Raw genomic sequence first — 57,671 nt, 5'->3', positions numbered from 1 at the left:
TTAGAAAACTTTAATTCAAAATATCCATTTTCGTGTATTTTTGGTATTCCTGGATGATTTAGAAATTGCAATACATTCGCTTCTCTTTTAAATAGGTCAACAACCTTCTGTCTTACTTTTTCAGTAAATGGAGATAAGTTTAAAACCTTCAATACATAATGAGAATTTTCATATTCGACCTCAAAGGTTCGACTAAATCCTCCTTTTCCTAAACGTTTAGTTATACGATAGCGCTGATTCAAAAGCAGACTAGACCCGCAATTACGACAAAATTTTCTGTCAGCGTTCATCGGGTCATTAGGATGGGAACAATTAGGATTTAGGCAACAACTCATAAGACATATATTAGCCTAACACTATCATAAGATTTTTGACTGTTAGTAGAATCACTAATTAAGTACATACACTTAATACATTATTGATATTTACACTTTTAAGTACGTGGGCTACAAATAATACAGTTCGCACAATAGATTTTCCTAGAAAATAATTTTTTGTGCTAAATTAAGATTTTATTGATTTTTCTTAATATTTGAGATAGTATTTACTCACAATTAAAGAAAAATCAAAAATTCTAAAAATATAGTGTGTGTGCACACTGTTCTCAATAATGTTTTTACTCTTTATTGATTAAAATTATATGTAATATTCCAAGCAAATACAAAATAGTAGGACTTGCAATTGTTGCAAAGCAAGGATTTCAATTTATTGAGCAGATATATACCAATTAGACTGTTCATATCAATGCGACACTCTATTTGATATTAGATTTGGTAATTTGCATCATTTTTTTAAATTGTAAAGATAAGTAAACAATCTTGAAATAATTTATTTTGTTCCCAATGTCTGCAATCCAAGTTACCGTTAAGTTATTTGCTGCTTACCAAGAAGCATACGGAGTACCAGAAATGGTGCTAGAGATTCCCAAAGATACGCCAGTGGGGGATGTGCGCGATCGCTTAATATCCGGACATCCCGAACTGAGTAAATGGCGTGAAGTAACGAGGTTTGGTGTTAATTTTAATTTTGTTGAGCCTGATACATTACTGCAGGATGGAGATGAGGTTGTCTTAATTCCTCCTGTCAGTGGCGGATAATTCTTGCATTGAAATTTATTTTTATATTCAGTGTGTCTTGTTGGATAATTTAATATTCTACTGACACGATGTAATATTTACAACATTAAACAGTTGTTTGTTAGCTGTTGAAAAAGTTTTTTGTGTTTATAATTGTTTTCCCTATTATTTTCTTAAACACTAATATTACTTGAGAATCACTGATTGATATCAAGTCCGCTTAATTAGTTACTATATAACCCTATTGAAAAGACCGCGATTATTACCTAATAACCCTTTTACTGTACACAATACCTAGAGCTTTTATGGCGACGGCAGATCCAAAGGTAACGTAGTTATAGCCTCTAGCTGCGCTACCTTGCGGTTAAGCCTTACGGCAGAGTCTATGACTACGTCACCTTACGGATCCCTCTTGCTGCGCTAACGTCGTCAGACGCGTACATTCGTCTTTATACGCGTCCAAACCGTTACACCGTTACGCCGCCTACGCGCTTCTACGCGCCCCCCTGTTCGCTGTAAACGCGTCCAAGATGCACCTGCGGTGAACACTAACATTACTTATTACTTATTACTTATTACTTATTACTTATTACTTATTACTTATTACTTCGCTCCCACAGATGTGATAACTTTTTAGCCAGACGTAATATTAATCCCATTGCACATATGCTTATCTTCTTTATTGTCCGGGGGGTTTATTCTAAAGTCTTCACGGATGAAGTTGCATCCTTCCCGGAGTAAATAATCAAAATCCCACTTCCATAGTTTCACAGATCTGTCACCACTTGCAGAAGCAAGCATTTTACCTACAGGGCTGAATTTAACATCATAAACCCAGCTATTGTGTCCCGTAATGCTTTTGATTTCTTTACCACTGCTGATATCCCATATCTTGACTGTACCGTCAGGGCTGGCAGAGGCGAGCATTTTATTGTCAGGGCTAAAGCTGACACCCCTAACCCATCTTTGATGTCCCCTGAGGGTTACAATTTCTTTACCGGTGTTGACATTCCAAAGTTTTACTGTTTTGTCACCACTTGCTGAAGCGAGCATCTGACCATTGGGACTAAAGCTGACCCCCCTAATTGAATTTTGATGTCCGACCAGGGTTTTTATTAGTTTAGCTGTACTGGTATCCCATAGTTTGATTGTGTTATCCCAACTTCCAGAAGCAAGGATTTTACTATCTGGACTAAAGCTGACTTTTCTAACCGATGCTGTATGTCCAGTAAGAGTTTTTATTAATTTACCTGTATTGGGGTTCCACAATTTTACTGTGTTGTCATCGCTTGCAGAAGCAAGGAGTTTGCCATTCTTACTAAAGCTGACACCATCAACGCTGTCTTGATGTCCCCTAAGGGTTCTAATTAGTTTACCCGTATTCGTTTGCCATAACTTTACGGTGCGATCGCTACCGGAGGAAGCTAAGGTTTCACCGTCGGGGCTAAAACTAACATCAATCACCCAATCTTTATGACCAGTAAGGGTATTAATTGTTTGCTTGGTGCTGCTATCCCAAAGTTTAATTCTTAAATCGCTACTAGCAGAGGCGAGAATCTTACCATCTGGACTAAAACTGATTCCCTTAACATCTTCTGTATGTCCAGACAAAGTTTGAATTTCTTTGCCGTTAATAATATCCCATAGTCTTACGGTTTTATCATCACTTGCTGAAGCAAGGATTTTGCTATCTGGGCTAAAAGTAATTCTATTAACAAATTCTATATGCCCTGTAAAAGTATTTATTTTTCTACCGGTTTTAACGTCCCACAACATAACACTTTTGTCAGCACTTGCCGAAGCTAAAATTTGACCATCTGGACTAAACTTAACCCCCCTAACCCCGTCTTTATGACCAATGAAGGTTTGTATTGGTTTACCAGTGTTAATATTCCAAAGTTTGATGCTTCGATCCCAACTTGCAGAAGCTAATATCTTACCATTTGGGCTAAAGCTCACACCGTAAACTTCATCTTTATGTCCAGCAAGGGTTTTGATTTGTTTACCGGTACTGATATCCCATAATTTTATCAGACCATCAACACTAGCAGACACAAGAACTTTGCCGTCTGGACTAAAACTGACATCATGAACTAAGTCTTGGTGTCCAGCAAGGGTACGGATTTTTTTACCGGTATTGATATCCCAAAGTTTTATGGTTTTGTCCCAACTTGCAGAAGCGAGCATATTTCCATCTGGACTAAAACTAACATCATGAAGTTCATTTGCGTGTCCCTGTAATGTTTTTATTTGTTTACCGGTATTGATATCCCAAAGTTTTGCTGTTTTGTCCCAACTCGCTGAAGCAAGGATTTTCCCATCTGGACTGAAGCTAACCCCCCGAACTGAGTTTGTATGTCCTGTAAGAATTTTGAGTTGTTTTCCAGTACTTGCATCCCACAATATGATGGTGTTGTCAGTACTTGCAGAAGCTATAATTTTGCCATTAGGGCTGTAACTAACATCGTTAACTGCTGCTGCATGTCCTCCCAAGGTATTGGGTGCTGCAACATTAGGAACAATATGCAATAGTGTCAACTCTACTTGTCTGCGAGTATTGCTATCTACCCAAGGTAAACTTTGCATTTTTACTGCAGCTTTAACACTAGTTTGAGTTGCTTTTTGTTTATTTAATCTTAAAAGACCATCAGCAGCTTGGGTTAAGGAATTGATTTCACCAATAGCAGCACTCCACCAACCCAAACCAGCTAAGCCTGCTAAAATCAAGGCTACTAGAGAAAAACTGCTCAGTCCAGTAATTGTGATTTTTCGTCTGCGATCGCGTTCCTGTTTTTCGCGATCGCGTAATGCTATACTTGCCTGAATAAAATCTTTTGCTCCTTGGCTTAGATCGTTGGAGCGTGAAGCTAACTTTTCTTCTGCTTCTAATAGGGATAAACCTCGTAATAATCCGCCATCATCTCTATTTGCTTTTTCCCATTGACGCATCGTTTCCCGTAAAGATTCTTGCCAAGTTCGGAAGTTACGGTCTTTATCAATCCATTGTTGTAGTTGACTCCATTCTCGAATTAAAGCTTCATGAATAATTTCTACTGTTTCAACGCGATCGCTTTCATTCCAAGCTGTTACTACTAAACGTTCATCGGCTAAATGTTTGACTAAATTCCAATTATACGGATTGATTTCTTCCCGAGTTGCAACACGTTTCGTATCTTCTGTACCTTCCCCAGGACGCACTAACTGAGTAAATATTCGTTCCGCTTTTGCTTTGTCTGCTTCGGACAACAGATCCAAAACTGAATCTGCATATTTAGCTAAAGCTTTTTCTAAACCGCCAATTTCTCCATAAGCTTGGTGGGTAAGATACCATTTATTTGGTTTTTGCCATAGTTGCGTCAGGGTAAATTCTAATAGGGGTAAACGTCCCGGTTGTTTACCCAGGTCATCAATTAGTTTTGCAGTTAGACCTTCTTCTAATTCCACCTTCATTTTTTCCGCAGGTTTTTCGATTGCTGCGGTTAATTCCTCCCGGTTCATTGAAGTGAGTAAGATCGGTCGATATTTTTGCAAAGCTTCTCCCATAGGTTGATAATCCAGAACTTTTCCCATAAAGTCAGCCCGAAGTGTAAAAACTAGGGTAAAGTTGGGGGCAAATTTTACAGCATAAAGCAATGCATCTAAGAAAGGTTGACGTTGTTCTTCCGTTGCTAAAGTATAAAGTTCTTCAAATTGATCGGCAATTAATATAATATTTGGTTGAGAAAAGTTCTGTTGAGATATTTGTTTGCCAGATTTATTTGGCTCGGAATTATGGATTACCTGAGAATCTTTGCTGGAGACGTAGCATGCTACGTCTCTACATTTCCATAAGGGGTTATTCTTACACGTATTTGAAATAATATTTTCAATAAATTGACACAAAGCTTGTTCGTTAGCTTTTAAGTCTACTTCTAGTTCTAATTCCTTTAATCTGTGGTTACTTTCTTCTATTTCTTTTCCCTCTTGCGAACTAATCACATCTTGAAGATGGGAACTCAAAGCGGTTGCTAAAGCATCAAAAGGATTTTTCCCCGGACGGAAAGATACTACTTGTACGTTACCAGCTTCTCGCAATCTGGGAACTAAACCAGCAAATACCAAAGAAGACTTTCCACTTCCAGAAGCACCCACCACAGGAACTAATGCTTCAGTGTTTGCAGAGTCAACTAAATCTGCAATAAACCTATCTCTACCAAAAAATATCTCTGCATCTTTTTCTTTAAATGCGGATAATCCCTTATAAGGAGAGTTAGGAAGTTTACCTGTTAGTCCCCCTAAATCTTCCCAATTGGGAGCAACTTCTAAAGTATTTTGACAAATAATTGGTAACCAGTTAACTCCTGGTATTTGCTGTTGAGAATCTTCCTTATTGGTAAGTTCTTGAAGTTTAACCCTTGCATCTCGCACAGAAGCAAACAAAGATTTTCCTTGAGAGAAAGAACCTAAAAAATACTTGAGAAAATCTTGAGCAATTTTATCTGGTACGGCTTCTCGCCAAACAATAATATAAGGTAAACCTAAATTTGCGAACTGTTCAGCTAAACCCAAACCATCGCAAGAATTAAAAATTGCTAATCTTAAACCCTTTGCAATAGCTTCACGGAAAGTATTTCTAATTTCCTCTGGATTTAAACAGTCCTCAGGATTAATTTTCAAGGAACCGACATGATTCTCACGATCTGTCTGACTGTGACCACTGTAAAACAAGACGTCACAGGGTTCATCCCATAATTTGATAAAATCTCGACGTTCTGGTTGAGAAAGAACAGTTAATTCTGCTCCCCGTTGTTTCAACTTTTCTATTAATTCTCGATCTGTTTCGATATCTATATTTTGATTGTCACCAAAAATACTAGTAATTTTAACTCTTCGAAATACTTGATTATCAATCGGTTTAACTTTCTCAATTTGTTTAAATTTCAATTGAGATTCATGTAAATATAATGCGACTTCTAAACTAGAATTTCCAGGGAAATAATCCCATTCCCGCCAAGGTAACCGATGTAAAATATCCTTAGTCGATTGAGACTTAATCTGTTCGGTATTAATAACAAATATAACTTCGGAATTAGAATCTGATGTAACTGAATCTGATATGACTACAGGTTCAATTTGTGACTTAATATTCCCAAGCCAAGTATTCAATTGAGTCTGTAAACTTCTAGCAGATTGTTTACAGTCTTGATAGCACTCAGACCAAGAAAAATTAGTAGTTTGTTTGCGTTTAAACCCCATTCTCAAGGGGTTAACCAAACTGAGATATTGATTTTGCCATTTTTGATATAGGACTGGAATTTCTGGTGCTGGGGGAAGTTGGATTTCTAGTTCTGTAGATACCCCTTCAGTATTTACTAGATTTAATATGTTTTTATTTTCACTAAATCCTGACTGAAAGTCGCCATCACCAAACTTTAAGCTTACCAGAATCTGCATTGTATTTATTGGCTCAAGGGCTTAGCTCGGGATTATTGTTAGGTCACACCTGCAAAGACGCGAAATTTCACACCTCTACAAAGATAGTAATCATGATTACGATATAAATAAATACGAACTGATAATAGCTTATTCCAGATATTTAAATAAATTTTGATACACTATGTGATCGATTAGATTCACAAGAAAATGTCGGGACACGGGCAATTTTAATTACTGCGAAAATTAAGCAAACAAAATAATCAAAACTTTGTAAAAATTATAACTTCTAGTACTCCACCATATTAATTATGAGGGATTGTAGAGACGTTGCGTGCAACGTATCTACAGGGGTTTTGACGACAAACCAATCCGTCATAATTAATGAAAAAGACTACTACAGACCCGCTTTTTAATCCGACGAGTAAATGATGTATTCCTGATCCTGATAAGCAATAGGTAAGTCTAACTGATGATCGCTAGCTGTCATGAAATATTTTGCTTTGTATTTGAGCATCAGAGACTCTACTTGTCTCGTCGTCAAGTTTGCATATCCATCATTAAGCTGTTCCCTAACGGCAAAGCCTACTTTTTCCCATTTATTTGGATTACCTGATAAATCATTTAGACGTTCATACCAAACCTGAATTGTGGCATCATCCGAGGGCACATGCTTAAACTTTGCAATCGTTGCACGCTCTGACAACCATGTAAATTCATTAAATTTTGCTGGCGGTGAGATAATTACAGAATTCTTAGGTGTATTATCTTTAATCCAAGCAAACATTGCTTTGCCATTTGACCTAATTCCATCAGGATGATTCCATGGAAATCCCTGCAATGCAAAAGCCTGACCGATGAAAATAAATCCCCCATGAACATAAGTCATTGCAACAATAACAGCACAGAATGAAAGAAAAATTTTCCTGACTCTTATGTGTGGGAACGAGCATTCTAAAGCACGACAAAATAGCAAACAAGTTATCATAGGCAACATGGCATCGCCAAATCGAAATGGGTAATATTGAAGAAATTTTCCATCTCGATCAATCGGAAAAATTACAAGTCCTAAAACAAAAGGAATAAGCATCACAAGTGCAAATCTTGATAGCTGCGAACAAGCAGACTTTTGTTGGCTCGACAAGTCACTGGAATTGAACGGAAATTTATTTTTATGAATTAAAAAGCATATTAATGTAGCAAGTGAAATATAAAAAACCAACCATAACCACATCTTTATTGACCAGGCTAGTGGATAAAGATGATGAGGATTACGTAGGAAAACATATATATAGGATGCCGTAAAACGAGAGTCAATTGAATCTACTGATGAAGAAGTGAAATGCTGGAAAATCGGGATAATGGAAAAGCAACCAAAGACAATATATACAATAAATATAGCCCCAATTTTTCTAAGACTAGGGCATTCAATCTGTCGTGACAATATTTGGAGTACTAAAAATAAAGCTATCGAGATCGTAGCATAACCACCAACTAGTACATGGAATGATGTAGCTAACCCAAGTATTATTGCCATTGGGATATAGTATTTCTTTATTACTAGCCACAATGCAATGGAAATAAAGGCATAAGAAAATCCTTTAGGACCAAGTTCTCCTATAATCCACTCACCAGCAATCATTCCTTGTTTATTTAAGAATAAAATAGTAGCAAGTAATAGCGAATAAAAGTTAAGACCTATTTCAGCACTTAAAAGAGTTACCCCCAAAGCAAAGAGAAGGTAGTATGTCATTCTACCAATAATTGAGGTTGCTAAAAATCCTGTTGCCATGGAAAGCTTGCCAAAAATAGATTGAAATATAATTTGATATTTTTGGGGCTGATTAATATAAAAGTCCTCAGGAATCCAGCCCGGATCGACATATTGCCTCGCCAATAGTAACTTTCCAATTTCATTGTTTGTCATATTACCTTTTAGCAGTTCACTGATAACAATTAATGTAAAAACTGCTAAGCTCGTAATTATAAGAATATTCCGTTGTTTATTTTTGATGAGCCTAGATGAGTTCAGAGAAGCCAATATATACCTCACTATTTACAACGAATATAAAAGTTAACTGGCATTGTGCCATAAAAAATAGCTATAAAGTAGGGTCCGGTGCTATTTTACACAATGTAACCCATTAATATATTCGAGAAGAAGCGACGATTGAAGAGCATTCTGGGAGAATTTGCCAATAAAACAAAAAAAATAAGTGGGGTAATTAATTGGAAGTACCTTCTAGCAGTCAACTGAGCCGATATCTGGAAGTTTGCTGTTTACAGGTTAGTGCCAATCTCAGTTATGAAGATGCAGCATTGGATATTAAGTATTTTACAAAAATAGCAAGTTTCTCACAGCACTAAATAACGGGCTCTTACTATGATTTGAGCATGAAGATGCTAGAAGAGTAGGAATTTTAATTGACAAAAAATAATTAAAATTTAAACAGAATCCAAGCAACGATCGCTCCTCCTAAAATCAGATAAATAACATTTACCTTCCATCGAAAACTTATCATAAAGGTAATTAGTAAAATTACCCAACTTTGCCAGTAAATCAATACTGATTGTGATAACTTAACTATTACTGCTGCCATCAAAGCAATTGAACTAGTATTAACAGCATCTAAAAACGCAGAAGTCCAACGAAAGCTTCGAAGTTGGGAAACCACCGAAATTAGAGCAGCACTGAAAAGGAATGATGGCAAAAAAATAGATACTGTTGCAACTATTGCGCCAGGTATCCCCAAAAGTAAATAACCGATAAAAGTTGCACTTGAAAGTAAAGGACCAGGAGTTATTTGGGCGATCGCGATCGCATCTAATAATTGTTGCTGAGTCAACCAACCAAAATCATCAACCAATTCCCCTTGCAAAAATGCGATTAGGACATAACCGCTACCGTATAATAAACTAGCAACCTTAAGAAAAAATATACTCAGTTTTCCTAAGGAAAGACTTGGAGAATAATTAGCATCAATAAAAAATAATATAGCGATAGTTATTAGTAAAAAAAATACAGCTTTGGGAATTTGAAATTTGGTATTTGCTGATTGTTCTACCCCTGATTCTTCCGGTGATAACTCTTGATGAAATCCTATTAAGAGCATACCGATTGCTCCACCGACAAGGAGCAAAATTATCTCACTCACCCCGAAGAAATTTGCAGTACAGACAAATATCCCAATGATTAACAAACGCCAGTTATTGATCGCCGTTTTGCCCAATTTCGTCACAGCTAATAACATTACAGCCAAAACGACTGGTTTAACTCCATCCAAAAAAGAGGCTATTTCGGGAAGAGCGCCAAACTGAGTATAAGCCCAAGCAAAAGCAGTCTTAATCAGGGCTGCAGGAAAAATTAGACAAATACCTGAAATGACAAATCCCAACCATCCACCATATAAGTAACCAACATGAATTGTAACTTCGACTGAACTTGGACCTGGGACGAGGTTACTAGCGCCAATAATATCGAGAAACTTCTGTTTTGTCAGCCATTTTTTCCGCGTTACTACCTCATATTCCATCATCGCTAGCACCACAAGGAAACCACCAACTCCAGTGCTTCCTAGCTTTAAACACAGGATTGCTAATTGGCTTAAATTTTTTAGCCTATCTGTATTCATCCAAAAACACAGCGCGATAAACAAACATAATACTCGATGAGGGCGCAAGGCATTGCACCCCTGCAGATAACATTACTGCGAATAAAAACACATCGTATAAAATACAACTTTTTTACTGATTATTGTGAAAAGCATTCAAGAAGTTAATAACAAAAGGCGGAGCGGATCTAAATAAATCCGCCACGGACAAGGAATGTCTTTAATTGCAGCCCATTTTTCTTTATACACTTCTGCTTGTAGGTGGTAATCTTTAGAATTTCTAGGAGGAGAATTAAGTTTTAAATAGACTGTCGTCCTGTGGGGTGTTTCACTAATCTGAACTAGCCAAGCTTGAAAACTATTGTCTTGGTTTTCTCGGTCTGTAAAAATTAGATGGTGGGCGCGAATTCCTACATGTGTCACTTCACTAGGAATCGGTTCAATCGCTTGCAAAGTACAACCCCAATCCAAAGCCTTTACTTGTGTAGGTGAAACAGCACGAGCACGGGAAAAATTCTTACATTGAGTTAATTGAGCAACTTGTAAGGTCTGTGGATGCTCGAAAATATCTGTTTTGGAACCATCAGCAATGATTCGGCCTTCGGAAAATACTAAAATATTTTGACAGACTCGGTAAGCTTCTTCCAAGTTATGGGTAACAAATAAGGTCATCCCTCGGTAAGTTGTAAGGGTTTCGCTCAACTGCTTTTCAATTCGACTGCGCAGGTATGTATCAAGGGCTGAAAAGGGTTCATCTAAAAGTAGAGCTTCTGGTTCAATAGCTAAAGCCCTAGCTAAAGCAACTCGCTGCTGCTGTCCCCCAGAAAGTTGATAAGGATAGCGGTTCTCTAAACCTTGAAGTTCAACTAAAGCAATTTTTTCTGCTATGCGTTGGTTTAGTTCGGCTTTATTAAAAGAACAACCATTATAGTGTCCATACTTTAAACCAAAGGCGATGTTATCCCTCACGGTCATATTGGGAAACAGGGCGTAATTTTGAAACAAAAAGCCGATGCGACGGTGACGGGTTGATATATTGATTCCCCGTTTTGAGTCAAATAGCACTCTTCCATTTAAAACAATTCTTCCATTTTTTGGGGTTTCCAAGCCAGCAAGACAACGCAAAGTCATGCTTTTCCCCGAACCGGAACCTCCTAAAATTCCCAGAGGACTGTCATCGGTAGTAAATGTCACTGATAATGTAAAGCCGGGACGTTGGTTGAGAATATCTATTTCTAAGGAGGTTGGGGAGGGAGATTGTTTTGGAACTTGTATTTGAGAAAAAGAACTACGCGAACTAAAACATTGCTGAGTAATTTGAGATAATTTTCTAGTTATAAATCTAAAGTTTATAAATCTAAAATTTATAAGTCTAAGGTTTATGAATCTAAGGTTTATGAATCTGAGGTTTAAAAATCTGAAGTTCAATAACCTTAAATTAAAATTTCCAAATCTTTTTTTCCTAACTACTCGTTTTTCTTCAGACAAGTAGTTCATTGTATTAACTACAAAAAGGGAAACCCCCACCAAAACTAATACCCAGATTAATGCTCGATCCATTTCCCCCCCTTCTGCAGCAAAAAATATCGCTAGGGGAATTGTCTGTGTTTGTTGGGGAATATTTCCTGCGAGCATTAATGTTGCTCCGAATTCTCCCAAAGCGCGAGCAAAAGCTAAAATAGTTCCACCTAAAATACCTTCCCAAGCTAATGGGAAAATAATTCGCCAGAAGATAGTCCCTTCCGGAACTCCCAGGGTGCGAGCTGCATAAATCAAGTTTTGATCTATTTGTTTAAAAGCTCCCAATGCTGTTTTGTACATCAAAGGAAAAGCAACAACCGTTGCAGCAATTACTGTTCCCGTCCAAGAAAAAATGACATTTACTCCCACCGCATATAATAATTGCCCAAACCAACTATTTCTCCCAAAAATCACCAGTAAAAAAAAGCCAACGACTGTCGGCGGTAGAACCATAGGTAAAGTCAAAACACCATCAATTAATCCTTTAGCTTTACCTTGATAATTAAGCATTTTACGAGCAACTGTAATTCCCAAAAAAAATGCTATTGGCGTTGCAGTTAAAACAGTTTTTAAGGATATCCATAGAGGCGAAAAGTCAAATTCCATACCAGTTGCCGTCTTGATTACTGATTTTTTGGAAATTTATAAGTTTTAGATTTATAAGTTTCAGATTTATAAGTTTTAGATTTATAAGTTTCAGATTGATAGGTTTTAGATTGATTATTTTGGGATTTACTAATTATTCTGGGAGTTATTAATTGGAGAGTTATTTATAACTGGAGTAAATCCGTTTTTTGCAAATACTTCGCTTGCTGGTTTACTCGATAAAAATTCCACAAATTCCTTCGCTGCAGTGGAATTATTGCTATCTTTTATGACTGCGACTGGATAAACAACCGGAGAATGAGATTTTACTGGTGCGATCGCAGCAACTTTGACTCTATTTGAGCTTTTTGCATCTGTAGCGTAAACAATTCCCGCATCAACATTACCGGTTTCTACATAAGTCAAGACTTGACGAACAGTTTTCGCAAAAACAGTTTTTGATTTTACGTCCTCGAAAATCCCTGCATTAGTGAGAACTTCCTTTGCATACTTACCCGCAGGTACGCTATTCGGTTCGCCAATCGAAATTTTGTTAACTTCAGTAGCAGTTAAGTCTTTAAAATCAGATATGGTGCTATTATCTTTCGACACGATCAAAACAACTTTATTTTGCAGCAAATCCTTACGACTTCCCTGACTCAAAAGTCCTTGTTTTTGCAAAATATCCATTTTGTTGACCGAAGCGGAAATAAAAACATCAGCAGGTGCTCCCTGTTCTATTTGCCGTTGTAAATTACCAGAACTAGCAAAATTGTAGGTAATGGAAACCTGTGGATTTTGCTGCTCATACATTTTCTTTATTGATGGAAGTGCATCTGTCAAACTAGCAGCAGCCGATACAGTTAAGCTTGCGGTTTGTTGTGTATTTGCTCTTGAAGTCGAGTTTTGGTTAGTTTGATTGCAAGCAATTAACAATGAGGAAAGAATCAGTACTAATATTTTCGGCTTGACTTCCAACAGTCTAATCATCAAAATATATTTGTACCCTAAATATTAACATGTATTAGTAATTCGCAAAGCTTTCTCGATTCATTTTGTCAGAATAGGATGACGTTAGCCGTTGAATTCTTGACCATACAAATAAAGCTATTTGAATGCTAACAACATAGTTAAATAATAGGACGTAACGTAAGCGGATCCGTAGGTAGCAGTTCCAGAACCGTAGGTAGGGTAGCTATAGGTAGGGTAGCTATAGTTATTGCGTGGCGTTAGTGATAGGTAGTGACGTAATTACGTTTATTTTGCGTGAGTCCTGAATAATTAAAACTGAATTGGTAATAACATTCCAATTCCCAACCTAGTTTCATTATCTGCTCTAACCCTGAGAGTCTCAAAAGGACTCGAACCAACTCTATTGCTGAGATATGCTTCTAGCTGCAAACCAGAGAAAGCTTTACCGAGTAGTGACTTTGGTTCCCAACGTACACCCAAACTCCATGGAATAATTGACTTACGAGTGTTATCAATAAATGCGTTACCTTCTCCCCCGAGATTAAATCCAACTTCAGCGATCGCATCTAACTCTGGAGACAAAGGAATCGAAGTTCCAACATTAAATCCAGCAATTTCTAACCCAGTACGTTGAACATACCCCAAGGTAGGAGTAAACCAAGCTGAACCTCCTTGAGGAAATTTATAATGCAATGGTGCAGACAAAGTAACAACGAATACCTCCCCAAGTTCTACACTTTCGTTACTAACACTAAATCCAGTCTTTTCTAAACCTAAGGACTCAAATCTATTGCGATCGTTGTTAATCAGGTTTACCAGCACACTATTAGAACGGGCGAAGCTTCCAGCAAGACTCAAGGTAAATGGTTTGTCATCAGCTTGATTTAAAAAGCGGATTTTGCCACTAACTCCAAGGACAGATTCATCTACTATCCCGGAAATATCATCTAAGAAAATACCTATTTCTAAATCATCTTCTATTCCATAGCGAATTGCAGACGATGTTCTCCCTTCATTTAATTGGAGCAAGGTTAATAACTGTTTCCTAGGAACAGTACCACCATCAAAAGCACTGAATCCAGCATGGGTACTTTGGGGTATACCTTGTCTGACACCGAAATGACTAGGATAGCGACGATTTGCGACTGTAACTCCAGGTATATAGGTAAGTCCTAATCCTAATGCGTCAAACTCTCTATCTGTGACTATAGAAAGAGGTCCAGTATTAGCCAAAGTATTAGAAATGAATAAGTCTGCAGCTAATCTGGGATTGATTATATATTTCAAACCTGCATTGTAGGCAATATCTCGAGTTGGTAATCCCGTATCCCTATTGATAGTGTTATTACCTGTAAATGGTATAAATGCATCACCCCATAAAGATAATCTTGGACTTAATTGATAACTAATGGCTCCTGCTAAACCAAAATTTGCACCAAAAGAACCAGAGTTTGGTTGTGGTAATCGATTAAGATAGAGAGCATTATCTTCTGGTAAAAAAGCAACTTTAGGAGATACTGTAAACTGCCAACGCTTATCGGGTTTAATAGTGTAGGGTAGCTCCAGAGAAAAAACCGTTTGTGCATTTAGTCCTGCTGCCACAATACCATTAGCATCAGCAAAATTATATGGACGTCTGTCATTTCCTCTAGAGGCTGCGATCGCGCCACTCAAAGCCTGCGTACCATCTTTACTTTGCCAAATTCTCTGTTTTGCTTGTAGAGTCCATTCCTGAAAAAAGTTTGTACTTCCTTGGTCATTAATTCGTTGAGCGCTGTATGACCCTTGATATTGCGGTCCAGCGTTATCAACTGTCTGAAAATCCAAAGTCAGTTCTAAATCATCGGTCACACCCCAGCTAATCCCAAGAGTTGGTTGATCTGTAAGACCATCACTTCTAGCAGTCCCCGAACTGAAGAAATGACGATGACGTACAGAAATAGAAATTTCTCCTTTTCGTAGATGCTCTGCTGTTGTTAATATTGGGCGACTATTAGATATGCTTAAGTTGTTTTGAGTAACTTCTTCTCTATTATTTTGACTATTGTTCAGAATATCTTTTGCGATGGTGTCAATCCCAACTGATATATTTACATTATTAGGATTTACATTATTAGGATTTTCGACAGTAATTTGCTTTTGGTTCTGAGATTTTTTTTTAGCTTCCCTAAGTCTATCAATTAAATTTTTTTGTCTTATTTCATCTTGATTTATATTCACACCATCTTGGCTAGCCGAGGCAATATCTGATGTAGATAAGGCTAATAAAACGCAAGCAGATATCTTTAAAAGTCTCATATATCTTTAATATAATTCGAATGATTTATGATTATCTAAAACAAATAATATTGATAAAAGTATTTAATAATATATAGATATTGAAAGATAAAAATTTATTGCACAACTTTTAATATCAAAATACAATCACGAAATAATAAGATATAAATATTATGGAATCAGATAATCATATTTACCCGCAGATAACTTATATATTTACACGTATATTTTGCACAGATTTTGAAAGAAATTAAGTATTATAAATACATTTAAAAATAAAAAAATCTATAAAATTCGCACTTGATCGTTATTGGGGATAGAATTTCATCTCGAAAGATCTATATTCGTACAAAACTCAGCAAACATTTTCTTCAGAAAGAACCCATTACCTGAAGTCCAACAATTGGTTGCTCGTCTTCATTACTATGAATAAAAGGGAATAGAATAAGTCCGCGTTTTTGGCTCAACTCCAGTTTTGCTGTCAAATATCCCAATGCAGCACCAGCTAATACCTCTGAAATTCTGTGACGATTGAGATTCAAGCGCGAGTAGCTAATTAGAGTAGCCCCAGAGTACCACAGAAATGCTGAGTCTGGATTATAGTGACTTTGTACAGTAGCTACAGCAAAAGCCGCTGTTGCATGACAACTAGGAAAACTATCATTACTATCTGAGTCTGGTCTTTGAACTCGTGTTACCTTTTTAAGAGCGATACATGCAATAGTGCTACTACCAAGAGAATCTAATGTTCTTAGAGCGCGTTGTTTTCCTTCTTTAGGATCTAAAAGTAGAGGTAAAGTTACACCACTACCAAGGTAAATTAATGTACCCGGTCCAGAAACAAATTTAGAAACTTCACGATCAAAAGTTTCTGCTTTCACTTTGGGTGCAAGGGTCGTAACAACTAAAGCTATTAAAATCGGACATAATGCTTTAAAAGGTAACATAGTAATCCAAAATACTAATTCTAAAACAGTACAGATATTGGCAGAATATAGTTATAAACTTCCATACTTATACCAATTCGATAAATCATTGCAACAGATTCTCCGGTAGAGACGTTGCATGCAACGTCTCTACGGAAATCTATCTGTCTCATTATTTTTCCAAATTGGTATTACTTAGTAAAGATAAGCACACAACACTTGCTTTGCATTACTATTTTTTATTCAGTAAATTCTTACTCTTTAACTCAACCCACACCCTTATTGTTATATTTTCTACCTATCTACAGATTCCTAAAAAACTTTTGTATAAATTGCGGAATCACGGAATATGAATCTGAATACCTTCATAGCAACCAAATTCAACCAAAATCACAACTAGGACAGACAAAAATGACCTTTTCTACTACCACATCCTCTACAACTCTCAACAAACCTGTTTTACGTGAAGGTTCTACAGGAGAAAACGTTAAAGAGCTACAAGAATTATTATTACCTCACGGTGTATTTTCATGTATAAATTACGACTATGCTTGCGTATACCCTGGGGAAGAAGTTATTGACGGTATATTTGGCTGCCATACAACCAATGCAGTGAAACTATTCCAGTCTAAAGTATTTTTGTCAGAAGATGGAATTGTCGGCGATTGACGCTAAAGCGTCGGCGCGAAGCGATCAGACTTGGCGCACACTCTATTTAGGTGCACCAGTTGATATGCCCGTTCTTCACAAAGGTAGCAAAGGTATACTGGTTGAAAAAATACAGTACAGACTATCTGATGCCGGATATTATCACTCTATTATTGATGGCGATTTTGGAACTGCAACCGAAGCAGCAGTTAAGGATTTACAAACATATATAGGTCTAACTATTGATGGTATTGTTGGCGATTGACGCTAAAGCGTCGGCGCGAAGCGATCGCACATGGTTTGAACTGAGCAAAATATTCATCACCTCATGTTAAATTCCTACTCTCTATTAACTTCTACTTTTTATTAAGTAGAATGAGTTTTACTTATCATTAAAATCTTGTTCTTAAACAAACTTACTTTGCTTTAGTTTGCTAGAAAAAGATAGAATTTCCCACAAATTTCAATGCGTTACATAAATTACGCCACTCGTTACATTTATAGAGAATACTTTAATTTCTCTACACTGGTTACAAGTAATAATTAAGCTGAACTTATATTTGAGTAAAAGCCTTATATCACAAGGACTTACAAAATACTTACTTATATACTACACAGTGATTTTACAGAGAATAAAGTTTAGTTTACAAACCAATAACTATATCTGAAATATTCATTAAAAGTTATCACAACTACATTGCTCTCATAGGAGAATAATCAGTGTATAAATTTATTTATACATCCTCAAACACAATTAGCATTGAGACAAAGAAACAAAAATGACTAACACATCATCTACTGCTCTCAACAAACCTGTTTTACGTGAAGGTTCTAAAGGAGAAGCTGTCAAAGAACTACAAGAATTATTGTTACGTAGCAATATAAATGTTGTAGTTGACGGTATATTTGGTCCCCAAACAACAACCGCAGTTAAATTATTCCAGTGCAAAATGTTTCTCCTACAAGATGGGATTGTTGGTGACAAGACTTGGCGTACACTTTATCAACGTGCACCAGTCGATATGCCAGTTATCCGTAAAGGCGACACAGGCGAACTAGTCAGAAAAATCCAGCAAAGACTATCAGATGGTGGATACTATCGTTCGAATATTGATAGTGATTTTGGTCCTGTGACCGAATCTGCAGTGAAGGATCTGCAAATCAAAGCAGGTCTATCTATAGATGGAATAGTTGGAAATCGCACTTGGCATGAACTTAGTAAAATAGAACCCAGTCCTTCTTCATGTTAATTTTTTCGTTAACTAGAATGGGTTCTAGTACAGTTAGGCGTAATTAGAGTAACCATTAAAAATCTCTGAAAATCCTAACATATAAGCTTTTTGACTTTTTACTTCCGCGAAGCGGTACTGGTTATTAGCCAGATTTAAATAGAAATAACGAAAAAGCCTCTTCAAACAAATTAAAATTAGGACAAATAGAAATGACTAACATATCATCTACGGCTCTCAACAAACCAGTTTTACGTGAAGGTTCTACAGGGGAAGCCGTAAGAGAATTACAAAGATTATTATTACCTCACGGTGTGTTTTACTATGTCGATAGTAATCATGCTTGCGTATTTCCTGGAGAAGAAGTAATCGACGGTATATTTGGTCCTGCAACAACAAATGCAGTCAAAATATTCCAATCCAAAATGTTTCTCCCACAAGATGGAATCGTTGACGATAGAACTTGGCGGGCAGCCTATTTTAGTGGACCAGTTGATATGCCTCTTCTTCGTCGAGGCGATCGGGGCGAACTAGTCGAGCTAATTCAGCAAAGACTATCCAACGGTGGATATTATCGTTCTGCTATTGATGGTGATTTCGGTCCTGCTACTGAGTCTGCAGTTAAAGACTTACAAATAAGTGCAGGTTTAGACATAGATGGTGTCGTTGGCAATGATACTTGGTCTGAACTCAGCAAATTATATGCAGATTTATGCCTGTAAGCATTCATTCAACAAATAAATTCTGTTACTAATTGAATAACCTCTGCTTTGGGGTAAAAAGTAGAGGTTATTACCTTAGCAGCAATAAACATGATGTAATAGATAATTATCTGTATGTATAGCGCACGCATGCATTTATTTATCGATACTGGGGTAACAATTAATATGAATTTCACCTCACATTTGATAAAAGTTCTATAGGATAAATTAGAACAAATAAAGATTTTGGAATTTGGTATTTTAAGTAAGAATACATAATAAAAAGTTCAGATTACGAATAAATAACGATTTATTAAAATAATATTATGAGTTATCAATATTACATTTATTTGATAAGAGAATAATCTAGTAAGAATTTATTTATACAAAGTAAATTCAACAAAATCATCATTAGGAAAAATAAATATGGCTTTAACATCATGTTCTGATATCAACAAACCAGAATTACGTGAAGGTTCCAGAGGAGAATCTGTAAGAGAACTACAAGAATTATTACGTAAAAACGGTCAAGAGATTTCAGTTGACGGTATATTTGGTGCAGGGACCAAATATGTAGTTGGGGTATTCCAGTGCATAATGTTTCTCCCGCGAAATGGAGAAGTTGACAATAATACTTGGTGCGCACTTTTTCGAAAGGCTCCAGCCGATATGGAAGTTCTTCGCAAAGGTGACAAAAGTGAACTCGTAAGGAAAGTTCAGCAAAGGCTATATGATGATGACAGATATCGTTCTACTATTGATGGTGACTTTGGTCCTGTAACCGAAACTGCAGTGAAGGGCTTACAAAAAGATAAAGGTTTAGTAGTGGATGGTATCATCGGCGAGAAGACTTGGAATGAACTGAGCAACTTACAATACCCCTCATGTCTTTAAGTTCTATCTTTTATTAGAGCCTGCTCTACTTGCGATTTAAATTCTGTTATTAAATACATGTTACTGATTGACGCTCCCCACCCTATAGAGGGATGGGGATTCTTGATATTTATTACTTGCAAAGCCTCAAACGCCACTAAATGGTTAGATTTAACTACGCACAATGCTGTTTTTACAGCAATGTTTGACCTACCTTACATCCCCTATAGAGGGATGGGGTATTCGGTAGTTTTGATAAATTCAAACCCAGTAAGTTTTAATAATGTTAGGGCGTTTACACTTTTAAAATATTTTTGGGGTAATTGAGGTAACTAGTTATGGCTAAACCTAAAGTTTTCATTGATGGTGCAGAAGGAACTACCGGCTTGCAAATTCATTCCAGGTTAAACCAGCGTGATGATATCGAGATTATTAGCATACCCCAAGAAAAACGCAAAGATGCTCAAGCAAGGTCAAATTATATTAACTTAGCAGATGTTGCTATTCTCTGTTTACCCGATGATGCGGCTCGCGAAGCAGTAAGTTTTGTAAGTAATCCCGATGTGAAGATATTGGATGCGAGTACTGCTCATCGAGTCGCAAGTGGTTGGGTATATGGTTTTCCCGAACTTGAGAAAAACCACAGAGAAAAAATTCGTTCCTCCAAAAGGGTTAGTAACCCCGGATGTTATCCAACAGGTTTTTTAGCTTGCGTGCGTCCACTAGTTACAGCAAGTATTATCCCCAAAAATTTCCCGGTCACCATCAATGCTGTTAGCGGTTATTCGGGAGGAGGAAGAAAACTGATCGAAGAATATGAAAAATTTCACAATGCTTCCCCCTTATCAGCAACCGGTTATGCTTATGGAATATATGGCGTGAAATTCGGTCACAAGCACGTTAAGGAAATGCATGTATATTCCGGTTTAGATATTCCTCCCCTGTTTGTACCTGCGGTGGGAGACTTTGAGCAAGGAATGTTAGTACAAATTCCCTTACAATTACGCGCTTTAGAAAAATCTATTACTGGTGAAGCAATCCACACCACCCTCAAAGAATATTATCAAGATGAAGAAAATATTGTGGTTGCTCCTTTAAATGATGAAAGTTATTTGCGTAATGGTAAATTTTTGGACGCTCAAGGAGCAGTTAACACTAACTTAGTACAAATTTTTGTCTTTGCGAATGATAATACTCAAGAAGCTTTATTAGTCGCTCGTTTGGATAATTTAGGTAAAGGAGCTTCAGGAGCTGCGGTACAAAATTTGAATATAATGCTTGGTTTTCCAGATAATTTGGGTTGCTGATGGGGATTGGGTAATTGGTAATGGGTAATTGGTAATGGGGGTAAAGTACGGTTTTCAAACTCTGTAGGTTAAACCATACCAGCTAAAGGTAGTACAGTAGTGATATTTGTCTGCCTTCATTACTAGATATAGAATTTCAGAATGGATATTACAAAATTTGTACAACTTTCTCTCGGTAGATGGCGATCGCAGCGTAGTGCTCATCATTTAGCTTTTGCTCACTTCGAACAAGTGATTTCCACAATTGATATTGTTCCTTTAGCATCTGACGATGCAGACGTTATTGCTTTGTGCAAGTCTTACGAAATCGCTCCTGAATTAGCAACCGATCCTTTTCGCATGACTTGGGAAGGAGAATCTGACTGGGAAGAAGAAGAAATTTCCCAGGGGACAACTATTCTTGTTCCCATTCCCGATCCTAATGAACCCCAAAAAGGTAAATTATTGCGGGATAGAGGATATGCGGAAACAATTCCTTCCGTAGGTAATTATCAAATCAATGAAGAAGGAGTTTTTAGTTTATTAACCCCTTACGACCGAGCAATGGCTGAGGAGAAAATTTGGTTTTGTGGGGATAATGTTCGCTTTCGAGTTTCTTTAATTAAAACTAGTGCGGGTTCCGGAGTTGTTACCGCTTCTTTTTCTTCAGAAATCCGTTCCTTAAACGAGAAAAAATCATGAGTGATTCCTTAATGATGAAATTAGCCAGTTGGATGGCTGGAGATTTTAGTAATTACAAACAATCTTTTGCCGATACGAAAAATTTTGCTCATATTCGGATTTTTTTCCGTCCTTTACCGTTTGAATTTTTTGAAGGAATTGGGTTTTATTCCGAACAAACATATGACTACGATCTATGGACTCCTTACCGTCAAGGAATTCATCGGGTAGTGGGTCGGGGAGAAGAAATTTATATTGAAAACTATAGTTTACAAGATGCTTATCTTTACGCCGGTGCAGGACATAATTTAGATATTTTAAAAACCATATCTCCCGATAAAATAGAGCGCCGTCATAATTGCTCGATGGTTTTTAGATGGGAAGGGAATTTATTTCGAGGGGGTGTAGAAGGAAATAAATGTTTAATTGAAAAGTACGGAAAATCAACTTATTTAATTAGTGAAGTTGAAGTGACGGAAACAACTTGGATGAGTTTAGATCGAGGTATGGATATTAATACCCACGAACAGGTTTGGGGGTCAGAACATGGACCCCTAAAATTTGAAAAGCGTCAAAGTTTTGCTGATGAATTACCAACAGTAAACACATCTATATCTAGTTGATGGACCTTACATCGAGGCTACAACTTTACTAGATGAAAATAACTTAAAGCTAAGACACCCTACTTAACTCTTAGCAATTACCAATTACCCATTACCAATTACCCATTACCAATTACCCATTACCAATTACCAATTACCCATTCATTACCAATTATGCAGTTAAAGCCCTCTGTCGGTTCTTTTCTACCATTTCATCGAGTTGAGAAGGTAAAATACAACGACGTTCAGAAGAATAAGTCATGAAATTGACTCCATTCATCAACTTAACCGTGCTTACCCGCACGCGAAAATCATCCGTCACGAACCAACAACGTTCTTGACCCTGATTTTTTTCATATTCTGTATCAATGGTCAATACTCCATCTTCCGCAAAACTATAAATTCCTACTACTGGAATACCTTCAACGTAACCTTGATTGCGGAAAAATTTACCACAACGGGGATTATCAGGGTTAGGAACATCTACAAGTATTGCCGCATAATTAGGATTGGGTTCCCCATCTTTAAGATTTCCTTGCCATGAAAACTTTGCACCTCCAGCAACTGAAGCTGGGTCAATCCCTTCTTTTGAGGCGATTTCTAAAACACTGGGTTCCTGTCGATCTAAAACTTGAACAATCAGATTTGATTCCCCGGATTCATCCGCAACTGCAGCAAAGTTATGCACTGCTCTTTGAGAGAACCAAGTCCCCTCACTTTTACGAAAAAAATCCATCATTGTCATTGGTGGTGTCACTGACATTCTTAATTTCTCCCTCAAAACCCAATTATTTCTTTTATGGCAAGCAATACCCACCATATAGCATGATAATGTTTCTTAGATTTTTAAGGAATACAGGGAACAGGGAACGGGGAACAGTAAACAGACAATACTCTAAAAGTAGTTTTCTCGCAAATGAGGTATTTATCTCATCTTGTCCGCAAGTCATATTTTGACTTATGTCCTAAGGACACGCTACAGCTGCGCTACCTACGGTTAAGCCTTGCGGCAGAGCCTATGACTACGTCACCTTACGGATCCGGCGACGGCAAAGCCTCTGGCTGTGCTTACGTCGTCAGACGTGTGCAATCCACTAATGACTTTTAACTTTTGAATTATTTATGATCTCTAACGAAATATTACAAGCACTCCAAGAAAAAAAAAGTTTTGCCAAAACTAACCTGCAGGGAATTAACTTCAGTGAAATGGATTTGTCAGGAATTGATTTTAGTAGCACCAACCTGATCGGTGCAAATTTAAGTCAGACGAATCTGAGCGGTGCAAACCTTAAAAATGCTGATTTGCGCGGGGCTAACCTCAGTGGTGCTAACCTAACAGGAGCGAATTTAGCAGAAAGTTACTTATTCAGATCTAATTTGGAAGGGTGCTGTCTAACTGAAGCCCAATTGGAAGGTGCAAAACTGCAACTCGCCCGCTACGACTCCCAAACTCAATGGGTAGAGGGATTTGACTACAGAAATTCTGGCGCAATTGGACCAAAAGCAAACTTGAATGGAGTATTTCTTAATACTGCTAACCTGAAAAATGCAGATTTGAGAGGCGCTAATCTCCGGGGAGCTTACCTCAGCGGTACAGATCTGCGGGGAGCTAACTTAGAAGATGCTGCTCTAAGTGGAGCTAACTTACAAGGAGCTTTATTCACCGGAGCTTATTTACGTAAAGCTCGTTTCATTGGAACTGAATTACAGGGAGTAGATTTCCGCGCTGCTGATTTGACAGATGCGAATTTCGAGCAAGTGCAAAATATTTCCGGCGCTGATTTTACAAAAGCTCAAGGTATTAGTGAAGAAACGCGAGCCATGCTCTGCAGTCGTCCGGGCGAAGAATTAGGACAATGGAATGCCTTCACTCGCTGTAATACAGGCGATAGCCTAGGTTGTCAAGCCAGATCGTAAATTTAACAGAGTCTAGATAAAAGTTACAGATTATTACTTTCTATCTCAGAAATGAGATTCAAGTAACCCTTAACGATTATCTTAAAACTTGGTTGGTCACTCAGAGAGTAACGAACCACATAAGAAAGTTATTTTCGTATAAGTAAAATTTCAGGAGAGTTCAATGCTCGACGCATTTTCTAGAGCCGTAGTTACGTCAGATGCTAGCACCTCACCTGTTGGTGATATCGATGCTCTAAAAGCTTTCATCGCTTCCGGTAACAGACGCCTTGATGCTGTAAACGCAATTGCTAGCAACGCTAGCTGTATGGTTTCTGATGCTGTCGCTGGAATGATCTGCGAAAACCAAGGTTTGATTCAAGCAGGTGGTAATTGCTACCCTAACCGCCGTATGGCTGCTTGTTTACGTGATGCAGAAATCATCCTCCGCTACGTTACCTATGCTCTATTAGCTGGTGATGCTTCTGTTCTAGACGATCGTTGCTTGAACGGTTTGAAAGAAACCTACTCTGCTTTGGGAGTACCTACCACTTCTACAGTTCGTGCTGTCCAAATCATGAAGGCTCAAGCTGCTGCTCACATCAAAGATACTCCTAGCGAAGAATTTGCTGGTTCAAAACTGCGTAAAATGGGAGCTCCTGTGACAGAGGATCGCTGCGCTAGCTTAGTTGCTGAAGCATCTGGCTACTTCGATCGCGTTATTGCTGCTCTAAGCTAATTACTAACAAAATTCTAAGACTCTTAGTAACGAAGCTTTTAGGCAATAGTACAGAAATAAACACTCGATCAAAGTTAACCTGGAGATAGTAAAAACATGAAATCCGTTCTTAGCACAGTTATTACTGCGGCAGATGCTGCAGGTCGTTTTCCCAGCAGTTCTGATCTAGAATCCGTTCAAGGTAGCATCCAACGTGCAACTGCTCGTCTAGAAGCTGCTGAAAAGCTCGGAAGCAACCTTGACAACGTTGCTAAAGAAGCTTATGACGCTTGTATCAAGAAGTATCCTTACTTGAACAACTCTGGTGAAGCTAATTCCACCGATACCTTCAAAGCTAAGTGTCAACGTGACATCAAACACTACCTACGTTTAATCCAATACTGCTTAGTTGTTGGTGGTACTGGTCCCGTTGATGAGTGGGGAATTGCTGGTCAGCGTGAAGTATATCGTTCCTTGAGCCTGCCTACCGCTCCTTACGTAGAAGCATTATCATTCGCTCGTAACCGTGGTTGCGCTCCTCGTGATATGTCTAGCCAAGCATTAACAGAGTACAATGCTCTTCTAGACTATGTAATTAACTCCTTATCTTAGTAGATAGGGTAGCTTCAAAGTTCTTGATATTGCTGATTAAGACTTAAAACCTTCAGATCTGGGGATTCTTAGTAAAGTGCTTTGCCGGTTTTGGTTGGGTATTTCTCTAGGAGTCCCCAGTTGGTCTTTATATCGAAAAATTAAAGTTTGAAGGTTAAAGTTTGAAGATTCAAGTTTGAAGATTAAAATATTTGAAGATAAATGGATTGATATAAGATTGAGTGCATGGATAAACGCTTTTTCAATCTCTTTAACCTGACAGAACAAGAAGCCATCGCTCTTTTAGATGCTCCTAAAGACGAAGCAGATGCAGGAAACTCTCGTTACACTGCAGCCGCTCACTTAGTCAACTTTCCTACAGATGATAGTATTAATGCATTAATACGAGCGGTTGAAAATACTGATTCCTCCCTGGACAACCGCATAGTACGACGCAAAGCAGTGGAAACCTTAGGAAGGTTACAAGCAAAACAAGCTTTGCCGATAATTCGTAAATGTTTGAAGGACGAAGATTGCTATACAGTAGAAAATGCTGTTTGGGCGATCGGGGAATTTGGCACTCAAGAAGAAGATATTTTAGAAGAAGTTGCTCAAGTTTTAGAAAGACCGGGGCAACTTTATCGCACAATCATACATATTCTCACTAAGTTAAATTATCAAAAAGCTCTTTCTCGCCTGCATCCCTTCACAGAACATGAAGATCCACCAATTGCTAGTGCTGCAATTGCAGCCATCTGCCGCCTGAGTGGAGACGACACAGAGATGGGAAAGGTGGTAGAATTTTTACAACATTCTAGTGTAAATGCACGAAGGGGTTGTATTCAAGATTTAATAGATTGCGATTACGATCCAGCAATTCCACAAATTGCTCGCTGTCCTGTTTCTCTGGTGTTTCGATTGCGGGCGATTCGTTTAATCGGATACTCAGGGATAAAAAAAGGAAATCTAACTTTTGGGCAAATTCAACCTTATTTAGAGCAAGTGTTACGGGATCACCCCAATGACCTTGATTTTGTCCATGAATATGACCAAACCCCAAGTCTAGCTTTTGCGATCCAAGAACTTTATCAAACAGACTTTGGTCGTTGCTATCTTGCAATTAAAACTCTGTTAGAAACATATCAGGACGAAACTCCTCAGGCTTTATTTGATACTTACGAGGAAGAAGCACATAACGACTATGGAGCGCATTACCATGTGATGAAATTATTTGGTTGGCTGAAACATGCTCCTGCTTACGATCTATTAATGTCCGCACTAAAAAATCCTTTGCCCCAATTTCAAAAATCTCGCGCTGCTGCTGCGATCGCTTTGGGAGAAATCGGCGATAAACGAGCAATTCCCGAACTTAAAGCCAGTTTAGAAACAAATATTTGGGATTTGAAATATGCAACTTTAATAGCTTTAGAAAAACTAGGAGATTATAGTTCTCATTCTATAATTGCCAACGATAGCGATCCGTTAATTGCTGCTAAAGCTTCACAGACAGCTTTGCTGTAAGTAATGAGTAACAAGTAATAAGTAATGAGTAATAAGTAATGTTAGCGCACAGTAATGAGTAACAAGTAATAAGTGATAAATAAGAAACAGTAATTTAATAACCAACAACCCAAAGTCTATATAATTTACTTTTTATGCCCAGCGAACAACTATTTGAACAACTAAAGCATCCCAATCCCAACCTCAGAGAAAGGGCGATGGTTGACATTGCTGAAACTTATGACGAGCAAACCATAACTCGCCTCATGGGAATTTTAGGAGCAGAAGATGTCACTTATCGCAGAGCAGCAGTAAAAGCACTAGGGTTCATTGGTGCAGATTCTATACCTCCCCTAGTAGATTCATTGCTCAATAATGATAACGTTACAATAAAAGCTAGTTGCGCGAAGGCTCTCGCCCAAGTTGCTTCTATTCATCCCGACGTTCCTTTCCCAGAAAATGGAATGCAGGGATTAAAGATGGCGATGGAAGATCCTAATCCGGTAGTTCACATTGCTTCTGTTATGGCTTTAGGGGTAGTTGGTCCCCCATCTCTAGATATTTTATTTGAAACTCTCAAAAGTACAGAAAACTTAGGGCTGGCTGTGGCAATTGTGAATGCTCTGGGTTCAATTCCAGATAAGCGCTCTACAGAAGTTCTTACTGAATTAATTAACGACGAGTCAACTGACACCTATGTAAGGGAATCGGCTACCAGTGCTTTATCTCGTTTGGACATGGTAATAAATTTTCAAAGAGGTAAAGCACCATAAAGTTTAACTGTCAGAAAGCTAAATTAGCTCAGCAGGACTTCAAGAAAATAGCAGAAAATGAGAAAACTAATACAGTTGGAGAAATAAAAAGATGGCTGAAGCAGGACAAATAAATGCCGAAGAGCTAGCAGAAGTAATTAAAGAACTAGAAACATATCGGGAACGTTTAGTTAATGAAACCTTAGCAGCAGCGCAAAAAGCAAAAATGTCAAAGTCCCATACAATGACTCAACTAGAACCTCAATTGGCAGAAATAGATGCCAAACTTCAAGAATGGCGAGAACTACACACTAGTCTCACCAGCAGTAAATAGGAATATCTTTCCAGAGAAAATACTTCCTTTTCAAGAGTTCCTACTCAGTGCTTTAGTGCATTTAACAAGAATTAATTTATCTCGATGCTCAACTTTGAAACCCCACTCACAGTTGTTGAAACCGACACTTTACTCCAGACCGTCAGGGAACAACTAAGCCTCAATACCTTTGATAAAAGCGATCGGCAAGTCATACAACAAATGATTGAATGTTTAGGGGATTCCCGAGGTATGACCAGACTGGGCTTCGCTGATTCATTAGGACAAGTGGGTAAACCTGCTGTTCCCCAGTTATTAGAGGCTTTAGCTCATCATCCCAATGTAGTAGTACGTCGTGCGGCTGCAAAAACCCTGACTTTAATTGCTGACCCCGAAGCAGTTCCCCACTTAATTAATGCCTTGTTGACCGATGAAGACACGGTGGTCAAAGGTTCATCTGTGGGAGCCTTAGCGAGAACAGGAGAAGCTGCGGTACCAGCCTTACTGAAAATTTTAGCTTCCCCAGAACATCCTGAAAGCACCAAAGGTCATGCAGCTTGGGCTTTAGCATTTATTGGGGTAGAAGCAAAAGAATTTTTATATAAGGAAATCTCCTCAGAATCCCCAGTTGTTCGGGCTGCGGTAGTGGGTGCGATCGCTAAAGTAGCCCAAGACAGTCCCGAAGAACAAGCATTTGAAACTTTAGTTAATGCTCTTAATGACAGCGACGAAACTGTACGTTGTGAAGCTGCTGCAGTTTTAGGTAATTTAGCTTATCAACCAGCCATTCCCAAATTAGTTGAGTTATTGGGTTACTCTAGCGGAGAAAGTCGTAAATCAGCTGCTTTAGCATTGATGAAGATAGGAACTAGCGAAACAGCTCCTCCTAAAGATAGCGTTTTAGAACCTTTGCAAAACGCATTAACTCAGGAATCGGAAACTACAGTACAGCGAGCGATGGAGTTAGCGATTTCTCAAGTAAAAAGGTCTAGTAGTTAAACAAATAGGTTAATTGATATATCAATTTTCGGCTACAGACAAATTCTCAAGTAAGGCGTGTTATGGCAAAATAAAGATTGAATTGTTCGAATAATTCAAAATTTGCTGTAACGCACCGCCATCAATATTAATGTACAAACTCAGTTTTAAATAAGTCTTAAATAATATAATAAATCATAAAATCAAGCAAAACTTGGCACTTAATCTTGTTTGAATCTTAAAATGTTTAGCGGCAAAGCGAACACAATATATAGCACTACATAATAGGATATTTATAACTACGGACACACTATGCTAACGTCGTAGACGTGCTAAAAGCTATAATTCGTAAGCTTTTGTTATGCAGCGTGACTGCAGATCGGATTTAACTTTTGACTTGCACATAGCGCCATATTTTCTATTTCTTAGCCGATAAGCTTCGAAAAATAAGGTTTAAGAAAGCTGGAAAACCCTTGTAAAGACGATAAATGTATATAAATACAAACTATCGCAGAAAAAAATAAAATTGTTAGTTGGATGACTCATAAACTGTCATCCCCCAATTTCCAGCGTTCTTTACATTTGCAATGATGCAACAAAAAATTGTAACAAAACAAATTATGCGAACGCGTTCCCACACGGTCATTTAATTCGGTCAAGATGTTGGCAAGAATTTAAGTATCTGCCAGTCTAGCTCCACTGAAACTATTAGCTCCAATGAAAATATGTCTATTTAAGCAGCATCTTTTAGAAGATGTTTTACCAAATTATCCTTAACCATCATTTGTCGCAAAACCTCTAATAGATAGGTTTGTGCCTCCTCTTGTGTCAAACTTTGAACCTGTTCTTTTAGTGTTTGTAAGCGGAATTTTTGCTCTAATGTTAGTTCGATAGGGAAGTCCATTTAAGCCTCCTTGAAATTTATTTAATTAACTACACAGGCAAAACACTACTTTCCATACGTAGTATTTTTGTACCTTTGTCTTATATTAGCAAAGACTGCTAATTAGTGACATTTGTCAAGCTATAGAGAATAGTGTTAAAGAAAGTTTACAGTATCCTCAAGTGAGAGTCCAGTCTCTTTTGAACAAGGTTTTGAGAATGATGTTGAGCTTGGAAAAGTTTGAGAGGGTATTTGCCAGATTTTTACCATGTTTACAATAAATTTGTAGAATATTTTATTTAGGTAATTGAATTACTAGAAACTTGTTGCTCCGGTTTGGTTGAACCTCAAGCATTAATGGCTGTAATCTGGAAGACGATGTCATAACAAAAATATTCGGCAAGTTAACTTGCAGGATTAATAATTTAATAATTATGATTTGGGAGTATTGGGTTTGATGGATGCGGTAGAATTTTTTCAGCTTAGTGCTGGTAGGTGGTCTTCAAAGCGAACAACACACCACTTAGCCTTTAAACGAGCAGAGAAAGGAGAATCAGACATTGTTGTAGAAACTTTGGCTGCTGACGATCCAGAAATTATTGCTTTGTGTGAAATGCACTCTATTGACCCTACTTTGTCTGTAGGTGGTTCTCGAGTACGCTGGTTAGGAACCATGGCTTGGGATCGAGAAGGTGATGAAAATCACGAAGGTAAAACAGTATTTGCAATTGTTCCAGATCCAGATAATCCAAGAAAAGGTAGACTACTGCGGGAGCGAGGTTATGCAGAGATAGTTCCTGTAGTTGGTCGCTTTGAAATGGATGATGAAGATGGTTTGGTATTAATAACTGAATACGAAACAATGAGTTCAGTTGAAAGATTTTGGTTTGCTAGTCCCGATCTGAGAATGCGAACTAGTGCAGTGCAAAGATTTGGTGGTTTAAGTACTGCAACTTTTTGCACAGAATCTAGGGTTGATTCCGATACTAACACATCAGACACTAAGCAATCAGAGGTTAAAACTGAAACTTCTCCAGCAACAGAGGATGATATTAATGTAAAAGAGTTTTATTCTGTTTTGGGTTGGTAATCAATTACTTTCTCGTTAGTTTATCGAAATATATTTTTGATAATGACGTAGCAATGCTACGTCTCCACTACATAATATATTTTTTCGCGAAGCCTACGTAAGTCCTATATAATCTTGCTATGCAAGACCCCATCACTACACGATCAGCGCTCAAAATTATCGAGTCCCCTCCTCCCAGACTTCTGCAAGCAGCAACACAATGGTTAGCAGATAATTCTCATGAAAACCTAGAACTGGAACGGGGGCTAGATTTTATTTTTCATAACAATATTGCTTTTGAGCAAATAGGAGGAAAGCTCGCAATTGCAATGTTGAATTCAGAAATTTCTGGTGTTTTGATGGTAGAGCCAAATCAAACTAATGCATCTCTAGAAGCTAGCGATCGCATTACTGCACAAATGCTTTTTAAAATTCTTCAGTCAAAAGGAGTTCCCAGAAGAGTTTTTACTTCTAACCACGTAAAAAACTGGATACATCCATTCTTGTTAGAAAACTATCGACTACGTAGAGAGTATGACCAGATAGTAATGATTTGTAACCAAGTTCCAGGTGGTGGAAAAGGGAGATGGGCTAAACCAGAAGATAAGGAATGGTTGCAAGCTTATGAAGCTGCATATATTGCAGAACGGGGTAGTGGTAGTTTAAATCGTAATTGGGATCTTTTAATTGCTGCAAAACAAATTGCAGTTTTAGAGAACAACGGAGAAATTGTTTCTGTAGTCAAAAGGGGAAGGGATACAGCCAAGTATGCAGGTATATTTGCACCTTTAACTTTTGCAAAATATCGCCGACAGGGCTTTGGCTATAAATTGTTAGCGTTTTTTATCAGTGAATTATTGCAAGAACGCCCTGCAGTGCATTTATGGTTAGACGATGATAATACCGTAGCACTTGCACTTTACAATTCTCTTGGCTTTCAGCAAATTGGGCAATGCTACACCGGTTATTTTTCGGAAAAGGGAATTGATTGGTAATTGGTAATTGGTAATGGGTAATGGGTAATGGGTAATTGGTAATGGGTAATGGGTAATGAGTAATGAGTTACTGATAACTGGTAACTGTTAACTGTTAACTATCCCGAAAGCTAGCCATTTTAGTAATCAGATGGTCGAAATAAGGACTCAAAGCTTCTGCTGAATCTGCATCGCATCGTTTTAGACTGGCAGTCTTAATACCTTCTAAACCGACAACCATTGCATCCAAAGGTACTTGTAATTCTTCATATAGTAACTTCATATAGTGAAGCCCAGTAGGACTGGTATATTCTGAGTGTTCCCCAGCAATTCCGTAGGAAATACAGCGCAAAAAATGCCAAAAATCTCGCCAGCAAGCAGCTGCTCGTTGTTGAGGATATAAACCTCCTCCCGGTTGGGTAATATCGGGGTAGGTAGTTAAAACTTGCTCCCTGGCTTCATCAACAATTTCAGTGACGCAACCGCGCAAAACTTTAACTAAAGGGATAAATTTTGAATTGTTCGGTGCAAGGGTTTCTATCTGCTGTAAATCTTCATCTGTCAGATATCGACCTGCATCATCTGCTGCTTGAAAAATCTCAATTGCTGTTTTTGGATGGGTTTTTTCCCACTCAGCAAAGCTGACAATTCTCGCCTTAATAATTAATTCTTTTACTTTTCCTGTTAATTGGGTCATTTTTTACCTATCCAATCCATATTTCTATAAATTTTTAGCAAATTTAGACGCTAACCGTTGATTACCCAATCCCCAATCCCCAAATAAATCTTGCCTTAGGATCTTGTTATTTATTTAATTTTGTAAAATAAAGTAAAAAATATGAGTTAAAAAAATCTGCCCGGGTATATACATGGAACTCCAGGAAATTAAAGCAAATCTCAACAACTCCGATTTTTCTTATCGTCTCAAGGCTATTGATGCTCTTAACAGTTATCAATCGGAAATTGCTGTACCCTTACTCAAAACTAAACTCTACGATTCAGAATTTTTGGTGCGATCGCGCGTTGCTATGAGTTTAGCAAAACAACAAACTTCAGAATCTTTTGCGGCTTTAATGGAAATGATGAAACTGGATGATACTCCAAATGTACGGGCTGAAGCTGCAAATTCCCTATCTTTATTTGGGAAAGTATCAATCCCCCACCTGGTAGCAACTTTTTATCAAGACGATCATTGGATAGTTCGTCGCAGTATCATAGCTGTACTAGTGGAAATGGAATGTCCGGAAGACTTATTTGATGTTTCCCTGGTAGCTCTTAAGGATGAAGACTTAACAGTACAAGAGTCGGGAGTAGATGTATTGGGTGTACTAGCAAATACTAGTAAAAGTGCTGAAGCTTTAACAAAGTTACTAGAATTAGCAAACCATGAATTACAAAATATACGTCTCCGAGCTGCTTATGCATTAAAAAGATTTGACAATCCTCAAGCAAAAGCAGCCTTAGAAAAACTCAGAAAAGACCCCGATCATCGGGTTGTCGGTGCAGCGTTAGAAAATCTTTTAGAGAAATAACTTAGGAAATTACAACTATCTAGAATTCTAATATATAGAATTTATTCGCTCTCTTGAATGTGGAAGTAATTTGAAGAAAAATCATATTAGATAACCTATACTTTGGGCTTTATGATTTATGGAAAATACTTCGTACTCAGAGAATGATAATTTCTTCCTAAATACTCAAGATAGTGATTTAGTTAGTAAATTTACCTTGGGTAATGCTGATTTACAGGATTTTTCACTTGGTAAAGGCAAATTTGACACCTTAAGTGACAACAAATATAACAGTAAATTTTCGTTCAATTCATTACTTCCAGATAGTATCAAATCAATTTCATGTAAGTATTACAACCATGTATATGGGGAAAATATCGACGATGAATTGATTGCAGATCTCGAACTCAAAAATCATAAAAACAAAATTCAGTTGGTTGATGAAGACGGGGTTGATGTATATTTCAACGATTTACTATCTGGAATAAATCATTTTTTTAATGATCGCCTGAATTTGGAACTAAATGAAATTTTCCCAAAATTTTCACTAGACAATCTAAGTTCAGAAGACCTGAACTTAAAAGACCTGAAATTGGAAGATCTAAATTTAGATCTTCTAAATTTAGAAGATCTGAATAAATTTGTCTTTCCCCATAAACCTGATAAACCTTGGTTTATCCCTGAATGCACTACTAAATTCAGTCCCGATCCCTTATATAAGACAATCGGTAATTACAGCACAACTATCGCAGTAAATGGCGATCCAGCTGATATTTACTACCCTGTTGTACCTCATATTGCCAAAAAAAACGTAGAATTCCCGGTAGCATTAATGTTACAGGGTGCATTAGTAGATAAATCTGATTACTCAGATTATGCGGCTCAAGTTGCAAGTTACGGATTTGTTGTTGTTGTCCCCAATGACGAAAGAAGTGTAGTAAATCCAGCAACAGGCGAAGAATTCACCGGACTCTTCGCCCAACAGCAGCAGGTCAACGATGTTCTCAATCAAATGGTCATAGAAGATAATAATCCCTCTTCTCCTGTAGCAGATATTGTTGATACAGATAAATTAGGATTACTAGGTCATTCCTTTGGTGGTTCTGTCGGATTAGGCGCAATTCAAGACGATATTTGTTTACCAGGAGTTTGTTCGGAAGACTATGTTCAGCCACCAGAATTAATGGCTGGTATATTTTATGGCACTAGCTTTAGAGATCCAATAACAAATGAATTTCTTCCAGTGAATAATGAGGACATTCCAACTGGATTGATTTTTGGTAACCGTGATAGTGTAATACAACCTTCTTCAACTGAAGAAACCTACGATGAAATAATTAATCCGCCCAAAGCCTTAATTACAGTTGACGGAGCAAACCATTACGGTATCACCAATGAGGACAATCTTATTCGCGAACCGAATAGACCTACATTAGAGCAGGAAATTGCTGTAGAAACAATTGCCCGTTGGAGTGGTTTATTTTTGCGCGCCCATTTACTAGGAGACAGTGGTGCTTTTGACTACGTTTACAATACAGGAGATGCACTCGATCCAAATGTTGACGTAATCAGTCAAACCCAACCATTTCCTGAAACAAGTCAGATTTAACTATTTAGAGATTCCATATAAAATCTTGACACTGTTGCTTAACAAAAATCTTTGTAGTGCAAGCGCTCCAGTTCCAATAAATTTAAACAGGACTATTAATAACCAAAAAATGTGCGATCGCTACGAATCACCGATATAGCTTGGGAAAATTTGGGTGCGATCGCACAAAAAAATAATTTGAGTCGCAGTGAATTGATTGAACGTTTTGCACGCGGGGAGAAATTCAACTGATTTTGAGGGTCTGNTTATGAAAAAATATGTTTGTAGTAGCGCTTTAGCGCCAATATTTGTCTATCGCGCTAAAGCGCTACTACTAACCTTATTACAAGTGTTTTACCGGACATGGTATGATTTATTGTATATACATGGGTCGAGAAACTCATAATCCATCAAACCCAAATATTGCAAGTTAACAATTTAATTTTCGTCCTCTTCTTCTTCTAATTTGAAAGCACTAATATAATCCCTTACTACTCGCTCAAAAAATAATGGTGCTGGTAATTTTGTCCATTCATTGAAATGACCGTATCCATAGCGTAGGGATTCGACAAAGCCAGCGATATTATCTGGTTTGTCTTGTTCCTGACGTAATGTAACTACAATTTCTAAAGGGTTTGGTGTAGCCCATTGACCGATGTAGGGTTTTTGTTTATCGATAAATTTAATTTCTAGCCCTGCTTCATTTTTAACTTTTACGTAAGTTTTTTTGGCGTCCTCATCTACTTCTTCATCTTTTAAAACTTCATCTAGCTCTATTTCACGATAGCAGCTAACACCTCTTTGTTTTTGAGTTGTTGTTTTTTTACCGATGGAAAGATAAGGAATGCAACCAGTTTTATTTTCTACATCAAGCTTATATAAACCAGTTGGGCTAGATGGAACTGGTATTTCTCTTCGCTTATTTTCGTTTCTTTTTAATTCTTCTTTGTTTCTATTATCTTCACGAAATGTTTTAGCTAAACATTTAACTTTATTTGCAATAATTCCTGGTGCTAAATCTTGCCTGATACGAACAATCCGCGCTCCTCTCCAGTTATCTTGCATATAATTTTTACAATTCATATCTATATTTGAAAGATTAATTTTGCTATCTTTCAACCAATCCCAAAGTTGTACGCAATTTGAAGAGTCAATCATGACAACAAGATTTTTACTGCTATTTCCCGGATAAGAAATTACTGAATTAGAAATAATATCATCTACAAAGTTTTGAAAGCGTTGTTTTCGCTCTTCACTATTTTTACCAATATATACAGGAGAAATCTTTGCTATATTGAAAAGTGCTTCAGTAAATGTTTCCCAAGATGTGGTCAAAAAGTTTTTAGTTTTAGGGTCTTCGTAGCAATAACACATCTGACTGAGCCCATTTTCAACATTAGTCTTAATTGCTATTGGTAGAAAAGTTTTACCAATTCCACCACGCATACGACCAGCATTTTTACGAACAACTGTGATAACGATAATTTCTTGTGGTCTATCTTTGATATCAAGATCGCTAAACCATTTATCGACTTTTTCTTTAACGCAATCTATACGACCAGAATGTGCCCATATTAATTCTTTGATTGATGCTTGGGCGCGAATAATAAATTCAGATATTTTGATATCTCCTGATTTTACCCAAATTTGTGGTGGAAGAATAAACTGTACGCAGCTATGACCTATTGATGCTAATGCTTGACGAGTAGCAGGCTTATTTACTAAATCGTCATGGGCTTTTTTACTGCTCTCATTTGGATGAGGGTAAAAATTTCTTGCCATTACTAAACAGAATTTTGGACGCTTGATTTCAGCAACTTGTTTCGCTGTAGATTTCCAAGCTTCTAATCGTTCTTCAAACCTTTCTTGTTTTTTTAAATTACTTCCAGGTAAGGCTTCTTCTGGTCCATGAGTATTTTCTGGAAGTCGCAGTAATTGTATCTCTAATGTATCTCCCCACAGCATATTGATTACTGCTTCTAAAAATCTGGTAGTTTTTCGAGTTTCATTCTCATGAAAAATGATTAACAGTGGTTTTTTCTTAGGATATAGCCGCTGTATTGCTTGCTGGTTTGCTTGAATTAAATCCTTTAATTCTTCTATTTGGTCTCGTTGGTTTTTACTCTGACTATTAAATCGTAAATTTTTTTTAATTCCTTGTTCGCTTAATTCAAATTCAAAATGCGTTTTTAACAGATTATTAATTTCTTCTTCTCCCATCTGGTCACAATATTTTGCTGTGAAATCAGAAACATCTTCATTCTCCAAGGATTCCAAAATAGCACTAAAAGAAGTTGGAGTATTAATTGTTCGAGAAGCGGTGATATCTTTAGGATGACTTTTTCCTTTACCGAATTTAACTTCAGAATAACCATCAAAAGGTTTTATACCTTTAGAGTCTAAAATTTTAGCGATTGCTTGAAATGCTTCGAGTTTATCTTTTTCAGGAACACCTACATCAATATCATATTTTTTCTCTTGCAGACCATTACGATAAGTTAAAAGAACTTGATAATCATCTGTTGAAGCTTTGCCTTGAATAATTTGTTCTGCATTAGAGATATTTAATGGTAAATTTAATTCGCGCTGTAGAACGGAAAAAGCATCATCAGGCTGCCATTCCCATTTACCAGTATTGCGATTCTTACGACGATTGAGTTTAAAATTGAAAACACGATATGCTTCCGGCATCACGCTCTGCGTATAGTCGTGATGTTTAGAGAAAATATAACCATTGATAGAATTGTGGTCAAAGGCTTTTTCTTTGATGCTACTTAGCCAACGTCTTTTATGAATATCTATTTTTATCAATGGTTGAGATACTGAAGGAAAAGTAATAAGTTCGATTTCAACAACCAAACTAAATGAACCTTTATCATCTAGCGAAATTATATCTGTGATTAATTCAACACTACTTCCTACTTTGCTGGAAATAATTCGCTTAATTCCTCCCAATCCTTGAAAAATTTCATGTCCCGCAATTAATCTAGCTAAATGGTCGGCTAATGCAGGAAATGAATATCTATATGGTCTTGCTGTACCACTCTCTTCGTATTGTGACCAAGGATATATTTGAGATTTGAATAACTTAATAGATAAAAGTTTATTTTGTTCTTGTAGTTCTCTGAGTCTTTCTATTATATCTTCTGAAATACCTTCCTTTTGAGCAAAATAAGCAAGATAAATTTCTAACCAATCGTGCAGTATTGGTTTTAAAACTTTGGTAGTTTGCTGTAGTTCGCCTGAATCAATATAAGCAAAATTCTGTTGTTTTCGCTGATTTATTGCATATCTACTGAGACCCATACTAGGTTCTATAGTGCGTACATTAGATAACTTAAATTCTAAAAAACTTCTTAGAGAAGAATAAGGTAAATTTTTAATATTTTTAATCTCACTATTCATTAGAGAAAACTCAGCCAATGCTTCTTTAGTCCAGCAAATTGTAGAACCTTTAATTTCAACAGGTGCTAAACTCTGAGGAATAGTGAAAACTAAAGGAATCGTTCCTAAAGGTTTACGTTGTATTTGAGCGTAGAGAATTTGATTCACTTGATTTTCGTTTATTTCTGTTGTGTATGGAGTTTTTGTTGTCATGATGAAATTCGTAAAATAATGTTCTCAATCAATAATTTTTGTAGAGGTTATTCTTTTAATAGTCTTCACATATCGTATAAAGAGTCATAGTCTTCAAAATCGTCGTCTTCGTAAACTGAGCCTCCCAATTTACATGAATTTTTGGAGTAAATTACATTCTTAATTTGCTTTAGAGGTTCAAGAAAAGCACCATAAAGTTCTTTGTAGATTTCTCGAATTACAGCATCGGGGTGATTCATACATTCTTCTAGAATCACCCGCATTTGAACTAGCATACTATCACGAGGAGAGTCGGTTTTATCTTTCGCTGACTGGGGAGCCCAAGCTGCATCAACAAAGTAAACTGCAACAGGACAACTATTTCGCATTCCCCGTCCAATAGTTTGTAAAATTGCTACCATCTGATTGGCGGTAAAAGGTGTAAATAATTCTTCACCTAGTCGACTAGCCATTAGTGGTTCTTGTAATAATCTTCTTACATCGCGGTAGATGCTCGATCTCGCACTCTTCCAGGTTTGGTAAATCTCTGTTAACCCTTCTTCCTGAGAAAATATACGACTATCGAATTCTTGGGTCGCATGACCCGCTAAACTGGATAAAAGTCCAGTGTCATCGGTGGTAGGATGAGGGCGAGTTAGGAAATAAATTGAACCAATCGCAGCATCTCTCTTCCGCGGACCTTTAGTGAAAACAATATTAACTCCACGACCAATAGCGAGCATGGGAAAGATAATCAGGTCGCAGTTTTTATCATCTCCTAAAGCTTCGCATTGAGAGGTGGTGACATAATCGGAAGGTTTTTCACCTTCTTTGAGGTAGCTCACAATAGCTTTAGTCCGTCTACCAATTTCTGGATGATAGCGGTCAAGAAATTCTTTGATTTCTCTTACTTGTCTATAACTGTTAACTACAAAAGCAGCTTTGCGCTCGATACCATTTTTGACATCGAAATTTCTAATAGATTTCCTAACTTCACAATTGTCACCATTTTTGACTAATTCTTTGACCATTGCTTTGAGATTGTGGTCTCTTAGGTCTCCAGCACCGCTATAGCGCAATGGTTTATTAGTTTTGTCCTCCTTAAAGTATTGAAAGTAGTATTTCGATTCTGAATCATCTCGCTTTTCCCTCGGTTTAGGTTTTAATAGATAGTTTGGATAAACATCAATGTGATAAGCGGGACTAGGTTCTAAATAAGAAGTCGCAGAAGTCATTAAAACTGCTGGTGCATCTTCTCGAGAATCAGCTTCTAGCAAACGGTCAAATCGGTGCATCAGCATCCGAGGCGCGCCGACAAAAGTAATGTAAGATAGGGTGACGTTACTAGAATTACTGTGATTAGTACGAGCGTTGGAAAAGCTGTATTTGACTCCAGATAGGGACCCGATAATATTCTCCGGAGTAAAGCGACGTAATTGGTCTGAAAGAGGAGGATTTAATATAGGTTCTTTAATTAGTCCCAGTGCAACCATAGTTCTAGTTTCAGGGACAGTTCGTTGATAACCCAAAATAACGAAGGTAATAGCTACTAATAGGGGGATTACGTCACTGGTCAGATAGGGTGCGTCTCGATCTGGAAAACAAATACCGATAAATAATTCGGTTATCTCTTCAACAATATCGTCTCGCTTTTTGACTAAATTTTCTCCAAGGTAACGCCGTAAAAGTTTTATCAGAACCTCCCACTGCTGTGTAAGTTTGTCACTATTTTCACTAGTAATACCAAGGGTACGAGAACACAAATCCTCTTTAAATTGTTTTTTGATTGTTTCTGTACCAGTGCGATCGTAAAATGCGTTGTAAGCAGCAGTTGACCAAAAATCAGTTAGAGCATGAGTTTTAGTAAAACCTTGTCTTACCTGTGCGTCACTAAGGAGATCTCTTTGGGAAGCACGATCTTTCTCAAAACCATCTAGCAGTTCAGTGATGATTCGCGAAACAGTTAATAATTGACCTTCGTATCGAAGGCTAAGTCTACGACGACGATCTTGAAGATTGCGCATATTCAGTAACAAACTAACCAAAGAAGTATTATGATTACCAAATTCAGCCATGTTGCGACTGTAAAGTTCGACGGTGCGGTCGGCTAGTAAATATGTTTTATTTCTAGCTAAAGGGTTATGAACTTGTTCTAAAATAGTCCGATGAAGAGAATCATCTGCACCAGAAAGGTTTAATTTAGCTACTCCATAAGTATCTAAATTTGATTGAACCATGTCTGCTTCATCAAAGATAACTAGATCGAAAGTTCGAGCTATCAATTCAAAGTAACGAATTTCCTCATCGATCGCTTGATAGGGTACGTTAGTATCCATTGAGATAATATGTCCGACCCAAATATCAGCATCGATTAAGTCTCGTGGAGCTTTATTTCTTCCGCACATCGTCCATAAAGGACAAAGATATTCTCTCATTTCTCCCTGAGACGAACTTTGTAAAATCTTGCTACAGGGTGCATTACCATAACCCCACAAGGAAGTTTCTGTGGTGGAAAAAGCAGGAAGTAAGCAATTAAAAGCAAAAGAATCTGCACCTTCAAGAGTATAAGCAAAACCACCCTGTTCCCCGGAAGCTGCAATAGTTTCAGCAATGCGATCGGCGTGTTTGCGTCGCGTAGTCGGACTTTGACCGGCTAGCATTCCTACTTTAATACCATGAAACTCTAAATCTGTCATATATTGTCTAGAAACTTCAATGGAAGGAAAAACCAGCATTACTTTATAGCCGTTTCTTCCAAACCAAACTGCACTCAACATCAAGAGTGTGGTTTTACCAGCACCAGGTAAACCAATTAAATGTTTGATTCCCGATAATTCAATGGTTGCGTTTTCTACTCGTAATCCTTTATCTGCTTGGGGTAATAATATTTCGAAGTTTCTCAAGCGTTTAGCCCAATTACCAGTTCGTCTTTCAGGATATTCTCTATCCCTTCGATCCATGTCTTCGGCGATTTGGTGTAGTTCCTCAAGGGGAATTGAAATATTACCTCGTGGTTGTCGATTGATGTCGTGAGTTCTGCGACTAGCTAACGGTACAGTAATAGGAGAAATCGGTAAACGGGTTGATGTCACTCGGTCTCCTAGTGCGATCGCCATTTGTTTTTGAGAATTAGCTACTGTTCTACCATGAAACTTGTAATCCATTGGTGCAGCTAGGATTTCTCGTGCTTTAGTAATTTTAGAGTCTTCTAAAAAGTCAATTCTCCTAAACTGCAATGTTTGGTCATCAATCTCATAGGTTCCCTGAGTATTTTTCTGATAGTGATGGTCGTTGTAAAGTGCTACTGCATATTTCACAGAACTTTCAGTTACATAATCTAAAGACATCTGACGCAAATTAAAAATTGCTTGTCGTGCGCGTTCCAAGGTCGGTGAATTAAAAACACTCGCCATTCCGGACATAATTACAGGAGCGCATTTTAGAGACTTAGCTCCAATAAATTCTTCCATGAGAAAGCACAACCAACAAATGCGATCGTTTCCCGTCCAAAAATCAGCTTTAGGTTTAGCTCGCATACTTCCCCTCCTGTATGTTTTTGATGACCGAAGATACTGACATTATTTGTAAGTTAGCGATATTGCTTTTTTTATCTAGTAATGAATTAACAGTAGAGATATAGTCTGGATAATCTTCGATAAGCTCATCGGTAATGGCTACTATTCTTTGGTGATAAGAAATAAGTCCGCCAATGCTGCGATTGAGTTTTAATGCTAGTAATACAGGACTGCGATAAGATTTAGCATCAATACCAATAGCGCGATCGCTAATTGCAATATCACATTGGTCTGATTCTGGATATAACTGAGTGTCCAAACCATATTTTTTCGCCTCATCAAAAATAGCTAATTCATCAATTGCAGGAGCAGTCCAATAAACTAATATTTGTGGTTTAGCTACTAATAATTGCCCATTTTCTGGGCTAAGTCGCTCCTTTACTTGTGGTGGATATCTACCACTACACTGACGAATCGGACAATAATAACCATCGCGATATCTCTCTCGATTTGGATGAGGTCGCATTAAAGTCCCGCAATGAGCGCACTGCAAAGCATGACCATCAATTAACCATACTTCCGGAACCCGATCGAAAAACTCTTCTACTGTTTTTTGTAGAGGTGTGAGATTTTTGTCCTCCAAATAATTGAAAAGTTCTCTTTGTCTAATCAGCGATCGCCTTCCTATTAGTTCCCGCAATGCAGTGTAAGCACGATCCTTCTTATTTCGTCCCAGACCTTCGGTTGCGCTTTTTAGTTTTGAATACAAACGATGTTCAATGACATTATCCTCTCCAAAACCACCAGACATATTAGCAGTCTCTGCACAATCTGCTGTTGGTACCCGTAGATTAAAATCGATTAAATTGACATTACCAAGGCGAAATTCTGAATCGCGAAAAATGCTTAAATCCCACTTATTATTACCATCATTATCATCAAGGGGATAACGAGAACGTTCCAATACATCATGAACGCAAGCAGCGCGATCGCACTTCCCTTCTTCTAAATACAAACGACCCAGCTTACACATCGCCGAATGTAATTCAGGTGGTAATTTATCATCTTGTCTGACTATTTCTCCACCCTTCACCATACATTCGTATTGGCGTAATATTCCTTGAGCGAGCAGAATAACAGCATCTTCAGCCAAATTATGATTATTTTTGCTTTTTTGTTTTAAAAACGAAGATGATTCTTGGTTATCGTTAGACTCAATGATATTTCCGCCATCTTTTCCAGCTATTATTTGCTGTTCGAGTTCTGTGTCGTTCCAAGAAGATAATACTTGTGCGATCGCTACTAATGTCCAGCCTTTCTGTAATAACAACAAAGTTGCTAATCCTTCTAATATCTGACGAAAACCGAATTTTTGCCCCTTTGGTTGTGATAAAAGTTTTCGCGATCGCCACGAGCGAATAACTCTGACAGTGGGTGTTTCAACAGATAGGCTTAACTGTTCGATCTTGCGTTGCAATTCTTCTGAAAGACTTTCTGCTGTACCTTGCCAATCTCGAATATCATCGAAATCCATTTATTTACATCAATCAATGTAAACACTATATAATGACAAATAATAAATTACAATTCAAATAACGCGTTCGTCCACGAACAACAAGATATATGGTGAAAATTAACTTGTAATTCAACTATATTCGGGTAATTCTAGTAGTCGATTACACTAACTTTGAGAAGTTTGTTTGTCTGTGAAACCCTGGCTGGAACTACTTGGTTTTTATTATCAGCGTTAATACAATAAGCATGGTAAAGTTCAGTGCATACCTGTTGCAATCGAGTACTAGCTCAACAATCAAAAATAAATTTAGTTTAAGTCCAAGCCAAGCATAGTAATTGCTTTATAGAGTGCTCGGACTAATCTACGAGTAAAAAAAATGACGCAGCAAAGTTTAGACCTGACCAAAGCTGAAGCTCTAACTCAAATTTTACCTGCACCACCTAAGTTAACGAGTCAGGGTGCAAATTGGAGTAATTTAATGCTTGCTCACTATCACCAGCATCCAGGTTGTGAATCTCCCGAATCTAGCTTCCAACAACATGCGTTGGAAATTATGGATATTAATTCTTGCTCGCTTCACGAACGACGTATGGGTAAAACCCATCTTTCCTATGGACTTCAAGGTGGTGAAACTTGTTTTTGTCCAGCTTACACTAAGCATTGGACCACTTGGGAAATACCAACAAGTTTTACGGTAATAGTATTTGAGCCAACTTTTTTTAAGGGAATATCTCAGGAAATCTGGGAGAAAGATTGCGTTGATTTTGTACCCAAATGGCAAATATTCGACCCAACAATTCAAGTAATTGTTACTGCACTCAAGTCAGATTTATCAGCAGGATGTCCCGCAGGAAGCTTATATGGCGAGTCATTCGGTACATCGCTTGCAGTTCATATTCTCAGCAACTTTTCGATTATTCAAAAAAAGATTCCAAATTGGAAAGGTTTATCTAGAAGAAGTCAGAAAGAAGTATTGGAATTTATTGAAACTTACTTGGAAACAGATATTCGGCTAGAAGATTTAGCTCAAATTGCTGGTATTAGTACTTTTCATTTTTGCCGTTTATTTAAGGAAGCGATGCATATTACACCCCATCAATATGTAATTCGTCGTCGAATTGAACGCGCAAAGCAGTTTCTCAAGCAATCCAATCTCAGAATAGTTGATATTGCTCTTGCATGTGGTTTTGCAAATCAAAGTCATTTCAGTCACCATTTTCGGAGGATTGTTGGAATTTCGCCCAAAACATTTCGGAATCTTTAGTAAACAGAATATTTAGCAAGAATACGTTCAAAATAGCAAGAATAGGAACGAAACCTTCAAAAGTGTCCAGCTATTCTCAAGATGCTTCAATAATTGGAAGGAATTGAGAAAATGTTTGATATTAATACTTTAAGTGCGACTTATGTTGAACTAAATGGCGCTCAATACCACGTGCGAGATTCTCGAGTGGGGGAAGAATGCGTTCTTTTAATTCACGGATGGCCAGATAATAGTTTAATGTGGGAAAAACAAATTCCTGCTTTAGCAGAGGCTGGATATCGAGTCATTTGTCCAGATTTGCTTGGTTATGGTTTGAGCGAAGCACCTGAAAAGATAGAACGTTATAAACTAGCTAATCTACTAAATGATTTTGTCACTCTTGTAGAAAAACTTGGATTAGAAAAAATTCATTGTATTGCACATGATTATGGTGCTGTCTTGGGATGGGAGCTTGCTTCCCACTCTAAAAATTTAAACTTGAATTTGAAAAGCTACACAGCTATGTCTGTAGGTCATTTAGGAGAATTTTTAAAAGTATCTACTGAAAACCTACAAATGCAATGGATTTACTTCTTAAATACCCAAGATATTGCACCTCAACTTTACCGAGCAAATAATGGTTATTTCTTTCGGGAAGTTCTTCGCAGTCATCCAAATCGGGATTTAATTGTGGAAAATGGACTTAAATCAGGTGTGTTTGAGAATATGCAAAGATTAGAGCAAGCTAATCAGGTTCCTGAGTATTTATTAGCCGTACTTACAGGACAAATTCCAGACTTGCTGACCATTAAAGTTCCCACACTGGGAATATGGAGTAATAAAGATGACTTCATGTGGGAATCACAAATGAAAAATTCCGGCCAATATATATCTGCACAATGGCAGTATAAATGTATTGAAGGTGCAGGGCACTGGTTTATGCTTGAGCAGCCAGAACGTACAAACCAGTTAATATTGAATTGGCTTGGGAAGCATATATAACAAAATTTACACAGCAGTGCGATCAGGTAATCACAACCTAAAAAAATGATCTCAAACCATCATAAATTGGTAACAAGTGGGTAAGTTCGATCCATACCAAAATATTTGCTCATATACCGGATAGGGGAACTATGCTGAGATTTATTTTGGTATATTTCATTTTCTAATTAATCTTAAAATTCTACATCTATATATCCTCGTTATTGACTGTAAATAACTGTTATTTTTTCGATCTCCTTCAAATAAAAATAGCTACACTGAAGTTAGGTAAACCAAAGTTATAAGTAGGAAATTTACCAGCCAAATATTATTTACCACTAAGCATCATGCTGTTTAATTCAGCTAACATGCCCTACTGGCTATTTTTGGGCATGGGAGTTTTGCTATTTCTATTTGTGATTTTTTCCGGTGGTGGAGACGAAGACATCGATGTTGATGTTGATGCTGATATTGACACTGACCTAGACTTAGGCGGAGAAGGTAATTTTAATTTAGGATTTTTGCTGGGATGGGCTGGTGTTGGTAAAGCCCCCTTGATTTTATTACTAGCAACTGATTTGAGTTTATGGGGCTTATCTGGCTGGATGTTAAATGTTTGGCTAGAGAGCATCCTCAATCAAATTCCCAGTGGTATTTGGAACGGAATAGTCTTGTTGTTGTCGCTATTCATCGCTTTATTGATCGGGGGACTGATTGCACGACCAATGGGGAGAATTTTTGCAGAATTTGGCGAAGATACAAGTAGCGATCGCTTGATTGGTCGTAATGGTACTGTCTGTTCTGCGACTATACCTACCGAAGACAACGATAGAATCGGTCAAATAGATGTAATTGATAAAAGTGGCAATTTAGTGACTATTAATGCCACTATCCCAAAATGGGCAAAAGTTATTCCCCACCATGGCGAACGAGTAATTGTCATAAATCGAAAGCAAGACATTTATTCTGTCATCGCTAAAGACACTCCAGATGTAGATCGTTGGTTGAATCTAACTAAGAAAAAAATAAGAATGAAATAAATATTAAAGAAAATGCTGTTTTGGTTAACTTTCATTGAATTATTACCCCTACCACCTACAAATACCTTGGTGGGAGAACAGTACAATATTAGTGATGATACATCTACATCACTTACTTTAATTGCTGAGAAACCAGTAGAAACATCACCCTATATTGCTCAAATTTCTACCCAACCAATCCTCAATCAAATCGATGAAGCCTTTGTTTTCCCTGGGTTAATCGCGGGTATCATCGTACTCATATTACTGAGTATTTGGTCTTATACGCGGATTTATGTGATTACTCCGAATAACGAGGCTTTTGTGAGAACTGGCGGTATTTTTGTGAAAAAGAAAACCGTAGTTCTCAATGGTGGTTGCATTGTGGTACCAGGTTTTCACGAACTCACACGGGTACCGTTACGAGAAATTTCCATTAATGTCGAGCGTACCGGTAAACTAGCAGTTCGTACTCAAGACTATTTACGGGCAAATATGCGGGTAACTTTTTATGTCTGCATAAATGCCAGTGAAGAAGATGTGCTAATTGCTGCCGCACGACTTTCCAGACAAGGTAAAATCTCAGCCGAAGACATCACAGAAGCCCTAGAAACCCGTGCTGATGATGCCATTAGGGCTGCTGCGAAGAAGAAAACTTTAGCAGAAATAGATTCCGACAAGTTAGGATTTGCTGAAGAAGTTTTGAACTTGACTCAGCAAGACTTAAAGAAAGTAGGTTTAACTCTTAACAACATTGCAATTTCCGAAATCGAAGAAAGCGACACCTACGACACCAATAATTTCTTTGATGCTCAAGGAGTGCGTCTGCGTACAGAAACTATTCAACGCTCAATTCAACAAAAGCGCGAAGTGGAATTGACTACCCAAGTAGCTATTGAGCAAAAAGAACTAGATGCTCAAAAGCGATCTCTACAAATTGCTCAAGAAAAAGAAACAGCGGAATTAGAGCAAAAGTTGCAAGTTGAAGCCCTGACAGCACAAAGACAACGGGAAATTCAAGAAGCTAAAGATAAAGAAGCTGCAGCCACCCTTCGCAGCAAAATTTTGCAGGATAAATCGGTAGAAGAAGAGGAAATTCGTAAGAAGTTATCCGTACAACAAAGCCAAATTGAAGCTGATATTGCCCTAGAAGACCGTAACAAAAAACTAAAGGTTACACAAATCCATCAAAAACAAGAAGCAGAGCTAGCAGAAGTTACCCGCCAACAAACCGTAGAATCTAACAAGTTACAAGCACAAGTGCAAATTGCGGAGTCAGAAAAAGTTGCAAGACTCGCACAAGAAGAAGTCGCGATATCAATTGCGAACAAAAAACGAGAAACTTTTGTCGCACAAGCTGAACAAGCCAAAGCAGAAGAATCAGTTAAGACCGCCGGTGAAATCGAAAAAGCCGAACGCAGTAAGAGTCTATCTATAATAGCTGCCGAAGAACAAGCCCAAGAAAAAAATATCGGCGATCGCAACGTCATTGAAATTGATGCTTTTCGTCGTCGCAGACAAGCTGAAATTGCTCAACAAGCTGCAGAACTTGAAGCCGAATCAATTCGTATTCTTGCAGATGCCGAACGCATTCGAGCTTTAGCTGAAGCTGAAGGTATACAAGCAAAAATTACTGCTGAAAACACCATTAGTAATGCCAGTTTAAGTGCTCAAGTTATCACTACCATCTGGCCGGAACTTTCAGATAAACTACCAGAAATCGTCCACTCATTGGCACCACAACCAGGAGTTTTAGGAAATATCAGAATTTATTCTTTTCCAGGAGCGAATAATAATGGCAAAGGCGTAGACGATATTAATAAGTTACTTCTCTCAACCAGTGGTATTTCCATGATAAATAACCTACTGGAAGAAGGTAAATTAGGAGAATTAATATCTCAAGTTGGGCAGTTAATACATCATCAAGATGGAGCCAAACCAGAAACACACTTACAGAAAGTTGCAGATAACATACCTGTATCCAGTTATAGCCACAATGACTCTCATGTTGATTCAGAAGCTTTCGAAAGTCATTACACTACAAAAGAATAAGCAGTTAAATTGATGTAAGTTGGGTTAGGCTGTCTCTAAGGGACTTTCAGTAAAAAAACATACGACTTGTCAGGGCGCACGTCGGTGCGCCCCTACAGTCAACAAATAATGGTATAAATTATTTTTTGGAAGTCCCTAACACAACAAAAACATGGTTCTGGATACTGAACAATCCATACCACTAGTAACTAATATTACATGTTTTGAACATTATACCAATTTGGAAAAATAATGAGACAGATATATTTTGTAGAGACCTTGCATGCAAGGTCTCTATCGAAGGATCTGTTGCAATAATTTATTGAATCGGTATGAGAACTTCATCGAGTAGTAATAAGAGAAATAATTTCAGTAGTTCCCATTAAAATCGCATAACAGTGAAAGTCAATGTAGCTACTTTAGGATGATTAATTAAATAATTTTTACCAAAAAAATTGTAAGTGATACATATATTAGCCTTCAATCTTCTATTTGTAGTGATTTAACCTACTTTTCGCCACTTTAAACCCCAAAGTTTTGCTTTCAAAAATTTACGTGGATCGTTAACATTGAGATAGAATTATTAAGGCTTGTTTACAGAATTAGCAAAATTTTCCGAATTCTGTTATTAAGAGCTGGATCACAATATTAAGTTATATTACCCGCATTTCTGGAATGTTCCTATGACGCTCTCAATTCGTAACGTCGCCATTATTGCCCACGTTGACCACGGCAAAACAACCCTCGTTGATTCTCTACTGAAACAGTCCGGCATTTTCCGTCAAGGGGAAGACGTTCCTGATTGCGTCATGGACTCCAACGACCTCGAAAGAGAACGGGGTATTACTATTCTTTCTAAAAATACAGCTGTTCGCTATCAAGAAACATTAATCAATATTGTTGATACTCCCGGACACGCCGATTTCGGTGGCGAAGTCGAACGGGTACTCGGTATGGTAGATGGCTGTATCCTTATTGTTGATGCTAACGAAGGTCCAATGCCACAAACACGTTTTGTGTTAAAGAAAGCATTGGAAAAAGGATTGCGCCCAATTGTTGTAGTTAACAAAATTGACCGTCCCCAAGCAGACCCCCATGGTGCAGTCGATAAGGTATTAGATTTATTCTTAGAATTAGGTGCTGATGACGATCAGTGTGATTTCCCCTACCTATTCGCTTCTGGTCTTTCCGGTTACGCCAAAAATGACTTGGATGATGAACCCAAGGATATGCAACCCTTATTTGAAGCTGTGTTGCGCCACGTTCCACCCCCAGTCGGCGATGCAGAAAAACCATTACAATTACAGGTTACAACCCTAGATTACTCAGAATATCTGGGTAGAATCGTAATTGGTAGAATTCATAACGGTGTTATTAAGGCCGGACAACAAGCCGCTTTAGTTAAAGAAGATGGCAAAATTGTCAAAGCCAAAATTAGTAAACTAATGGGCTTTGAAGGTCTCAAGCGCGTTGAGATGGAAGAAGCATCCGCAGGAAATCTGGTTGCTGTTGCTGGTTTTGCAGATGCAAACATTGGTGAAACTATCACTTGTCCTAACGAACCCCAAGCTTTACCACTAATTAAAGTCGACGAACCGACATTACAAATGACCTTTTCGGTTAATGACTCGCCCTTTGCTGGTAAAGAAGGTAGCTTTGTTACCTCTCGCCAAATTCGCGATCGCCTAATGCGGGAATTGGAAACTAATGTTGCTTTGCGCGTTGAAGAAAGCGACTCCCCCGATAAATTTAAAGTTTCCGGTCGTGGCGAGCTTCACTTGGGTATTTTAATTGAAACCATGCGCCGGGAAGGTTATGAGTTCCAAGTGTCCCAGCCACAGGTAATTTACCGTGAAGTTAATGGACAACCTTGCGAACCTTACGAGCTTTTAGTTCTTGATGTTCCTGAAGAAGCTGTAGGTGGTTGTATTGAACGACTCGGACAGCGTAAAGGCGAAATGCAAGACATGCAAATGGGTGGTAACGGACGCTCCCAACTAGAATTCGTAATTCCCGCCCGTGGCTTAATTGGTTTCCGGGGTGAATTCATGCGTATCACTCGCGGTGACGGTATCATGAACCATAGTTTTCTGGATTATCGTCCGATTATTGGTGAAATTACTACCCGTCGTAATGGCGTTTTAATTGCTTTTGAAGAAGGTGTTGCAACTTTCTACGCTCTGAAAAATGCTGAGGATCGCGGTTCCTTCTTTATTACCCCAGGTACTAAAGTTTACAAAGGAATGATAGTTGGGGAAAATAACCGTCCTCAAGACCTAGACTTGAATGTCTGCAAAACCAAGCAGTTAACAAACCACCGTTCTGCAACTGGAGATGAATTGGTCCAATTGCAAACACCCGTAGAAATGAGCTTGGAAAGAGCATTGGAATACATTGGGCCAGACGAATTAGTGGAAATAACTCCCGAGTCAATTCGTTTGCGTAAGATGTCCAAGAAGTTGGCGAGACGGTAAAAATACTTAACTCGTAAACATACCTAGGAAAAATTAAGGGTAGAGGTTCGGAATCCCAAACCTTTACCCTTTATCATATTTTCTATTCGCCAAACCGATAATTACTAACTATTTATCAGTGGTAGATGCCATTACAGCCAATTTTTAAAAAACAACGCTTGTAAAACCTGTTTATCTCTCTTTATCTTTGTAGTCTGGCAAACCATTGAAAATGCCCTGGTTAAGCCCGTGGTACGATCTTAACTTCTTTACACAAAAATTACTATTAATTTATGTAAATTCAATATTTTATATTTGGGGATTGGCGACTGGCGATTGGGGATTAGTAAAGTAACTTTAGAAATTATGCGATATCAGAAATGGAATCAGCTTTGAAGGTTTCTGCTCTCAAGCTGCATTTGGGCAAAGTGTTCCATTAACATTCGATGAATAAAGATATAGCCGCCACCTACTTTTTGCAGGAAGATGCGTTCTGTGGCGTAGTCGAGGAAGCGGCCATAATTCCAAGGGATGTTATTATTGATGTAAAGGATAAAGCGGAGGATAAAGTGTTGAATGCAAGTCGCACCTCCAAGAACTAGCCCAGCACCAAATCCATAGTTGCTAAAACTAAACCATCTCATTGCTATCTCCTCAGGTCTTGCTATTAGTGCCACTGCGAATCCAGTAAGTGTCCAGAGACTGACAGATATCATCAATGCATTCTGAAGTGATTTCCAAATACCTTGATTGGGATTTGTTGTTTTTTCAATTACAAAGTATTCTATATTTCTTCCTATTTGAGGAAGTACTCTCTGCAATAACAACATAATCCCAAAAAATAGCGAACCCTTCAAAAAAAATGTCAGCATATGTACTAAATCTGGCAATCGCCCTTGATGCATTAAATTATATAGCACATCAAAAAACACCATAAATAGCCCAAAACTTACTCCAAATTTTAAAGGGGGAATTAAGATTATTTTCCAGTTAACTTGAATAATTCCAACTGTCGTGATTTCTTTTAAAAATAATCCAGCGAATATTCCAATAATTAAGTATATTCCTCCCCATATTAATCCATGTATCAGTCCAGCCATCCAAGTAAATGCCAATAGATTTATCAACCCAAATAAAATTCCAAATATGGTTCCAAGACTTAGCCTGTAAAAATTTTTTGCTCTACTTTTTAACCAAGTTGGCTGCATTTGCTCAATTAAAAATACTGTTTGCGACCTCTGAACCATCTTCTGTGCCAGCCAAATCAGCCAGCGCTTTGTTTGGGTTTGTGAGTATTTGTCTTGAACCTTCGAGCGATTAGGGCGCTTAAGCATCAGTTTTATATAATTATCAAATAGCTGCTTGCGCCGTTCTTCTAGCACCTCAGTTTTAGGCAAATCCTCAACCGCTACTCCCTGATAAACCAGAGTCATAATATTGAGCATCAAGGGTGATTGTACCAACTCTTGTAATACCCTATCCCATTGAATTAATGCTTTCAACCCCGTCAAATTAGTCCTGACACTATCCAAGTAATGATAGATTTGTTCTGGGGTCAGCGACTTCAAATAAACTGCACGTTGAAATTCCAGACGGTTAGAAAGAGATTCATAGTCTTCAATCCGACAGCACACCACCAGTTCAACACCATAATTCTGCTTGAATTGGTTCAACGCCTTGATACAGTCGTCTCGATGTTCCGCCTTTACTTCATCCAAACCATCAAGCAATGGTAGTAGTTGCTGCTGCTTTACCCAGGCTTTTCCAATTTTTTTAGGTACATCATACTTACTATTCAGTTCTTCCACTAACCAATTGGCTATCGTCTGTTGCTTATCGGCTATCTTCTGTTGCTTATCCCAAGAGGAGAGGTTAAAAACTACAGGAATTAACAGATTAATGTCTTGTTCAGCACGGGTAATTAAATCGCGACTGAGTTCGAGTAACGTTGTGGTTTTTCCTGACCCTGGTTTCCCTAAAATTAGTAGCGTTCGTCCTGCACCAATTTCGTCAAAGATATCAATAACCTTAGTACCTTCCGGAAGGGGTTGAGGTGAAGAGTCCTCAGTTTCTAGAATAACCTCCCAAGAACTAGCGATCGCATCTGGTCTATCGTCTAAACCAAACTCAATCAGCACCTGGTTACGAAGGGATTTTTCCAAAACTCCCTTGACCCAGAATTTCTTGACTTTAGTGAGTAATGCTTGACGATTTTGGTATTCTTGTCGGGTGAGTTGTGGTCTTGGGGAAGCTTCCTGCTGACTTTGGTAAATATGGGTGTGGCTAATCTGGTTGTTATCCCCTTCAATTACTTGATTGCCATCACCCTGAACAACTCGATTTTGATTACCTTGAACTACATTATCCCATCTGGAAGTATCAGCCTGTTGCTTTTGAGATGAATCATCAGAAGGCTGTTGTGAATCAGAATTATCAGGTGGTAACTGATTCATAAATCAGATTTACAACTTTAACAAGTAAGAACTAGCAGCAGCACCTAACCAACCAGCTATTTTGGTAATTATAGGTTTAGCTTTATTCCAGAGTTTCTGACCAGCATCTACCGTTTTGCTAGTTTTTTCAAGTGTTTGTGCCACACTTTCTAAATTAGCTAGTGCTATGTTCTTTTTCGGTTCCTCTTTATCAGTTGCTTTCTTCGCTGCACTAATGTCTTCAATCGCTGTTTCTTTTGTGTCTTGATCAACTTTAGCAGCTTTAACTAAATTTTCCAACTGTGTGAATAATGCTACGATATCAGCTTTTGTGAGTGATGCTTCAACTTCAGCACTTACTTGGTTTTGTTGTGTTACTTGATTTCCATCACCAAGAACAGCCTGATTATTATCCCCTTGAACAGCACGGTTATTATCACCTTGAACATTGTTGATATTGCCACCAACAGAACCACCAACTGAAAATCCACCAGGGTTATTAGTCATATTACTTACCTCTTCTATTTGAGTGTTTGAATAAAAACTAGGGCTTTTTAAAGCCGTGTTTACAAAATTTTCTAAACTACGAATTCTGCGATCTTTCTCTGCCATTAAAGCTTGGACTTCTTGTTGTGTCAAAGCTTTAACTTGATTATAAATTTCAAAATATTCTGCACTTAATTGGGATTTATCAGCTAGGGGTGTGGTTTTAGCACGGAGTAAAACTTTATCTTCACTTTCACCTCGTATTTCTATTCCGGCAATTCGCAACTCAGCATCTGGATTTTTTTCAGCTAACTGTTTGAATGAAATAGCGATCGCACGCGGGTCAACGCCTTGGTTGTGGTAAAGGTCAAGGGTATCAAAAATTGGTTGGATAAAATCACCAAATTCCCCATCTGCAAATGTTTCTGCGTTGTTATCTGGTTTGCGTAAGGGGTTAGGATTTTCTTTTGTAGGAAGGCGCATATACACGTATTCGCACCTTACACCACGAAAGTTGGTTTCATTGGTAATGCCCCAATCTTCTATGTATGCCCCAGTAAGAGTAGCGCCTGTAAAGTCGGTTGCATCTAATTGAGTTTGGACTAATTTCGCTCTGGATAAATCCCCATCTTGTAAACAAGCTTCGCTCAAGTCTGTGCTAATAAAACTTGCGTCTGTTAAAAAAGCTTTCTTTAAATTAATTCCCCGTAAATTCAAACGGTCAAAAATTTTATCCTGCCCTTGTCCAGTTAAAATTAATTGGCGTACTTGGGGATATTGTAAATAAGAAGTGCCAGGACGAACGCGATCTAGTAATTTAGTTTTATGGAAATAGGTGCGAGTTAGTTTAGCTTTACGAAAATCTGTACTTTTGAGTCGGGCAGAAGTAAAATTAGCATCTGTTAGATCGGCATTACGAAAACTTGTTCCACCAATAGCAGTAAAATTAATTGCAATTGGATAAATTAATGAAAATTTTGGATCTCCTACTAGTATTCGCCAACCTATATATATACCTTGAACAGAACCAATTAAAACCATAATTGCAACTGCTAATTCTGCCGCTAATTCGAAGTTGCTGACACTTCCAAATTTTTCAAGGAAAAACATACCAACGACAGTTCCAGCTAAAGATGCAATCACACTCGTAATACCAGCCATTATTGCCACTTTAATTCCAGCTAGTATAGTTACTCCAGTTATAGAAGCAGCAATAGAGGTACTTCCAGTTATCGTTCCTATTGCAATGAAAATAAAAGCTAATGTTGTACCATCATTAAATAAAGTTGAAAAAGTTGAAAATATTACTAATAAAGTAGAAATTCCTAGAGAAAAAGCAATGGATACCAAGGACGCTGGAAATCCCTTTGTGGTAGTAACTATAAATGGAAGTATTAAAATTACAACAGTAGAGAGATGAACTAAAGGGTTGGGATTAAGTAAGCTTTGATTAAATATAGTAGTTATTCCAGCAGTAAATGCTGGGAGTATGGCTATAAATGATAAAAAAACTGTCAGAAAAAGCATCCAAGACCTTTCTTGCCCAGCTTCAGCGCCTCTGAAATCAGAACCTCTAAGGATAGCGTTTGTAAAATTAGCCCCTCGAATATCTGCATAGCTAAAATTTGCACCTTCTAAGTTTTTACCTTTAAAGGAGCAACCTTGGAGATTATGACGCGAGAAGTCTTTAGACATCTGAGCAAAATAAACGGCAGTACCGATTTTTTATACAAACTGGCTAGTTGCTGTTCCAGATTTTTAAAGGAAATCCTACCAAAAAAACTCAAAAGTTAGGAAAAAGATGATTTACTAGTGCGATACGCTCCGCGTCAGTGTAAATGCTTATTGCTAACTACTTACTTATCACCAAATAACCAATAAACTATTCCCTTATTATTAATAACTAATCCCCATTAACCATTACTAGAAAATTGAACTGCATAACTTTAGCTCAGTTTTAAATAGGCAAGCTGGGAGTTATTACTCATTACTCATTACTCATCACAAAATTATAGGTTACCCTGGGTGCTATGAATATATTTAAACCTATAATTAATTGGCTAGAAACCCGTGCTTGCGCTCCCGCCTATAGTGGAATGGTATTAGGAGCGATCGCAATTTGTTTTTTTGCCGCAGCAATTAATACTATGGCCGGCTGGCTCTACGTAATTAGCGCAGTAAGTTTTTCCCTGTTAGCGATCGCAGCAGTTTTACCACCACGTTTTTTGTCAGGAATTTCTGTTGCTCGGTTACCGATCCAAGCAGTAACAGCAGGAGACGATCTAACAGTAGAATTGGAGATTACTAACTCTACTAAAAAGCCAATAAGATTAATACAAGTAAAAGATATTTTGCCTTATATATTGGGGGAATCCATCGCCCAAGCAATTGAAATTATTTCACCCCAAGATACTTACCGTTGGCAATATTACTACCCAACTCAGCGAAGAGGTATCTATCGCTGGGAAAATATAGAGTTCGCAACAGGCGCACCTTTTGGATTGTTTTGGTCGCGTCGCCAGCATAAGTGCAGTGCTAGGGCTATTGTTTACCCCACAGTTTTACCTTTAAGTCATTGTCCTTTAGTTGATGAAATCGGTGAAGATTGCAGATTTAACTATCCTCACGGTAGACCCTTCCATACTGCAAGTGAAGGAATAACTCGTTCTTTACGTCCTTACCGTATTGGGGATCCTATGCGTTTAATTCACTGGCGCAGCAGCGCCCGTATGGGGGATCTAAGAGTACGGGAATTGGAATTAGTGACCTCTGGGCAAGAGATTATTATAGCTTTAGATAGTGCGAGTAAATGGGAAACTGAGAATTTTGAACAAGCAGTAATTGCAGCAGCATCTATGTATTTTTATGCCCAGAAAAATACAATACAAGTGCAACTGTGGACGTCTGAAACAAGTTTAGTTAGGGTCGAACGCCTGGTTTTAGAAACCTTAGCAGCAACTAATCCTTTAGAAGATACTTGCAACCAAGAATTACCAAAACTCCCGTTAATTTGGCTAACCCAAAACCCCCTCACTTTATCTTCTTTACCTATGGGGAGTCGTTGGGTACTATGGCAACCAGTAAACTCTGGAGAAAAACAAGTAGTATTAAATCAAGATTATCCCGGTATCGCGATCGAGCAAGAGAAAGAACTAAAAACTCAATTGCAACAAAAATTAGATATTGCTCAAATTTAACGCTGGTATAATAAGTATTCAAGCGGAGGAATAAAGCTTGAAACTGATT

The 57,671-nt window shown here is 37.8% G+C and carries 44 protein-coding genes and 1 pseudogene (2 of these 45 running past the window's edge); 28 read left to right on the top strand and 17 right to left on the bottom strand.

All coding sequences use genetic code 11. The annotated features are described in order from the left end of the window. Positions 1-335: the beginning of a bifunctional serine/threonine-protein kinase/ABC transporter substrate-binding protein gene (locus BC008_RS34285; protein WP_082650670.1), read on the bottom strand. 2,068 nt of this gene lie to the left of the window's left edge; the window shows 335 of its 2,403 coding nt (coding positions 1-335); the start codon lies at positions 333-335; its stop codon lies beyond the left edge, outside the window. A 507-nt stretch (positions 336-842) separates the two neighbouring features. On the opposite strand from BC008_RS34285, the gene BC008_RS34280 reads away from it, so the two are divergent. Continuing rightward, entirely contained in the window at positions 843-1,097 is a 255-nt protein-coding gene (locus tag BC008_RS34280) for a MoaD/ThiS family protein (protein ID WP_027844081.1), read from the top strand. 612 nt (positions 1,098-1,709) lie between these two features. On the opposite strand, the gene BC008_RS34275 is transcribed toward BC008_RS34280, so the two are convergent. Together BC008_RS34275 and BC008_RS34270 are read right to left on the bottom strand one after the other, a co-directional pair. Beyond that, on the bottom strand, positions 1,710-6,509 hold the full coding sequence (locus BC008_RS34275; protein WP_058184159.1) for an nSTAND1 domain-containing NTPase: 4,800 nt from the start codon (positions 6,507-6,509) through the stop codon (positions 1,710-1,712). A gap of 391 nt (positions 6,510-6,900) precedes the next feature. Then, entirely contained in the window at positions 6,901-8,529 is a 1,629-nt protein-coding gene (locus BC008_RS34270; RefSeq protein ID WP_058184158.1) for a DUF6798 domain-containing protein, read from the bottom strand. A gap of 120 nt (positions 8,530-8,649) precedes the next feature. Between BC008_RS34270 and BC008_RS51785 the strand changes: the two are divergent. Beyond that, positions 8,650-8,834 (top strand): annotated as a pseudogene (locus tag BC008_RS51785) (ISKra4 family transposase); the annotation flags it as partial. A gap of 92 nt (positions 8,835-8,926) precedes the next feature. Here the strand turns inward: BC008_RS51785 and chrA are convergent. From chrA to BC008_RS52280, 6 genes are all read right to left on the bottom strand, one after another. After that, positions 8,927-10,120 (bottom strand): chromate efflux transporter, encoded by a 1,194-nt coding sequence (gene chrA / locus BC008_RS34265; protein ID WP_027845331.1) that lies wholly within the window; start codon positions 10,118-10,120, stop codon positions 8,927-8,929. Positions 10,121-10,255: 135 nt separating this feature from the next. Beyond that, positions 10,256-12,226 (bottom strand): molybdate ABC transporter permease subunit, encoded by a 1,971-nt coding sequence (gene modB / locus BC008_RS34260; protein WP_027845330.1) that lies wholly within the window; start codon positions 12,224-12,226, stop codon positions 10,256-10,258. A 129-nt stretch (positions 12,227-12,355) separates the two neighbouring features. Further along, on the bottom strand, positions 12,356-13,195 hold the full coding sequence (modA, locus tag BC008_RS34255; RefSeq protein ID WP_027845329.1) for a molybdate ABC transporter substrate-binding protein: 840 nt from the start codon (positions 13,193-13,195) through the stop codon (positions 12,356-12,358). A gap of 291 nt (positions 13,196-13,486) precedes the next feature. Continuing rightward, positions 13,487-15,475, bottom strand: coding sequence for a hypothetical protein (locus tag BC008_RS34250; RefSeq protein ID WP_058184157.1), 1,989 nt, complete (start codon positions 15,473-15,475; stop codon positions 13,487-13,489). Positions 15,476-15,825: 350 nt separating this feature from the next. Next, positions 15,826-16,401: a phosphatase PAP2 family protein gene (locus tag BC008_RS34245; protein ID WP_058184156.1), complete on the bottom strand. Its 576-nt coding sequence runs from the start codon at positions 16,399-16,401 to the stop codon at positions 15,826-15,828. A gap of 20 nt (positions 16,402-16,421) precedes the next feature. Next, positions 16,422-16,553 carry a hypothetical protein gene (locus BC008_RS52280; protein WP_268768256.1) on the bottom strand — a complete coding sequence of 44 codons (132 nt, stop codon included), beginning with the start codon at positions 16,551-16,553 and terminating at the stop codon, positions 16,422-16,424. 238 nt (positions 16,554-16,791) lie between these two features. On the opposite strand from BC008_RS52280, the gene BC008_RS52540 reads away from it, so the two are divergent. From BC008_RS52540 to BC008_RS34205, 8 genes are all read left to right on the top strand, one after another. Continuing rightward, a complete protein-coding gene (locus BC008_RS52540) occupies positions 16,792-17,049 on the top strand; it encodes a peptidoglycan-binding domain-containing protein (RefSeq protein ID WP_153009689.1) in 258 nt (85 codons plus the stop codon). Then, positions 17,036-17,293, top strand: a complete 258-nt coding sequence (locus BC008_RS52535) for a peptidoglycan-binding domain-containing protein (protein ID WP_161938183.1) — start codon at positions 17,036-17,038, stop codon at positions 17,291-17,293. Before BC008_RS52540 ends, BC008_RS52535 begins: the two co-directional genes overlap by 14 nt. A gap of 514 nt (positions 17,294-17,807) precedes the next feature. Continuing rightward, positions 17,808-18,278, top strand: a complete 471-nt coding sequence (locus tag BC008_RS34235; protein ID WP_027846347.1) for a peptidoglycan-binding domain-containing protein — start codon at positions 17,808-17,810, stop codon at positions 18,276-18,278. Positions 18,279-18,469: 191 nt separating this feature from the next. Continuing rightward, positions 18,470-18,979: a peptidoglycan-binding domain-containing protein gene (locus tag BC008_RS34230; protein ID WP_036268359.1), complete on the top strand. Its 510-nt coding sequence runs from the start codon at positions 18,470-18,472 to the stop codon at positions 18,977-18,979. 405 nt (positions 18,980-19,384) lie between these two features. Further along, a complete protein-coding gene (locus BC008_RS34225; RefSeq protein WP_027846349.1) occupies positions 19,385-19,852 on the top strand; it encodes a peptidoglycan-binding domain-containing protein in 468 nt (155 codons plus the stop codon). Positions 19,853-20,169: 317 nt separating this feature from the next. Beyond that, the gene (argC, locus tag BC008_RS34215) at positions 20,170-21,138 is read left to right on the top strand and encodes an N-acetyl-gamma-glutamyl-phosphate reductase (protein WP_027846350.1); all 969 of its coding nucleotides are present in this window, start codon (positions 20,170-20,172) and stop codon (positions 21,136-21,138) included. Positions 21,139-21,279: 141 nt separating this feature from the next. After that, positions 21,280-21,819 (top strand): phycobiliprotein lyase, encoded by a 540-nt coding sequence (locus BC008_RS34210; RefSeq protein ID WP_027846351.1) that lies wholly within the window; start codon positions 21,280-21,282, stop codon positions 21,817-21,819. Then, complete coding sequence (locus BC008_RS34205; RefSeq protein ID WP_027846352.1) at positions 21,816-22,421, top strand: chromophore lyase CpcT/CpeT; 606 nt, start codon at positions 21,816-21,818, stop codon at positions 22,419-22,421. Before BC008_RS34210 ends, BC008_RS34205 begins: the two co-directional genes overlap by 4 nt. A gap of 151 nt (positions 22,422-22,572) precedes the next feature. Here the strand turns inward: BC008_RS34205 and BC008_RS34200 are convergent, their stop codons facing one another. After that, on the bottom strand, positions 22,573-23,163 hold the full coding sequence (locus BC008_RS34200; RefSeq protein ID WP_027844960.1) for a phycobiliprotein lyase: 591 nt from the start codon (positions 23,161-23,163) through the stop codon (positions 22,573-22,575). Between the two features lie 359 nt (positions 23,164-23,522). On the opposite strand from BC008_RS34200, the gene BC008_RS34195 reads away from it, so the two are divergent. From BC008_RS34195 to BC008_RS34165, 7 genes are all read left to right on the top strand, one after another. Beyond that, positions 23,523-24,317, top strand: coding sequence for a pentapeptide repeat-containing protein (locus tag BC008_RS34195; RefSeq protein ID WP_027844961.1), 795 nt, complete (start codon positions 23,523-23,525; stop codon positions 24,315-24,317). A 163-nt stretch (positions 24,318-24,480) separates the two neighbouring features. Next, positions 24,481-25,035 carry a C-phycoerythrin subunit beta gene (cpeB, locus tag BC008_RS34190; protein ID WP_027844962.1) on the top strand — a complete coding sequence of 185 codons (555 nt, stop codon included), beginning with the start codon at positions 24,481-24,483 and terminating at the stop codon, positions 25,033-25,035. Positions 25,036-25,131: 96 nt separating this feature from the next. After that, entirely contained in the window at positions 25,132-25,626 is a 495-nt protein-coding gene (locus BC008_RS34185) for a globin family protein (protein WP_027844963.1), read from the top strand. Between the two features lie 225 nt (positions 25,627-25,851). Then, positions 25,852-27,126 carry a HEAT repeat domain-containing protein gene (locus tag BC008_RS34180; protein ID WP_027844964.1) on the top strand — a complete coding sequence of 425 codons (1,275 nt, stop codon included), beginning with the start codon at positions 25,852-25,854 and terminating at the stop codon, positions 27,124-27,126. 134 nt (positions 27,127-27,260) lie between these two features. Further along, positions 27,261-27,878: a HEAT repeat domain-containing protein gene (locus BC008_RS34175; RefSeq protein ID WP_027844965.1), complete on the top strand. Its 618-nt coding sequence runs from the start codon at positions 27,261-27,263 to the stop codon at positions 27,876-27,878. Between the two features lie 91 nt (positions 27,879-27,969). After that, complete coding sequence (locus tag BC008_RS34170) at positions 27,970-28,191, top strand: hypothetical protein (protein WP_027844966.1); 222 nt, start codon at positions 27,970-27,972, stop codon at positions 28,189-28,191. A gap of 84 nt (positions 28,192-28,275) precedes the next feature. Continuing rightward, positions 28,276-29,169, top strand: coding sequence for a HEAT repeat domain-containing protein (locus BC008_RS34165; RefSeq protein ID WP_027844967.1), 894 nt, complete (start codon positions 28,276-28,278; stop codon positions 29,167-29,169). Positions 29,170-29,881: 712 nt separating this feature from the next. Here the strand turns inward: BC008_RS34165 and BC008_RS34160 are convergent. Continuing rightward, entirely contained in the window at positions 29,882-30,052 is a 171-nt protein-coding gene (locus BC008_RS34160) for an NblA/ycf18 family protein (RefSeq protein WP_027844968.1), read from the bottom strand. 436 nt (positions 30,053-30,488) lie between these two features. On the opposite strand from BC008_RS34160, the gene BC008_RS34155 reads away from it, so the two are divergent. After that, positions 30,489-31,121, top strand: coding sequence for a phycobiliprotein lyase (locus tag BC008_RS34155; protein WP_036266826.1), 633 nt, complete (start codon positions 30,489-30,491; stop codon positions 31,119-31,121). Positions 31,122-31,240: 119 nt separating this feature from the next. Next, on the top strand, positions 31,241-32,095 hold the full coding sequence (locus tag BC008_RS34150) for a GNAT family N-acetyltransferase (RefSeq protein WP_027844970.1): 855 nt from the start codon (positions 31,241-31,243) through the stop codon (positions 32,093-32,095). Between the two features lie 94 nt (positions 32,096-32,189). On the opposite strand, the gene BC008_RS34145 is transcribed toward BC008_RS34150, so the two are convergent. After that, positions 32,190-32,771, bottom strand: coding sequence for a globin family protein (locus tag BC008_RS34145; protein WP_027844971.1), 582 nt, complete (start codon positions 32,769-32,771; stop codon positions 32,190-32,192). Between the two features lie 172 nt (positions 32,772-32,943). On the opposite strand from BC008_RS34145, the gene BC008_RS34140 reads away from it, so the two are divergent. Together BC008_RS34140 and BC008_RS47805 are read left to right on the top strand one after the other, a co-directional pair. Continuing rightward, positions 32,944-33,606, top strand: a complete 663-nt coding sequence (locus BC008_RS34140) for a HEAT repeat domain-containing protein (protein WP_027844972.1) — start codon at positions 32,944-32,946, stop codon at positions 33,604-33,606. 118 nt (positions 33,607-33,724) lie between these two features. Then, entirely contained in the window at positions 33,725-35,194 is a 1,470-nt protein-coding gene (locus BC008_RS47805; RefSeq protein WP_082650669.1) for an alpha/beta hydrolase family protein, read from the top strand. 417 nt (positions 35,195-35,611) lie between these two features. Here the strand turns inward: BC008_RS47805 and BC008_RS34130 are convergent, their stop codons facing one another. The 3 genes from BC008_RS34130 to BC008_RS34120 form a co-directional block, all read right to left on the bottom strand. Next, positions 35,612-38,770: a pPIWI_RE module domain-containing protein gene (locus tag BC008_RS34130; RefSeq protein WP_027844734.1), complete on the bottom strand. Its 3,159-nt coding sequence runs from the start codon at positions 38,768-38,770 to the stop codon at positions 35,612-35,614. A gap of 65 nt (positions 38,771-38,835) precedes the next feature. Then, positions 38,836-42,285 carry a pPIWI_RE_Z domain-containing protein gene (locus tag BC008_RS34125; protein WP_027844735.1) on the bottom strand — a complete coding sequence of 1,150 codons (3,450 nt, stop codon included), beginning with the start codon at positions 42,283-42,285 and terminating at the stop codon, positions 38,836-38,838. Then, positions 42,275-43,798 carry a restriction endonuclease-related protein gene (locus tag BC008_RS34120; RefSeq protein ID WP_027844736.1) on the bottom strand — a complete coding sequence of 508 codons (1,524 nt, stop codon included), beginning with the start codon at positions 43,796-43,798 and terminating at the stop codon, positions 42,275-42,277. The genes BC008_RS34125 and BC008_RS34120 overlap by 11 nt, the downstream gene beginning before the upstream one ends. Positions 43,799-44,156: 358 nt before the next feature. Here BC008_RS34120 and BC008_RS34115 point away from each other — a divergent pair, with 358 nt between their 5' ends. The 5 genes from BC008_RS34115 to typA all read left to right on the top strand — a co-directional run bounded on the left by BC008_RS34115 (position 44,157) and on the right by typA (position 51,528). Further along, positions 44,157-45,044: a helix-turn-helix domain-containing protein gene (locus tag BC008_RS34115; protein ID WP_027844737.1), complete on the top strand. Its 888-nt coding sequence runs from the start codon at positions 44,157-44,159 to the stop codon at positions 45,042-45,044. Between the two features lie 111 nt (positions 45,045-45,155). After that, positions 45,156-46,025 carry an alpha/beta fold hydrolase gene (locus tag BC008_RS34110; protein WP_027844738.1) on the top strand — a complete coding sequence of 290 codons (870 nt, stop codon included), beginning with the start codon at positions 45,156-45,158 and terminating at the stop codon, positions 46,023-46,025. A 326-nt stretch (positions 46,026-46,351) separates the two neighbouring features. After that, a complete protein-coding gene (locus BC008_RS34105) occupies positions 46,352-47,044 on the top strand; it encodes an OB-fold-containig protein (protein WP_027844739.1) in 693 nt (230 codons plus the stop codon). A gap of 12 nt (positions 47,045-47,056) precedes the next feature. Continuing rightward, a complete protein-coding gene (locus BC008_RS34100; RefSeq protein ID WP_027844740.1) occupies positions 47,057-49,075 on the top strand; it encodes a flotillin family protein in 2,019 nt (672 codons plus the stop codon). A 662-nt stretch (positions 49,076-49,737) separates the two neighbouring features. Then, positions 49,738-51,528, top strand: coding sequence for a translational GTPase TypA (gene typA / locus BC008_RS34095; protein ID WP_027844191.1), 1,791 nt, complete (start codon positions 49,738-49,740; stop codon positions 51,526-51,528). A gap of 365 nt (positions 51,529-51,893) precedes the next feature. Here typA and BC008_RS34090 read toward each other — a convergent pair whose 3' ends face one another. Then, entirely contained in the window at positions 51,894-53,960 is a 2,067-nt protein-coding gene (locus BC008_RS34090; protein ID WP_058184154.1) for an NACHT domain-containing protein, read from the bottom strand. Positions 53,961-53,969: 9 nt separating this feature from the next. Continuing rightward, entirely contained in the window at positions 53,970-56,120 is a 2,151-nt protein-coding gene (locus BC008_RS34085; RefSeq protein ID WP_027844192.1) for a pentapeptide repeat-containing protein, read from the bottom strand. 335 nt (positions 56,121-56,455) lie between these two features. Here BC008_RS34085 and BC008_RS34080 point away from each other — a divergent pair, with 335 nt between their 5' ends. Both BC008_RS34080 and BC008_RS34075 read left to right on the top strand, forming a co-directional pair. Further along, positions 56,456-57,622: a DUF58 domain-containing protein gene (locus tag BC008_RS34080; RefSeq protein ID WP_027844193.1), complete on the top strand. Its 1,167-nt coding sequence runs from the start codon at positions 56,456-56,458 to the stop codon at positions 57,620-57,622. A 37-nt stretch (positions 57,623-57,659) separates the two neighbouring features. Then, positions 57,660-57,671: the start of a macro domain-containing protein gene (locus BC008_RS34075; protein ID WP_027844194.1), read on the top strand. Its footprint extends 579 nt past the window's final position; the window shows 12 of its 591 coding nt (coding positions 1-12); it begins with the start codon at positions 57,660-57,662; the stop codon falls past the right edge of the window.

The sequence above is a fragment of the Mastigocoleus testarum BC008 genome, assembly GCF_001456025.1.
In the GTDB taxonomy this organism is placed as follows: Bacteria; Cyanobacteriota; Cyanobacteriia; order Cyanobacteriales; family Nostocaceae; genus Mastigocoleus; species Mastigocoleus testarum.
The sequence above is the reverse complement of the archived record's forward strand: the minus strand, read 5'-3'. Positions and strand labels throughout refer to the sequence as shown.

What these genes read in the sequence shown, in the direction of transcription:
- BC008_RS34280 (WP_027844081.1), top strand. Translation starts at nt 843, where the DNA reads ATGTCTGCAATCCAAGTTACCGTTAAGTTATTTGCTGCTTACCAAGAA.
- BC008_RS34275 (WP_058184159.1), bottom strand. Translation starts at nt 6,509, where the DNA reads ATGCAGATTCTGGTAAGCTTAAAGTTTGGTGATGGCGACTTTCAGTCA.
- chrA (WP_027845331.1), bottom strand. Translation starts at nt 10,120, where the DNA reads ATGAATACAGATAGGCTAAAAAATTTAAGCCAATTAGCAATCCTGTGT.
- modB (WP_027845330.1), bottom strand. Translation starts at nt 12,226, where the DNA reads ATGGAATTTGACTTTTCGCCTCTATGGATATCCTTAAAAACTGTTTTA.
- modA (WP_027845329.1), bottom strand. Translation starts at nt 13,195, where the DNA reads ATGATTAGACTGTTGGAAGTCAAGCCGAAAATATTAGTACTGATTCTT.
- BC008_RS34250 (WP_058184157.1), bottom strand. Translation starts at nt 15,475, where the DNA reads ATGAGACTTTTAAAGATATCTGCTTGCGTTTTATTAGCCTTATCTACA.
- BC008_RS34245 (WP_058184156.1), bottom strand. Translation starts at nt 16,401, where the DNA reads ATGTTACCTTTTAAAGCATTATGTCCGATTTTAATAGCTTTAGTTGTT.
- BC008_RS52280 (WP_268768256.1), bottom strand. Translation starts at nt 16,553, where the DNA reads ATGAGACAGATAGATTTCCGTAGAGACGTTGCATGCAACGTCTCTACC.
- BC008_RS52540 (WP_153009689.1), top strand. Translation starts at nt 16,792, where the DNA reads ATGACCTTTTCTACTACCACATCCTCTACAACTCTCAACAAACCTGTT.
- BC008_RS34235 (WP_027846347.1), top strand. Translation starts at nt 17,808, where the DNA reads ATGACTAACACATCATCTACTGCTCTCAACAAACCTGTTTTACGTGAA.
- BC008_RS34230 (WP_036268359.1), top strand. Translation starts at nt 18,470, where the DNA reads ATGACTAACATATCATCTACGGCTCTCAACAAACCAGTTTTACGTGAA.
- BC008_RS34225 (WP_027846349.1), top strand. Translation starts at nt 19,385, where the DNA reads ATGGCTTTAACATCATGTTCTGATATCAACAAACCAGAATTACGTGAA.
- argC (WP_027846350.1), top strand. Translation starts at nt 20,170, where the DNA reads ATGGCTAAACCTAAAGTTTTCATTGATGGTGCAGAAGGAACTACCGGC.
- BC008_RS34210 (WP_027846351.1), top strand. Translation starts at nt 21,280, where the DNA reads ATGGATATTACAAAATTTGTACAACTTTCTCTCGGTAGATGGCGATCG.
- BC008_RS34205 (WP_027846352.1), top strand. Translation starts at nt 21,816, where the DNA reads ATGAGTGATTCCTTAATGATGAAATTAGCCAGTTGGATGGCTGGAGAT.
- BC008_RS34200 (WP_027844960.1), bottom strand. Translation starts at nt 23,163, where the DNA reads ATGTCAGTGACACCACCAATGACAATGATGGATTTTTTTCGTAAAAGT.
- BC008_RS34195 (WP_027844961.1), top strand. Translation starts at nt 23,523, where the DNA reads ATGATCTCTAACGAAATATTACAAGCACTCCAAGAAAAAAAAAGTTTT.
- cpeB (WP_027844962.1), top strand. Translation starts at nt 24,481, where the DNA reads ATGCTCGACGCATTTTCTAGAGCCGTAGTTACGTCAGATGCTAGCACC.
- BC008_RS34185 (WP_027844963.1), top strand. Translation starts at nt 25,132, where the DNA reads ATGAAATCCGTTCTTAGCACAGTTATTACTGCGGCAGATGCTGCAGGT.
- BC008_RS34180 (WP_027844964.1), top strand. Translation starts at nt 25,852, where the DNA reads ATGGATAAACGCTTTTTCAATCTCTTTAACCTGACAGAACAAGAAGCC.
- BC008_RS34175 (WP_027844965.1), top strand. Translation starts at nt 27,261, where the DNA reads ATGCCCAGCGAACAACTATTTGAACAACTAAAGCATCCCAATCCCAAC.
- BC008_RS34170 (WP_027844966.1), top strand. Translation starts at nt 27,970, where the DNA reads ATGGCTGAAGCAGGACAAATAAATGCCGAAGAGCTAGCAGAAGTAATT.
- BC008_RS34165 (WP_027844967.1), top strand. Translation starts at nt 28,276, where the DNA reads ATGCTCAACTTTGAAACCCCACTCACAGTTGTTGAAACCGACACTTTA.
- BC008_RS34160 (WP_027844968.1), bottom strand. Translation starts at nt 30,052, where the DNA reads ATGGACTTCCCTATCGAACTAACATTAGAGCAAAAATTCCGCTTACAA.
- BC008_RS34155 (WP_036266826.1), top strand. Translation starts at nt 30,489, where the DNA reads ATGGATGCGGTAGAATTTTTTCAGCTTAGTGCTGGTAGGTGGTCTTCA.
- BC008_RS34150 (WP_027844970.1), top strand. Translation starts at nt 31,241, where the DNA reads ATGCAAGACCCCATCACTACACGATCAGCGCTCAAAATTATCGAGTCC.
- BC008_RS34145 (WP_027844971.1), bottom strand. Translation starts at nt 32,771, where the DNA reads ATGACCCAATTAACAGGAAAAGTAAAAGAATTAATTATTAAGGCGAGA.
- BC008_RS34140 (WP_027844972.1), top strand. Translation starts at nt 32,944, where the DNA reads ATGGAACTCCAGGAAATTAAAGCAAATCTCAACAACTCCGATTTTTCT.
- BC008_RS47805 (WP_082650669.1), top strand. Translation starts at nt 33,725, where the DNA reads ATGGAAAATACTTCGTACTCAGAGAATGATAATTTCTTCCTAAATACT.
- BC008_RS34130 (WP_027844734.1), bottom strand. Translation starts at nt 38,770, where the DNA reads ATGACAACAAAAACTCCATACACAACAGAAATAAACGAAAATCAAGTG.
- BC008_RS34125 (WP_027844735.1), bottom strand. Translation starts at nt 42,285, where the DNA reads ATGCGAGCTAAACCTAAAGCTGATTTTTGGACGGGAAACGATCGCATT.
- BC008_RS34120 (WP_027844736.1), bottom strand. Translation starts at nt 43,798, where the DNA reads ATGGATTTCGATGATATTCGAGATTGGCAAGGTACAGCAGAAAGTCTT.
- BC008_RS34115 (WP_027844737.1), top strand. Translation starts at nt 44,157, where the DNA reads ATGACGCAGCAAAGTTTAGACCTGACCAAAGCTGAAGCTCTAACTCAA.
- BC008_RS34110 (WP_027844738.1), top strand. Translation starts at nt 45,156, where the DNA reads ATGTTTGATATTAATACTTTAAGTGCGACTTATGTTGAACTAAATGGC.
- BC008_RS34105 (WP_027844739.1), top strand. Translation starts at nt 46,352, where the DNA reads ATGCTGTTTAATTCAGCTAACATGCCCTACTGGCTATTTTTGGGCATG.
- BC008_RS34100 (WP_027844740.1), top strand. Translation starts at nt 47,057, where the DNA reads ATGCTGTTTTGGTTAACTTTCATTGAATTATTACCCCTACCACCTACA.
- typA (WP_027844191.1), top strand. Translation starts at nt 49,738, where the DNA reads ATGACGCTCTCAATTCGTAACGTCGCCATTATTGCCCACGTTGACCAC.
- BC008_RS34090 (WP_058184154.1), bottom strand. Translation starts at nt 53,960, where the DNA reads ATGAATCAGTTACCACCTGATAATTCTGATTCACAACAGCCTTCTGAT.
- BC008_RS34085 (WP_027844192.1), bottom strand. Translation starts at nt 56,120, where the DNA reads ATGTCTAAAGACTTCTCGCGTCATAATCTCCAAGGTTGCTCCTTTAAA.
- BC008_RS34080 (WP_027844193.1), top strand. Translation starts at nt 56,456, where the DNA reads ATGAATATATTTAAACCTATAATTAATTGGCTAGAAACCCGTGCTTGC.